The 54,806-nt window shown below is 41.8% G+C and carries 65 protein-coding genes, 1 tRNA gene, 1 pseudogene and 1 riboswitch (1 of these 68 cut by a window edge); of the genes and pseudogenes, 18 read left to right on the top strand and 49 right to left on the bottom strand.

Annotation, left to right across the window (positions count from 1 at the left end):
- The 3 genes in view from gcvPB to gcvT are tightly spaced (at most 29 nt apart) and all read right to left on the bottom strand, a layout consistent with a single transcriptional unit that may run on beyond the window.
- A protein-coding gene (gene gcvPB, locus NSQ16_RS12300; RefSeq protein WP_327837074.1) for an aminomethyl-transferring glycine dehydrogenase subunit GcvPB crosses the window boundary here: on the bottom strand, nt 1-1,431 show its 5' portion. It extends 36 nt beyond the left edge of the window; 1,431 of the gene's 1,467 nt are visible here — the first part of the coding sequence; its start codon is at nt 1,429-1,431; its stop codon lies off the left edge, out of view.
- The gene (gene gcvPA / locus NSQ16_RS12305) at nt 1,424-2,770 is read right to left on the bottom strand and encodes an aminomethyl-transferring glycine dehydrogenase subunit GcvPA (protein ID WP_327837077.1); all 1,347 of its coding nucleotides are present in this window, start codon (nt 2,768-2,770) and stop codon (nt 1,424-1,426) included. The genes gcvPB and gcvPA overlap by 8 nt, the downstream gene beginning before the upstream one ends.
- 29 nt (nt 2,771-2,799) lie before the next feature.
- A complete protein-coding gene (gene gcvT, locus NSQ16_RS12310; RefSeq protein WP_042976496.1) occupies nt 2,800-3,888 on the bottom strand; it encodes a glycine cleavage system aminomethyltransferase GcvT in 1,089 nt (362 codons plus the stop codon).
- 171 nt (nt 3,889-4,059) lie between these two features.
- A riboswitch (glycine riboswitch) is annotated at nt 4,060-4,161 on the bottom strand.
- Nucleotides 4,162-4,329: 168 nt separating this feature from the next.
- On the opposite strand from gcvT, the gene NSQ16_RS12315 reads away from it, so the two are divergent.
- From NSQ16_RS12315 to sinR, 4 genes are all read left to right on the top strand, one after another.
- A complete protein-coding gene (locus tag NSQ16_RS12315) occupies nt 4,330-6,003 on the top strand; it encodes an SNF2-related protein (RefSeq protein ID WP_153529794.1) in 1,674 nt (557 codons plus the stop codon).
- Between the two features lie 20 nt (nt 6,004-6,023).
- On the top strand, nt 6,024-6,818 hold the full coding sequence (locus NSQ16_RS12320; protein WP_003230200.1) for a YqhG family protein: 795 nt from the start codon (nt 6,024-6,026) through the stop codon (nt 6,816-6,818).
- 182 nt (nt 6,819-7,000) lie between these two features.
- Nucleotides 7,001-7,174 (top strand): anti-repressor SinI family protein, encoded by a 174-nt coding sequence (locus NSQ16_RS12325; protein WP_003230187.1) that lies wholly within the window; start codon nt 7,001-7,003, stop codon nt 7,172-7,174.
- A gap of 33 nt (nt 7,175-7,207) precedes the next feature.
- On the top strand, nt 7,208-7,543 hold the full coding sequence (gene sinR, locus NSQ16_RS12330; RefSeq protein WP_003226345.1) for a transcriptional regulator SinR: 336 nt from the start codon (nt 7,208-7,210) through the stop codon (nt 7,541-7,543).
- A 92-nt stretch (nt 7,544-7,635) separates the two neighbouring features.
- Here sinR and tasA read toward each other — a convergent pair whose 3' ends face one another.
- The 3 genes from tasA to tapA form a co-directional block, all read right to left on the bottom strand.
- On the bottom strand, nt 7,636-8,421 hold the full coding sequence (gene tasA / locus NSQ16_RS12335; protein WP_014664586.1) for a biofilm matrix protein TasA: 786 nt from the start codon (nt 8,419-8,421) through the stop codon (nt 7,636-7,638).
- 63 nt (nt 8,422-8,484) lie between these two features.
- Nucleotides 8,485-9,057: a signal peptidase I gene (locus NSQ16_RS12340; RefSeq protein WP_003230181.1), complete on the bottom strand. Its 573-nt coding sequence runs from the start codon at nt 9,055-9,057 to the stop codon at nt 8,485-8,487.
- The gene (tapA, locus tag NSQ16_RS12345) at nt 9,041-9,802 is read right to left on the bottom strand and encodes an amyloid fiber anchoring/assembly protein TapA (protein ID WP_003230180.1); all 762 of its coding nucleotides are present in this window, start codon (nt 9,800-9,802) and stop codon (nt 9,041-9,043) included. Before tapA ends, NSQ16_RS12340 begins: the two co-directional genes overlap by 17 nt.
- A 271-nt stretch (nt 9,803-10,073) precedes the next feature.
- On the opposite strand from tapA, the gene NSQ16_RS12350 reads away from it, so the two are divergent.
- Nucleotides 10,074-10,400 carry a YqzG/YhdC family protein gene (locus NSQ16_RS12350; protein WP_003246051.1) on the top strand — a complete coding sequence of 109 codons (327 nt, stop codon included), beginning with the start codon at nt 10,074-10,076 and terminating at the stop codon, nt 10,398-10,400.
- A 41-nt stretch (nt 10,401-10,441) separates the two neighbouring features.
- Here the strand turns inward: NSQ16_RS12350 and NSQ16_RS12355 are convergent, their stop codons facing one another.
- The 10 genes from NSQ16_RS12355 to corA all read right to left on the bottom strand — a co-directional run bounded on the left by NSQ16_RS12355 (nt 10,442) and on the right by corA (nt 15,997).
- Complete coding sequence (locus NSQ16_RS12355; protein ID WP_003230176.1) at nt 10,442-10,621, bottom strand: YqzE family protein; 180 nt, start codon at nt 10,619-10,621, stop codon at nt 10,442-10,444.
- Between the two features lie 70 nt (nt 10,622-10,691).
- A complete protein-coding gene (comGG, locus tag NSQ16_RS12360; protein WP_273796674.1) occupies nt 10,692-11,066 on the bottom strand; it encodes a ComG operon protein ComGG in 375 nt (124 codons plus the stop codon).
- Nucleotides 11,067-11,450: a ComG operon protein ComGF gene (gene comGF / locus NSQ16_RS12365; protein WP_076458111.1), complete on the bottom strand. Its 384-nt coding sequence runs from the start codon at nt 11,448-11,450 to the stop codon at nt 11,067-11,069. It lies immediately after the preceding gene.
- 25 nt (nt 11,451-11,475) lie between these two features.
- Entirely contained in the window at nt 11,476-11,823 is a 348-nt protein-coding gene (comGE, locus tag NSQ16_RS12370; protein ID WP_063335293.1) for a ComG operon protein 5, read from the bottom strand.
- Nucleotides 11,807-12,238 (bottom strand): comG operon protein ComGD, encoded by a 432-nt coding sequence (comGD, locus tag NSQ16_RS12375; RefSeq protein ID WP_080529538.1) that lies wholly within the window; start codon nt 12,236-12,238, stop codon nt 11,807-11,809. Before comGD ends, comGE begins: the two co-directional genes overlap by 17 nt.
- Nucleotides 12,228-12,524, bottom strand: a complete 297-nt coding sequence (gene comGC, locus NSQ16_RS12380) for a comG operon protein ComGC (protein ID WP_003230162.1) — start codon at nt 12,522-12,524, stop codon at nt 12,228-12,230. The genes comGD and comGC overlap by 11 nt, the downstream gene beginning before the upstream one ends.
- A 13-nt stretch (nt 12,525-12,537) precedes the next feature.
- Nucleotides 12,538-13,575, bottom strand: a complete 1,038-nt coding sequence (gene comGB / locus NSQ16_RS12385; RefSeq protein WP_072175548.1) for a comG operon protein ComGB — start codon at nt 13,573-13,575, stop codon at nt 12,538-12,540.
- The gene (comGA, locus tag NSQ16_RS12390; RefSeq protein ID WP_015714258.1) at nt 13,562-14,632 is read right to left on the bottom strand and encodes a competence protein ComGA; all 1,071 of its coding nucleotides are present in this window, start codon (nt 14,630-14,632) and stop codon (nt 13,562-13,564) included. Before comGA ends, comGB begins: the two co-directional genes overlap by 14 nt.
- Before the next feature lie 227 nt (nt 14,633-14,859).
- Nucleotides 14,860-15,042, bottom strand: coding sequence for a hypothetical protein (locus NSQ16_RS12395; RefSeq protein ID WP_116316544.1), 183 nt, complete (start codon nt 15,040-15,042; stop codon nt 14,860-14,862).
- Between the two features lies 1 nt (nt 15,043).
- On the bottom strand, nt 15,044-15,997 hold the full coding sequence (corA, locus tag NSQ16_RS12400) for a magnesium transporter CorA (RefSeq protein ID WP_004399136.1): 954 nt from the start codon (nt 15,995-15,997) through the stop codon (nt 15,044-15,046).
- A 142-nt stretch (nt 15,998-16,139) separates the two neighbouring features.
- On the opposite strand from corA, the gene NSQ16_RS12405 reads away from it, so the two are divergent.
- The gene (locus tag NSQ16_RS12405) at nt 16,140-17,468 is read left to right on the top strand and encodes a hemolysin family protein (protein WP_003230150.1); all 1,329 of its coding nucleotides are present in this window, start codon (nt 16,140-16,142) and stop codon (nt 17,466-17,468) included.
- A 52-nt stretch (nt 17,469-17,520) separates the two neighbouring features.
- Here the strand turns inward: NSQ16_RS12405 and rsbRD are convergent, their stop codons facing one another.
- Complete coding sequence (gene rsbRD / locus NSQ16_RS12410; protein WP_230488255.1) at nt 17,521-18,357, bottom strand: RsbT co-antagonist protein RsbRD; 837 nt, start codon at nt 18,355-18,357, stop codon at nt 17,521-17,523.
- Nucleotides 18,358-18,442: 85 nt separating this feature from the next.
- Between rsbRD and NSQ16_RS12415 the strand changes: the two genes are divergently transcribed.
- A tRNA-Gln gene (locus NSQ16_RS12415) sits at nt 18,443-18,513 on the top strand.
- Nucleotides 18,514-18,579: 66 nt separating this feature from the next.
- Here NSQ16_RS12415 and mgsR read toward each other — a convergent pair.
- Nucleotides 18,580-18,960: a transcriptional regulator MgsR gene (gene mgsR, locus NSQ16_RS12420; RefSeq protein ID WP_003230147.1), complete on the bottom strand. Its 381-nt coding sequence runs from the start codon at nt 18,958-18,960 to the stop codon at nt 18,580-18,582.
- 231 nt (nt 18,961-19,191) lie between these two features.
- Between mgsR and NSQ16_RS12425 the strand changes: the two genes are divergently transcribed.
- Nucleotides 19,192-19,437 (top strand): DUF2626 domain-containing protein, encoded by a 246-nt coding sequence (locus NSQ16_RS12425; protein ID WP_003226300.1) that lies wholly within the window; start codon nt 19,192-19,194, stop codon nt 19,435-19,437.
- Between the two features lie 39 nt (nt 19,438-19,476).
- Here NSQ16_RS12425 and NSQ16_RS12430 read toward each other — a convergent pair whose 3' ends face one another.
- Nucleotides 19,477-20,112, bottom strand: a complete 636-nt coding sequence (locus NSQ16_RS12430; RefSeq protein ID WP_042976503.1) for an MBL fold metallo-hydrolase — start codon at nt 20,110-20,112, stop codon at nt 19,477-19,479.
- 156 nt (nt 20,113-20,268) lie between these two features.
- Here NSQ16_RS12430 and NSQ16_RS12435 point away from each other — a divergent pair, with 156 nt between their 5' ends.
- Nucleotides 20,269-20,442, top strand: coding sequence for a DUF2759 family protein (locus tag NSQ16_RS12435; protein ID WP_003230141.1), 174 nt, complete (start codon nt 20,269-20,271; stop codon nt 20,440-20,442).
- 31 nt (nt 20,443-20,473) lie between these two features.
- On the opposite strand, the gene NSQ16_RS12440 is transcribed toward NSQ16_RS12435, so the two are convergent.
- From NSQ16_RS12440 to NSQ16_RS12495, 12 genes and pseudogenes are all read right to left on the bottom strand, one after another.
- Nucleotides 20,474-20,788 (bottom strand): MTH1187 family thiamine-binding protein, encoded by a 315-nt coding sequence (locus tag NSQ16_RS12440; RefSeq protein WP_003230139.1) that lies wholly within the window; start codon nt 20,786-20,788, stop codon nt 20,474-20,476.
- Between the two features lie 2 nt (nt 20,789-20,790).
- Entirely contained in the window at nt 20,791-21,852 is a 1,062-nt protein-coding gene (locus tag NSQ16_RS12445) for a hypothetical protein (protein WP_230488256.1), read from the bottom strand.
- Between the two features lie 61 nt (nt 21,853-21,913).
- Nucleotides 21,914-23,044 (bottom strand): M14 family metallocarboxypeptidase, encoded by a 1,131-nt coding sequence (locus NSQ16_RS12450; RefSeq protein WP_144483385.1) that lies wholly within the window; start codon nt 23,042-23,044, stop codon nt 21,914-21,916.
- Between the two features lie 82 nt (nt 23,045-23,126).
- Nucleotides 23,127-25,043, bottom strand: a complete 1,917-nt coding sequence (locus NSQ16_RS12455; RefSeq protein WP_230488257.1) for an LTA synthase family protein — start codon at nt 25,041-25,043, stop codon at nt 23,127-23,129.
- A gap of 116 nt (nt 25,044-25,159) precedes the next feature.
- Nucleotides 25,160-26,125, bottom strand: coding sequence for a glucose kinase GlcK (gene glcK / locus NSQ16_RS12460; RefSeq protein WP_230488258.1), 966 nt, complete (start codon nt 26,123-26,125; stop codon nt 25,160-25,162).
- 10 nt (nt 26,126-26,135) lie between these two features.
- Entirely contained in the window at nt 26,136-26,351 is a 216-nt protein-coding gene (locus tag NSQ16_RS12465) for a YqgQ family protein (RefSeq protein ID WP_004399107.1), read from the bottom strand.
- 109 nt (nt 26,352-26,460) lie between these two features.
- Complete coding sequence (gene yqgP, locus NSQ16_RS12470; RefSeq protein WP_003230128.1) at nt 26,461-27,984, bottom strand: rhomboid protease YqgP; 1,524 nt, start codon at nt 27,982-27,984, stop codon at nt 26,461-26,463.
- Between the two features lie 89 nt (nt 27,985-28,073).
- Nucleotides 28,074-28,247: a hypothetical protein gene (locus NSQ16_RS12475; RefSeq protein ID WP_003230126.1), complete on the bottom strand. Its 174-nt coding sequence runs from the start codon at nt 28,245-28,247 to the stop codon at nt 28,074-28,076.
- 66 nt (nt 28,248-28,313) lie between these two features.
- Nucleotides 28,314-28,877 carry a 5-formyltetrahydrofolate cyclo-ligase gene (locus tag NSQ16_RS12480; protein ID WP_015714266.1) on the bottom strand — a complete coding sequence of 188 codons (564 nt, stop codon included), beginning with the start codon at nt 28,875-28,877 and terminating at the stop codon, nt 28,314-28,316.
- Between the two features lie 84 nt (nt 28,878-28,961).
- Nucleotides 28,962-29,111, bottom strand: coding sequence for a 50S ribosomal protein L33 (gene rpmG, locus NSQ16_RS12485; RefSeq protein WP_003153056.1), 150 nt, complete (start codon nt 29,109-29,111; stop codon nt 28,962-28,964).
- Between the two features lie 83 nt (nt 29,112-29,194).
- A pseudogene (locus tag NSQ16_RS12490) lies at nt 29,195-30,219 on the bottom strand (glycosyltransferase family 4 protein).
- A complete protein-coding gene (locus NSQ16_RS12495; protein ID WP_144483085.1) occupies nt 30,216-30,686 on the bottom strand; it encodes a hypothetical protein in 471 nt (156 codons plus the stop codon). The pseudogene NSQ16_RS12490 and the gene NSQ16_RS12495 overlap by 4 nt, the downstream one beginning before the upstream one ends.
- 179 nt (nt 30,687-30,865) lie before the next feature.
- On the opposite strand from NSQ16_RS12495, the gene NSQ16_RS12500 reads away from it, so the two are divergent.
- Both NSQ16_RS12500 and NSQ16_RS12505 read left to right on the top strand, forming a co-directional pair.
- Nucleotides 30,866-31,219, top strand: coding sequence for a hypothetical protein (locus tag NSQ16_RS12500; RefSeq protein ID WP_003245993.1), 354 nt, complete (start codon nt 30,866-30,868; stop codon nt 31,217-31,219).
- Nucleotides 31,216-31,680 carry an endolytic transglycosylase MltG gene (locus tag NSQ16_RS12505; protein ID WP_042976512.1) on the top strand — a complete coding sequence of 155 codons (465 nt, stop codon included), beginning with the start codon at nt 31,216-31,218 and terminating at the stop codon, nt 31,678-31,680. The genes NSQ16_RS12500 and NSQ16_RS12505 overlap by 4 nt, the downstream gene beginning before the upstream one ends.
- A 29-nt stretch (nt 31,681-31,709) precedes the next feature.
- Here the strand turns inward: NSQ16_RS12505 and pstB (NSQ16_RS12510) are convergent, their stop codons facing one another.
- The 9 genes from pstB (NSQ16_RS12510) to NSQ16_RS12550 form a co-directional block, all read right to left on the bottom strand.
- Nucleotides 31,710-32,492 carry a phosphate ABC transporter ATP-binding protein PstB gene (pstB, locus tag NSQ16_RS12510; protein WP_014480273.1) on the bottom strand — a complete coding sequence of 261 codons (783 nt, stop codon included), beginning with the start codon at nt 32,490-32,492 and terminating at the stop codon, nt 31,710-31,712.
- A gap of 10 nt (nt 32,493-32,502) precedes the next feature.
- A complete protein-coding gene (gene pstB / locus NSQ16_RS12515) occupies nt 32,503-33,312 on the bottom strand; it encodes a phosphate ABC transporter ATP-binding protein PstB (protein ID WP_015384102.1) in 810 nt (269 codons plus the stop codon).
- A 20-nt stretch (nt 33,313-33,332) separates the two neighbouring features.
- A complete protein-coding gene (gene pstA / locus NSQ16_RS12520) occupies nt 33,333-34,217 on the bottom strand; it encodes a phosphate ABC transporter permease PstA (RefSeq protein ID WP_029317900.1) in 885 nt (294 codons plus the stop codon).
- A complete protein-coding gene (gene pstC, locus NSQ16_RS12525) occupies nt 34,217-35,146 on the bottom strand; it encodes a phosphate ABC transporter permease subunit PstC (protein WP_014477352.1) in 930 nt (309 codons plus the stop codon). The genes pstA and pstC overlap by 1 nt, the downstream gene beginning before the upstream one ends.
- 68 nt (nt 35,147-35,214) lie before the next feature.
- Nucleotides 35,215-36,117, bottom strand: coding sequence for a phosphate ABC transporter substrate-binding protein (locus NSQ16_RS12530; RefSeq protein WP_017696171.1), 903 nt, complete (start codon nt 36,115-36,117; stop codon nt 35,215-35,217).
- Nucleotides 36,118-36,271: 154 nt separating this feature from the next.
- On the bottom strand, nt 36,272-38,422 hold the full coding sequence (pbpA, locus tag NSQ16_RS12535; protein ID WP_015251698.1) for a penicillin-binding protein 2A: 2,151 nt from the start codon (nt 38,420-38,422) through the stop codon (nt 36,272-36,274).
- A 113-nt stretch (nt 38,423-38,535) separates the two neighbouring features.
- Nucleotides 38,536-39,828, bottom strand: coding sequence for an MFS transporter (locus NSQ16_RS12540; RefSeq protein WP_003230095.1), 1,293 nt, complete (start codon nt 39,826-39,828; stop codon nt 38,536-38,538).
- Between the two features lie 106 nt (nt 39,829-39,934).
- Nucleotides 39,935-40,543, bottom strand: a complete 609-nt coding sequence (gene sodA, locus NSQ16_RS12545; protein WP_004398583.1) for a superoxide dismutase SodA — start codon at nt 40,541-40,543, stop codon at nt 39,935-39,937.
- A gap of 178 nt (nt 40,544-40,721) precedes the next feature.
- Nucleotides 40,722-41,204, bottom strand: coding sequence for a DUF456 domain-containing protein (locus NSQ16_RS12550; RefSeq protein ID WP_004398518.1), 483 nt, complete (start codon nt 41,202-41,204; stop codon nt 40,722-40,724).
- Nucleotides 41,205-41,313: 109 nt separating this feature from the next.
- Between NSQ16_RS12550 and NSQ16_RS12555 the strand changes: the two genes are divergently transcribed.
- The 3 genes from NSQ16_RS12555 to ispG all read left to right on the top strand — a co-directional run bounded on the left by NSQ16_RS12555 (nt 41,314) and on the right by ispG (nt 43,725).
- Nucleotides 41,314-42,075: a DUF1189 domain-containing protein gene (locus NSQ16_RS12555; RefSeq protein WP_230488259.1), complete on the top strand. Its 762-nt coding sequence runs from the start codon at nt 41,314-41,316 to the stop codon at nt 42,073-42,075.
- A 94-nt stretch (nt 42,076-42,169) separates the two neighbouring features.
- A complete protein-coding gene (locus NSQ16_RS12560; protein ID WP_003230087.1) occupies nt 42,170-42,469 on the top strand; it encodes a LysM domain-containing protein in 300 nt (99 codons plus the stop codon).
- A gap of 122 nt (nt 42,470-42,591) precedes the next feature.
- Nucleotides 42,592-43,725, top strand: coding sequence for a flavodoxin-dependent (E)-4-hydroxy-3-methylbut-2-enyl-diphosphate synthase (gene ispG / locus NSQ16_RS12565; protein WP_010886567.1), 1,134 nt, complete (start codon nt 42,592-42,594; stop codon nt 43,723-43,725).
- Between the two features lie 25 nt (nt 43,726-43,750).
- Here ispG and NSQ16_RS12570 read toward each other — a convergent pair whose 3' ends face one another.
- Nucleotides 43,751-44,140: a DUF308 domain-containing protein gene (locus NSQ16_RS12570; protein WP_010886568.1), complete on the bottom strand. Its 390-nt coding sequence runs from the start codon at nt 44,138-44,140 to the stop codon at nt 43,751-43,753.
- Nucleotides 44,141-44,272: 132 nt separating this feature from the next.
- Here NSQ16_RS12570 and NSQ16_RS12575 point away from each other — a divergent pair, with 132 nt between their 5' ends.
- Nucleotides 44,273-44,854: a nucleotidase gene (locus NSQ16_RS12575; RefSeq protein WP_003246215.1), complete on the top strand. Its 582-nt coding sequence runs from the start codon at nt 44,273-44,275 to the stop codon at nt 44,852-44,854.
- Nucleotides 44,855-44,896: 42 nt separating this feature from the next.
- Here the strand turns inward: NSQ16_RS12575 and zur are convergent, their stop codons facing one another.
- Together zur and NSQ16_RS12585 are read right to left on the bottom strand one after the other, a co-directional pair.
- Nucleotides 44,897-45,334 (bottom strand): zinc uptake transcriptional repressor Zur, encoded by a 438-nt coding sequence (zur, locus tag NSQ16_RS12580; RefSeq protein ID WP_004398578.1) that lies wholly within the window; start codon nt 45,332-45,334, stop codon nt 44,897-44,899.
- Between the two features lie 137 nt (nt 45,335-45,471).
- On the bottom strand, nt 45,472-46,353 hold the full coding sequence (locus NSQ16_RS12585; protein WP_003230077.1) for a YitT family protein: 882 nt from the start codon (nt 46,351-46,353) through the stop codon (nt 45,472-45,474).
- 115 nt (nt 46,354-46,468) lie between these two features.
- On the opposite strand from NSQ16_RS12585, the gene NSQ16_RS12590 reads away from it, so the two are divergent.
- Nucleotides 46,469-46,723 carry a DUF2624 domain-containing protein gene (locus NSQ16_RS12590; RefSeq protein WP_003230076.1) on the top strand — a complete coding sequence of 85 codons (255 nt, stop codon included), beginning with the start codon at nt 46,469-46,471 and terminating at the stop codon, nt 46,721-46,723.
- A 26-nt stretch (nt 46,724-46,749) separates the two neighbouring features.
- On the opposite strand, the gene NSQ16_RS12595 is transcribed toward NSQ16_RS12590, so the two are convergent.
- Entirely contained in the window at nt 46,750-47,643 is an 894-nt protein-coding gene (locus NSQ16_RS12595; protein ID WP_009967756.1) for a deoxyribonuclease IV, read from the bottom strand.
- A 9-nt stretch (nt 47,644-47,652) separates the two neighbouring features.
- Nucleotides 47,653-48,969 carry a DEAD-box ATP-dependent RNA helicase CshB gene (cshB, locus tag NSQ16_RS12600; RefSeq protein WP_160221680.1) on the bottom strand — a complete coding sequence of 439 codons (1,317 nt, stop codon included), beginning with the start codon at nt 48,967-48,969 and terminating at the stop codon, nt 47,653-47,655.
- A 168-nt stretch (nt 48,970-49,137) separates the two neighbouring features.
- On the opposite strand from cshB, the gene NSQ16_RS12605 reads away from it, so the two are divergent.
- Together NSQ16_RS12605 and NSQ16_RS12610 are read left to right on the top strand one after the other, a co-directional pair.
- Complete coding sequence (locus NSQ16_RS12605; protein WP_160221681.1) at nt 49,138-49,881, top strand: YqfQ family protein; 744 nt, start codon at nt 49,138-49,140, stop codon at nt 49,879-49,881.
- 122 nt (nt 49,882-50,003) lie between these two features.
- Nucleotides 50,004-50,948 (top strand): 4-hydroxy-3-methylbut-2-enyl diphosphate reductase, encoded by a 945-nt coding sequence (locus tag NSQ16_RS12610; RefSeq protein ID WP_014477361.1) that lies wholly within the window; start codon nt 50,004-50,006, stop codon nt 50,946-50,948.
- Nucleotides 50,949-50,970: 22 nt separating this feature from the next.
- On the opposite strand, the gene NSQ16_RS12615 is transcribed toward NSQ16_RS12610, so the two are convergent.
- The 4 genes from NSQ16_RS12615 to rpoD form a co-directional block, all read right to left on the bottom strand.
- The gene (locus NSQ16_RS12615; protein WP_038829714.1) at nt 50,971-52,092 is read right to left on the bottom strand and encodes a Nif3-like dinuclear metal center hexameric protein; all 1,122 of its coding nucleotides are present in this window, start codon (nt 52,090-52,092) and stop codon (nt 50,971-50,973) included.
- Nucleotides 52,085-52,735 (bottom strand): tRNA (adenine(22)-N(1))-methyltransferase TrmK, encoded by a 651-nt coding sequence (gene trmK, locus NSQ16_RS12620; RefSeq protein ID WP_003246178.1) that lies wholly within the window; start codon nt 52,733-52,735, stop codon nt 52,085-52,087. The genes NSQ16_RS12615 and trmK overlap by 8 nt, the downstream gene beginning before the upstream one ends.
- 256 nt (nt 52,736-52,991) lie before the next feature.
- Entirely contained in the window at nt 52,992-53,354 is a 363-nt protein-coding gene (cccA, locus tag NSQ16_RS12625; RefSeq protein ID WP_003230068.1) for a cytochrome c550, read from the bottom strand.
- A 328-nt stretch (nt 53,355-53,682) separates the two neighbouring features.
- Nucleotides 53,683-54,798: an RNA polymerase sigma factor RpoD gene (rpoD, locus tag NSQ16_RS12630; RefSeq protein ID WP_003226225.1), complete on the bottom strand. Its 1,116-nt coding sequence runs from the start codon at nt 54,796-54,798 to the stop codon at nt 53,683-53,685.
- Nucleotides 54,799-54,806: the final 8 nt, after the last annotated feature.

The following is a 54,806-nucleotide window of genomic DNA, read 5'->3' on the forward strand; positions in this document are numbered from 1 at the left end:
TCTCGCCGCTTTTGTTTCATCCATTCTTTTTACAATCGTTGTATGCGGGGCCTCCTGAACAAGCTCCGGATTCTCCTCCGCTTCTTTTGCGATTTGAATCATAGCATCAATAAACGCGTCCAGTGTTTCCTTTGATTCGGTCTCTGTCGGCTCGATCATGATGCATTCTTCAACATTAAGCGGGAAATAAATCGTCGGCGGATGATAGCCGAAATCAAGGAGCCGTTTTGCAATATCAAGCGTACGCACTCCCAGCTTTTTCTGCCGCTTCCCTGATAATACAAATTCATGCTTGCAATGGCGGTCAAACGGAAGATCGTAATAAGGCGCGAGTTTTCTCATCATATAGTTGGCGTTTAACACTGCGTTCTCAGTAACAGCCTTTAATCCGTCAGGCCCCATGGAGCGAATATACGTATACGCTCTCACATTAATGCCAAAGTTGCCGTAATACGGCTTCACACGGCCAATCGCATGAGGGCGGTCATAATCAAACGTAAAGCGCCCTTCTTTTTTGACTAAAACTGGCTTTGGCAAATAAGGAATCAGATCTTTTTTTACGCCGACAGGGCCTGAGCCGGGGCCTCCGCCGCCATGAGGGCCTGTGAATGTTTTATGCAGGTTGAGGTGCACCACGTCAAATCCCATATCTCCAGGTCTCGCCTTGCTTAAAACGGCATTTAAATTAGCGCCGTCATAATACAGTTTCCCCCCCGCTTGGTGTACAATTTCCGCCATCTCTGTAATCTGCTCCTCAAACAAGCCGAGCGTGTTCGGATTCGTCAGCATGAGAGCTGCAGTTTCTTCATTCACTGCTCTTTTTAAATCCTCTAAATCAACAAGCCCTTTTTCATTCGATTTCACCGTAACGGTTTCAAAGCCTGCTACTGTCGCTGATGCAGGATTCGTCCCGTGCGCGGAATCAGGGACAATGACCTTAGTCCGCTTGAAATCCCCGCGAGCTTCATGATAGGCACGGATCATCATCAGCCCTGTCCATTCGCCGTGCGCTCCGGCAGCAGGCTGAAGCGTAACCTCATCCATTCCCGTTATTTCTTCAAGGTGCTTGCTTAAATCATATAAAAGCTCTAATGCGCCTTGCACCGTGTCTTCATCCTGAAGGGGATGAATCGCAGCAAAACCAGGTATACGCGCGATTTTTTCATTGATCTTCGGATTGTATTTCATCGTGCAAGAACCGAGAGGATAAAAGCCGGAATCCACTCCATGATTGCGTTTGGACAGCGCTGTATAATGGCGCATGATGTCCAGCTCTGAAACCTCCGGCAGCGCTGCGTCTTCGTCACGAATATAGATGTCTGACAAGAGGTCCCCCAATTCGATTTCCGGTACATCGAGCTCCGGCAGACTATAGCCGATTCGGCCTTCTCTTGAAAGTTCAAAAATAAGTGCCTGGTCCTGATTACTCATGGCGATCCCCCAATTCCTGAATGAGTGCGTCAATTTCTTCTTTTGTTCTCAGCTCCGTTACAGCAATCAGCATATGGCAGTCCAGCTCCGGATACGTCAACCCAAGATCATATCCGCCAATCATGCCTTTTGCCAGCAAACGCTTGTTCACAGCTCTCACCGGCTCATCCAGTTTGATGACAAATTCATTAAACATCGGCCCGTCAAACATAACAGTAAGGCCTGCTTTTTTTGCTTCTTGCTTTGCATAGTTGGCTTTTAAGAGATTTTGGCGGGCTATATCTTTTACGCCGTTTTTTCCGAGAGCAGTCATGGCCACTGATGCTGCCAGCGCATTTAAAGCTTGGTTCGAGCATATATTTGATGTTGCTTTATCCCGGCGGATATGCTGCTCCCTGGCTTGCAGGGTAAGCACAAAGCCTCTTTTTCCGTTTTCGTCTTCCGTTTGTCCGACGAGACGGCCCGGCACCTTTCTCATTAATTTTTTAGTAACGGCAAAAAAGCCGCAATGCGGGCCGCCGTATGCTGAAGGAATGCCGAAAGGCTGCGCATCACCGACGACGATATCAGACTGAAACTTGCCCGGCGGAGTGAGAAGACCTAGCGCCAGCGGGTTAGCTGAAACAATAAACATGGATTTCCCTTGATGAGCGATAGGCTCAATATCCTTTAGCGGCTCGATCCGGCCGAAAAAATTCGGGTACTGAACGATCACTGCGGCTGTGTTCTCGCAAACGGTTTGGCGCAATGCATCAAGATCCGTAACGCCATCCGCAGCGGGTACTTCAACAACATCAATATACTGACCTTTTGCGTACGTTTTCAGCACCTCTCGCGATTCAGGATGCACGGTTTTTGACACAACAATTTTTTTCTTTTTCATGTGGCCTGAAGCAAGCATTGCTGCTTCTGCCAAGGCTGTTCCGCCGTCATACATCGAGGAGTTGGCGATATCCATGCCTGTCAGTTCACAGATCATCGTTTGGAATTCAAAAATAGCCTGGAGCTCTCCTTGTGAAATCTCTGGCTGATAAGGCGTATATGCGGTATAAAACTCAGAGCGCGAAATGACATGATCCACAATGACAGGCTGATAATGGTCATATACACCCGCTCCTAAGAAAGAAGCGTATTGTACGGTATCACAGTTTTTAGAGGCCAGCTTTGTCAGTTCTCTTGTTAATTCTGTTTCTGATTTCGCTTTTTTGATTTGATACTCTTTTTTATATTTGACGTTTTCCGGTATATCAGCAAATAAATCATCGATGCTGCTTACGCCGATAGCAGCAAGCATCTCCTGTTTATCCTTTTCTGTTGCCGGCAAATAACGGTGCTTCATGTGTTGTCTCCTCTCTCCAAGAAAAAATATTAGCGTTTATAAAATGGTGTTTTGACAACCTTTGCTTTCACTAATTTTTTGCGAATCTCTACATCTACAACAGTCCCGATCTCACTTGTTTCCGAATCAATTAAGGCAAGGCCGACGTTTTTCCCTAATGTCGGTGACTGCGTGCCGGTTGTCACCTTTCCGACAGACTTGCCATTTTGGAAAACTTCATATCCGTGCCGCGGTATCCCTTTTTCAATCATTTCGAGACCGACAAGTTTGCGCTTCGCTCCGTTTTCTTTTTGTTCACTCAATACTGACTTACCAAAAAAGTCAGACTCCTTTTTGTGCTTTACAGCAAAGCCTATACCTGCTTCAATCGGTGTAATATCCCGGGTCAGCTCCTGACCGTAGAGCGGGAGCTTCGCTTCAAACCGGAGTGTATCACGTGCACCGAGACCGCATGGAATCAATCCGTATGCATCCCCTGCATCGATGATTTTTTTCCAAATATGCATAGCATCATCACTGCGGCAGTAAATTTCATACCCGTCTTCTCCCGTATAGCCAGTGCGTGAAATAAGTGCTTTGCAGCCGCTGATATCGGCTTCATCAATAAACGCAAACGGCTTTAATGCAGACACATCTGCATCTGTCAGATTTTTTAAGATCGCTTCTGCTTTCGGTCCCTGTACAGCCAAGAGCGCGATTTGATCTGACTGATTGTCAATTTGCACATCACCTGCTGCATGTTCTTTCATCCAAGCCAAGTCTTTATCTATATTAGAAGCATTAATGACAAGCAGATAGCGGTTCTCTCCTTTTTGATAGATAAGCAAATCATCGACGGTTCCGCCATCCGGGTAACACATCGCTGTATATTGAGCACGGCCTGGCGTTAACGCGGAAACATCATTTGTCATCAATCTTTGCAAAAAAGACAGACTGTCGTTCCCTGACACTTCGACTTCTCCCATATGAGATACATCAAACAAACCGGCTGCAGTTCGGACAGCCTCGTGTTCTTTTTTTATAGAAGAAAATTGAACAGGAAGCTCCCAGCCTCCGAAATCAATCGTTTTTCCTCCATATTCCTTATACAGGTCAAATAACGGCGTTCTTTTCAGCATCTAATTCCTCCCCTTTTTCAACGGCGCAGCTATAAAACATACAAAAAAGGACAGAGAAACACCTCATGTAAAATGAAGGTTCTCTGTCCTGGCACCTGAAAGTTTACTTTGCATACGCAAAGACGTCCCCTTTGGTGGTTTGCGCATCCGCACAAACACTCTCCAGAGTTGCGTCGAGCAAGAGTTCTTTTGCCTGAGAGATTCACTCCGCAGTTTGCTCCTTCGGCGCCTGTATCCCGAGGTTTTCGGTCAGGTCTCTCCCCTTGCTGTCATTCGCTCATATTTTCATGCTGTTATGGACATACTATAGCAATATCTTACATCAAATACATACTCATATCCTACCATCATCACTATATGCTGGGCAACAGCAATTTGGGCAGATTTTTCTTATATTATTCATCTTAAGAATCGAAGAATAAGAAAGGCGGTTTCAAAGCAATGAATACAGAAATGATCTACGATGCAAAATGGCCTGAAGAATTTGCTGAAAGACTGAAAAACGATGGCCCTTGGGCAAACTGGGAACTGTACAAGCTCTCTGCAGAAATCCAGAAAACATTAGCAATTCCAGATTTTGAAGGCTTACGGGCTCCTTTATATCTGCCTTCCTTTACGCCGCTCCCCCACCAGCTTGAAGTGGCGCAAAAAGTGGTTGAAAAAATGAACGGGAAAGCGATTTTAGCAGATGAGGTTGGTCTCGGGAAAACGGTTGAAGCTGGACTGATTCTAAAAGAATATATGATTCGCGGGTTAGCAAAAAAAATTTTGATCCTTGTGCCCGCTTCCCTTGTGTCACAGTGGGTCAAAGAGCTTCAGGAAAAATTTTTGATTCCGGCTGTTGAACAAAAGAAAAGCTATGTGTGGGAGCAATGCGATATTGTCGTCTCATCAATAGACACCGCGAAGCGCTCGCCCCATCGAGAAATCGTTCTGTCTATCCCATATGATCTTGTCATTATTGATGAGGCACACAAACTGAAAAATAGCAAAACGAAGAACTATGAATTTGTCCGGAATCTCGTAAAAAAATATTGCCTGCTTCTTACCGCGACGCCAATCCAGAACCGTATCGAAGAGATTTTCAATTTGGTGTCCTTATTAAAACCCGGCCATTTAGGCAGTCAGAATCACTTTCAGGAGGAGTTCGCCAAGAAGAAATCCAGTTTAGAAGCGCATGAACATTTAAAAGATCTTGTGAATAAAGTCATGATCCGTAACAGGCGGCATGATACAGGGCTGAATTGGAAACAGCGCCATGTTGAAACAGTGCCGATTCAATTTTCTCCATCAGAGCAGGCGCTTTATGATGAAATTTCTCGCTTGAAGGAAAGTATCAATAAACCAGCCAGCATGTTCTCGATTATGACCTTGCAAAGAGAATGCTGTTCGAGCAGAGAAGCGGTGTATATGACGCTGAAAAAGATGCTTGATCAAAAAGAGAAACAAGCACCTGCCATTGATGAGGATACGATTTCAGTTTTAATAGAGCGCATCAATCAAGTGACACAAAATTCTAAAGCGCTTCAAGTCGTTGATTTAATCAAAAAGATTGACGATAAGGTCATCATTTTTACAGAATACCGGGCAACCCAGATTTATTTGCAGTGGTTTCTTCAGCAAAACGGCATCAGTTCTGTGCCGTTTAGAGGCGGATTTAAACGTGGAAAAAAAGACTGGATGAAGGATCTTTTCCGCGGAAAAATCCAAGTCCTTATTGCAACTGAAGCAGGCGGTGAGGGAATTAACCTGCAATTTTGCAATCACATGATCAACTATGACCTGCCATGGAATCCGATGCGACTTGAGCAAAGAATCGGAAGAATTCACAGACTCGGGCAGGAGCGTGACGTGCACATTTATAACATGGCGACAAAACATACGGTGGAAGAGCATATTCTAAAGCTTTTATATGAAAAAATTCATTTGTTTGAAAAAGTGGTCGGCGAACTTGATGATATTTTAACGAAAATTCAAGTGAACAATTTTGAAGAGCATCTGCATGACATTTTGTATCACTCAGCAACAGAAGAAGAAATGAAAATAAAAATGGATAACTTAACCTCATTTTTGTCTTATAAAAAACAGCAGCCTGCTGAAAAAAGAGGATCTTAGCCTGTAAGGAGGTTTTATTAGTGAGACAGCAAGAGGTTCACGATTTTCTGCTGCGTTTTTTTCAAGCAAACAGCTGCCAAATCGTCGATCAAGGCTTAGGCTATATGACAGTGCAGCTTACAGTTGAAATGGACAAACAAATCATGAACCGCCCTTTCTACTGGCATTGGCGCGAGAAGACAGGCGGTGATCCGAATCCAATGAAAATCACTTTTATTACAGATAAAGAAAATGCGCCAAAAGACCTAGATGGTGAATTTATATATTTTGGGGCTCCGCGTCTTTTTCAAATATTTAAAGCTGTTAAACAAAATGGGAGATTTACCAGAATGTATGAGAAAATTGAATCAGCCGGAGCTAAAGTCCCACTTCAGCCTTGGCTTGGTATAAATGTCACGATTTCATACCAGTCCGACATGAAAAAGGATAAGTTATTGTCACTAGGTCTTCACCTAGTCTCTGGAACGATAATTGAAGATTTTCAAAGCAAGCTGACCCAGTTTTCACTGACGTCTCAAATATGTGACTATTGCTTCACCATTTCACCTATGATCAAACCAGAAAGCGGACTTAAGCGTATGGAAAACTATATTTCCAAATCCGCTATGCAGGAGCCATCCGACTGGGCGGAACAGGCGGTTAACAGGTGGAAGAATGATATGACATTGCTTGATAAGTTTTACGAGCATATAGAAGAAAAACCAGAAGAGTACCATCTAGAAAAACAGGCGCTGAAAACCTTGTATCAACCAAAGATATCAGTTGAAATTGAAAATGGCGGATTGTTTTATCTGCAAAATAATATTTCAAGCTAACTTTTTTACCATTCGACATCATTCTCGTTTTTTTTGAGAAAATACGATTATAATAAAGGTATATTGGAAAAAAATTCTGGTGATTTAATGGCAAATGACTTCCAGAGACTAATGAAGCATACAATAAGTCATGGCCGGACTGGCTGAAATACATAAACAAGTATTTTAGGAGGAGAAACTGCATGAAGAATGCAAAACAAGAGCACTTTGAATTGGATCAAGAATGGGTTGAATTAATGGTGGAAGCCAAAGAGGCAAATATCAGCCCGGAAGAAATACGAAAATATTTACTTTTAAACAAAAAGTCTGCTCATCCTGGTCCGGCAGCCAGAAGTCATACCGTAAATCCTTTCTGAATGTGCTATAATATCACAAGGAAGGTGATGACATTGATTGGCCAGCGTATTAAACAATACCGTAAAGAAAAAGGCTACTCACTATCAGAACTAGCTGAAAAAGCTGGTGTAGCGAAGTCTTATTTAAGCTCAATAGAACGAAATCTACAAACGAACCCCTCCATTCAATTTCTCGAAAAAGTCTCCGCTGTTCTGGACGTCTCGGTTCATACTTTGCTCGATGAGAAACATGAAACCGAATACGATGGTCAATTAGATAGTGAATGGGAGAAATTGGTTCGCGATGCGATGACATCCGGGGTATCGAAAAAACAATTTCGTGAATTTTTAGATTATCAAAAATGGAGAAAATCCCAAAAAGAGGAGTAGTGCCTGAGCAGAGGCACTAACTCCTCTTTTGTCAATAACCATCGAGACGGCCCAGTATATGAATACTGGGCCGTCTCTTTTTATGGCTGTTATTAATTTTTATCCTCGCTGTGCGCTTTTTCATTTTCTTTCACATAACCGTCTTTATCAGTATGGTCCTTTTTGATTGTCAAGCCGTTCCACTGTGTAGCTTCGAACGAGAATTGAAGCTTAATGGAGTTGCCTTGATATTTATTTTGAACCATAAGCCCGTTTTCATCTTTTGTTTTATCATCTTTGAATTGGATTTCCATTTGAACCTGATCGAAGTCAGTTGGTGTTTTTGGAACACCATCATATTCAGGAGCGGTTTTACCGTCAATTGTTGCTACATTGACTTTACCGCTTGCATGTAAGAATTTAGGGTCTATTTGTTTTTTGATTTTTTCAGCAGCCGCTGCATCATTTTTAGCAGACATCAAATACAAGTCTTTAAGGTTCGCATCATCTAAAATAATGTTTTTCGGGTAACCATTGCCGCCCTCTTTTCCAACTGTCAACAATGTCACTTCAAACTGGCTGAGGAAATCTTCTGGAGATGTATTGCTGCCGCCGTTTGCTTTAAAATCTCCATAATTAAGCGCCATTAAAACTTCTTTGATCGCAAGTGATCCGTTATTTTCAAATTGGAAATCCTTTGTCAACTTATCTCCCGGCTTTAGATTTGATAAGTTCACACTCGCTGAATTCTCTTTAGCAGATAAATCAAGCGTACCTGATGCAAAAGTAGCATCCTTTGATTTAATGTCGTTAAATGCTGCCCATGTTCCTCCTCCAACTAAAGCTAATCCTAGTGCTGCAGAAGCAACTCCTAAACTCAATTTCTTTTTCATACCCATGGTAAACTCCCCTTTTATTGAATGATTTTATATCGAAACCTGTTGCCAGGTTTACAACTGAAGTTAAGTAGACATGGTGCTGTCCTTTGTATCTGTTTCCAAGGCTTTTGTCTTTCTTTCAATTTCTCTAATGGCGCTGCTGATCGTCACAAAAGCGTACACTAACAGCATCACGCCGGGAACAATCAATAATACAGCCGTTCCAATCGGCTGACTGGCAAAATGAAGCATATAGCCGGCATATGGAAGCTGAAAACCTGTGTATTGCGCGCGAACATTTTCGTCCGATACAGGCGCTGAATCAGCTGCTGCATTATTATCACCTTTTGTTTTAAATAACAAATGGTCTCCTTGCTTTGTTATGTCAACAATTCTGTGGGTGACAGCCGTATTTGCATCCTGCATAAATGTAATAACGTCACCTTTTTGAAGCTCTTTCACATCAGCGATTTCTTTTACCAATATTAAGGAACCTGTATTGAACTCCGGCTCCATCGAACCTGACAGAACTGATTTCAGCGTATACCCAAACACCGCCGGCTCTCCCCCGGATGAACGTGTTGAAATCACGACAAGTGTCAGCACAATAATAAGAGTAAAGATGATCACGTATAAAATATTACTGATCAGCTTCATTGCTTTTTTCATCCTCTTCCCCGCTTTCCTTCTGGTCTGATTGAGTTTCATTTTCTTTGGTTACAGCTTCTTGAGATGTTTCTTCTTTCATTGTTTTTTCCTGTATATCCTTTTGTGTTGTTTCATTCTCCTTTTTGACGTCCGACTTTGTTTCTTTTTTAGGGACTGTCGGTTTTTCATCGCATTTTGCAAGCGTCATAGGCTCCGACCACTCAAATGTACTGCCGTTTGCCGGGTAGCCTGCCGGTTTATATACTTTAAATGCATAAATGCCGGGTTTCATTTTTTTCTTCGTCTCAATTTTATAAAGTGAATCGCCAATTTGATTGGTGACAAATCCTTTTTCGATCACGTTCCCATCCTTTAACGGTTTGCGGGCATTTTCAAGCTTATGAAGCTCCCACTTCCACTTTGATTTCTTAAGTTTCTCACCTGTATTTTCGAGCACAGCAAATAAGGCGAAAGGTGAGCATACAGTGCCTTTCGTATCCGTTTGATCTGATATGTGCAAATCACTTTGATCCCAGCGTTTATCATAATGGCAGTTTTTATCTGTATGCTGAAAGTCTTTACACGTTTGAAGTGAGACATCAAATGTTTCAATATCATGAAAAGCAGCGCTTGTATCATCGGAAAATTGTAAGCATATTGCGGCAGTCAGACTGAAAATGACTGAAAGCTGAAAGATAAGCAGAACTTTCAGTTTCGTCTTCGCCTTTTGCTGATTGTGAAACAATCGAAACATATCTTACCTCCTGTAAAACACTGTAACTTGATATGACAATCGTTCTCTTTAAAGAACTTCACAAATAGAGTATAATCAACGATTTATAGATTTAAAAACACCGAAATCGCTCATTTCGTTCGTTTAAAAGAATGTTTTCATCATATTACAAAGTCTTGCTCAGTATTGCTCATTTTTTCAATTTTTTAGAAATTTTTGGGATTGTTATGTGAGAATTTAAATGCATATCCCATTATTATTTGGTAATAATAAACAAAGAAAGGGTGACAGCATGATGATCAAACAATGTGTGATTTGTCTATCTCTTCTCGTCTTTGGCACCACAGCCGCTCACGCAGAAGAAACACCGCTTGTAACCGCCCGCCACATGTCCAAATGGGAAGAGATTGCTGTAAAAGAAGCAAAAAAAAGGTACCCGCTCGCACAGGTACTGTTCAAACAAAAAGTATGGGACCGTAAAAGAAAAGATGAAGCAGTGAAGCAATACCATTTAACTCTGAGGGAAGGGTCAAAAGAATTCGGCGTTTTTGTGACGATTTCATTTGATCCTTATAGCCAAAAGGTCAATAAAATTGCCATATTAGAAGAATATCAATAAGGTCCTCCATTTTTTGAAGGACCTTATTCGTTTATTTGCGGTTATTTTTTCCGTTTCAGCCAAAGCCGGAAGCCATAGGGTAAAATACCGAACCACTGCTGGGAAACAGGCGTTTTTGTTTCTTTCCGCACCTCTTTTCGTTCTTTTCGCTCATCTCTCGGAGTATCTATATATTTGACAAATTGCTGCGTCATATATTTAACATAATCATTCGTTTTCACGTGATCACCTCATCATTCAATTATTATGAGTGTTGTCTCACATGACTTTTTTTATACCCTTTACACTGTTTTATTCTGTCCATCTCAGCAGTTTTTTCTGTTTTTGGTCAAACACGATCTGTGCAGTTCTTTCTGTTCCCGACTCCGTTGACACTCTTAAGTTGATTTCTTTTTGTTCTTTTATCGATGTATCATGAATGTAATAAGAAACCCGTCCATATGGAAATTGCTGCGTACCCTCCTGGCCTTTCCGTTCCTCTAGAACATGCCGGACCGAAAGAAGCACCCCATTTTGAAGCAAATTCTCTCCTATGTATAACTCTTTTGTTTCCTTCTCAAACATGCATCGTGAAATATATTGAGCAGCAGCAAAGTTCACGATTAACAGCACAAGCGCTGACACAAAAAGAACAGCTGGATAAATAAACCCTCTTGTACGATACATTCACCTCCCTCCTAAATACGAATAGACTGGAAAAGCTGTTTGATACACTTTTTGGTCCTCACTCTCAATTTTCAGCAAAACAACACCATTTTCAAAATCAGCTTTCATGGCAGTAATATGATCTAAAATTGGAACATGCCCTTTGCCATCCACTCTTTTTCTTATCATTGAATGATAAATGTCAAAACGGATGTCTTGTCCGGAAAGATTGGTGCAGATTAACACGCTCCCATGCTCGGCTGTCTTAACTGCCTGTGACTCCTTGCATTCATTCATCATCTGTTCTATCGAAATCATCCATTCTTGCTGTGTGAAACCGTCATGTTCCTGCTGTCGAGATAAAAACAGATGGAAAATCGCAGCTAACGATCCTGATATGAGCAAAAAGACTGAGAGCGAAAATAATACGTTAAGAAGCGTGTAGCCATTCTGTCTGCAGGATGCTGAGGCAAAATGATTTTTCTTTATAAGCTGCGGCTTTGATACATACGTTTTGATATTCGCCCTCCTCCTCCCACTTCATTGCATAGATATGATTGTTCTTTGTAATCGTTTTTGACGCGGCTCCTTCACCACTCATGACATATTTGCTAATGCTCTCATTCATCATCTGATAGCCAATTTCTCGTGATTCCGCCATTTTTTCATCAGACATCAGCTTGTCCCACAAGGGGACGACTGTCAGCAGCACAAACAGCCACAGGCTTAGCGCAGACATTGTTTCTATTGTAGAAAAACCTTTATTTTCTCTCCACATTGACTCTCCCGCTCCCTAGATAAACTGTTATGTCATAAGCGTCATGGCCTATTACTCGTATTTTTCCGCCTGCATTCGGGTGCCCTTTCTCATTAAATTCCAAACGGTCTTTTAATGTCAGCAGTTCTATAGAAAGTCCCGTTGCATACGGACGTTCAATGACCGTATCACCAATGACTAATTGATATTCTTTTTTATGAAAGAGAATTTTTGTTCTTTGTTGACGGGAAATAGCAGTCTGCTGTGTGAGCATAATATCATTTTTCAGCTGCCTTGCTGCCTGTCGGACAGCTGTATTGTCATAAGCAGGAGGAAGTGTGGTGAAGACGGCCACCAGGAGGATAGAGGCAAGGCTTAACACAAGCAAACTTTCTAAAAGGGTAAACCCCTCCTCCTCGTTTAATTTAATGTTCAACCTTAACTTCTCCGCCGGTGATGATAATGCGCTTACCATTTGGACAGACAGCATCCTTTTTCACATAGCCCTCTGACTGTAAATCGGCAAGGCTCGGAGTTTGTCCTTCATGATCAAGCTCAAATGCAGTCATTTGTGCCTTAACCATGTTTTGTAAGCCTTCACAGCCCTTTTTTTGAATGGTTTGGTTATGTTTCGTGACGTTCGGTATCGTAATTAAAAGCAAAATCGAAATAATAAAGAGCACGATTAACATTTCAACAAGTGTAAATCCTTTCTCATTCATCAGCCTCTTCCTTTCACATTTGATTCATCATCTGATACATAGGCACAAGCATAGATAAATACACAAGTAAGATCATCGCTGCAACAAATCCATAAATCATTGGCTGAAGGATGCCTGTCCATTTTTGCGCTTTGTGTTCCAGCCGCTGTAATATGAATTGGCTGTATGTGAAAAGCTCCCGATCCAATCGGCCGCTCAGCTGGCCGTGAGATATGACTTTTGATAAATCAGTTTCATAAAAAGGGCTTCCACAAATAGCGGATTCAATTGACTCACCGGCTTTTAGCCGTTCAATCAATTGTTCAGCCTCGCAGCGGTAGAAAGGGAGAAACGTTTGATGTTTAAATGCATTAAGGCTGTCATAAATTGAGAGGCCTGATTTTAAAAGGCTGCTTAGCTGCAAAGAAAAAAAGTAGCTGTTAAACAGCTTGACAAGCTTTCCAACCAAAGGAATCCTGATACAAATCAGCATTTGCCGGGCAGGTGATTTTTTCTTAAACACAAGCCAATAATAAATCCCGATACCTGCTGTAAAAAGAACAAGCAAAATGATCACAAGATCAATATGCTGAAAAAAAGCAAAAAGCATATCGGTTGAACGTGAGGTTTCCATATTCATCGATTGATAGATACCGGAAAACTGGGGAATGATGATGGACTGTAACATATAAAACATGACAGCGACCGTAAAGATGAGGAAAAGCGGATAGCGCAGCACTCTTTTCAGCTGGTCTGCCTGTGCAATTTTTCGTTCCAGCAGCTCTCCGCTCTGGATCATGGAAGCAGGCAGTTCACCATGTGTTTCAGCAAAATAACAAATACCTACGGCTTCCTTATGAAATGACAAACTCTTTAGTACTTGATAAAACGGAGCCCCTTCCCTCAAACAAGTGACCGTATCAGTCAAGTCAGCCGCCTGCCTCTTATTCATCTGAAGTTCCATCAGGCGTAATCCATCCAGAAGCGTATATCCCCCCGCAGTCATTTCACCGAGCCTCTTTAATAACCTGGCTTGATCCTTTAACGACCAGACTTTTCTAATCTTTTTCATGATAAACCCACCGGTCATAGTTGTTTGTCGTTAAATAGCCGAGTGCAATTCCTTTTCTGATAATTTGACGAAGCGTTTGATATTGGTAATTTGCATGATTTCCTTTTGCCTCCTGGATACATTGCTGAAGATTTTTCCCGTATAGAAGCTCATAAACGCTAGCTCTCCTGGTATTTCGTGACTGTCGGCAATACACTGATGAACATCCGTTTTCACAAAACGGGCAAGCCAAATCAACCAAGCGCTGAGCCGCTATTGCAATGACAGTCTGTTCGATTTCATTCATATTGATACCGAATTCAAGCAGTCTGTAAATTGCGCCCTTTGCGTCTCTCGTATGAAGGCTCGTCAGTACCAGATGTCCCGTCATCGCTGCCCGCACCGCAATTTCAGCTGTTTCCGCGTCTCTGATCTCACCTAAAATAATCATATCGGGATCATGGCGCAAAATTGCTTTCAGACCTGTGGAATAAGTTACACCGGCTTTTTCATTCACCTGAACCTGAAGAACATCTTCGTCCCTTGTTTCAACAGGGTCCTCTAATGTGACAATATTTCGATTAAAGTGTTTTTTTGCATATTGAACGAGAGAGTATAATGTGGTAGTCTTCCCTGAACCAGTCGGCCCGGTAAAAATGAGCATGCCATGGGAATGTTTTAAAAACGAGAGTAATGTGGCTCCTGTCTTCGGAAATAGCGACAATTTATCAATCGAAGGGATATTGTATTGGGGCATCACTCTGATCACGAGGCTTTCTTCATTAATTGTGGGCAGCGTTGACATTCTTAAATGAACATTTCCCTCTTTCAGCTTTAACGTAAGCGAACCGTTTTGCGGCTTTCGCCTTTCACCTATATCCATTGCTGAAAGAAATTTAAAATGTGAAATCAGTCTTACGCACTCTTCTTTTTTCATGTCCCTTTTTTTCAGCAAGGCATGATCGACCCGAAAATGAATGATAGCGTCCCGCTCCCTCGGCACAATGTGAATATCAGAAGCCTTTGTTAGATATGCCTCTTCAATCAAGTTTTTGCTTACCTTTTCTATTGAATCCAATTTGATTCCCTCTCCTTTCAACGCATATTGTAGAAAAAGAAGAAAGGGTAATCAAACAGGGAAAACGTGATTTTGTGAGATGTTATATGCTGAAAAACCAATTCTTTCTGGCAAGAAAAAAGACTTTCAACTGAATGTGCCCCTGTCATTATAATTTTCCCTATAAATAAAAAAGCAGACATGGTCACCATGCCTGCTAGATTCCATTTTCATTATGCTGTTTTCGCTTATTGACCAGTATCTTTCTCAACGGAAAGGTCGCCTAATGCAACATTACCGGCAATTTGGCCATATTCAAGTATCGGTAAACGACGGATTTGATGCTCTGCCATAAGCGCCTTGAAATCGTATCCGGTCACCCTGATATGTCTGGTGAAGAAGCGGGGCACGCTGCACAAAATATGAAACATCCTATAGAGTCCGCCTTTTTCGAGGTTTCTTTTTCTTCTTCCGCTCCTGCAGCATATCTCCCGTCCAGCCTTTTTTCCTCAAATAGAGATAGATCAGAACTGTAGATGTGACAATCAATAAGAGAGAAAAGAGATATCCGTATTTCCAATTCAGTTCCGGCATCACTGAAAAGTTCATCCCCCATAAGGCCCCCAGAGCTGTAATCGGCGTAAAAAGCGTCGTAAAAATGGTCAGCGCTTTTACAATTTCATTCCCCCTATGTGAGGTAATGACTTCCTCTGAATGCAGCAGATTGTTAAGCTCCCCTTCAAATTCGCTGATGTATGTAAATCCCCTGTCAATTTTCAGTTGTGTCCGCTGATAATCCTTTTTCCCTTCATTTTGAGGTAAAAAGGTTTCTTTCAACGCCATTTCAATTTTTTTAGCGCTTAATATCAAATTTTTCCAAATCATCAGTTCATGGCGCAGGAGATGGACGCGGTTTAAAATGCTTTTGCTATTGTCGTCTTTAATTTGCCATCTGAGCTTTCTCAGCTTTACTTCAAATTCATCAACACCGATTAAATACGCATTCATTAGTTCGCCGAGAAGAATTAAAAACCCCTCTATCGCATTGTCCGCTCTTTCCATTTGCCGAACAACTTCTTTTCCTTTAATCTCTCTCAAAATTGAAAAGTCAAAGTTGATTGTAAAAAAATATTGTCTGGTGATATAAAAGTGAAAAACAGTATGGTCTTTTTCTTCACCAAGCCCCTGATCATAAACAATCGACCCAAATACCGCTTCATTTTCCGTTTCAGTTGTATCTACTCGCAAAAAATTAACGTGATGGTTATTTTCAAACCACTTTTCACACTGAGGCCAGTGAGAAAAATGGATTAGATCCCTTGCCTTACTTCTTTCTTGAGGCCCCATTTGGTACCAAAACCAATCCTTTCCCGTATGTGCCTTCATGTCAAGCTCCTCCAAACTTTTTTTCTTTATTCTTTAATTGCCCAATAACCGTGTCACTAAACCAGTCTGCCGCTTCAACACATGTTTTATGAGCATTTTCAGGTGGTATGGAATGTAGAAAGACATCGGAAAAGGGAGGTGCATGCCTTCCTTGGAGAAGGCAGTTGTTTTGGAATTTGTCAATTTACTAGCAGTAGCTATTCTCATTTTGTTAACAGGATTTTTTGTTGCCGTAGAATTTTCAATCGTAAAAGTGCGGCGATCCAAAATTGATCAGCTTGTCGCAAAAGGAAAGAAAGGTGCTAAAGCGGCAAAGCATGTCATCACTCACCTTGATGAATATTTATCAGCCTGTCAGCTGGGCATCACAGTCGCAGCCTTAGGACTGGGATGGCTTGGGGAACCGACTGTGCAAACTCTGCTTCGACCGCTTTTTCATAAAGCAGGCTTAAATGAATCGCTTACCCACCTGCTTTCACTCGTCATCGCATTTTTAGCGGTTACGTATTTAAATGTCGTTATCGGGGAGCTGGCTCCAAAGAGTTTCGCCATTCAAAAAGCAGAAAGCATTACCTTGTTGTTCGCTAAACCGCTTATTTGGTTTTATAAGATCATGTTTCCATTCATTTGGCTGTTGAACCACTCTGCCCGATTGATTACAGGAGTGTTTGGGCTGAAGCCGGCATCAGAGCATGAGCTGGCATATACAGAGGAAGAACTTCGGGTCCTATTGGCTGAAAGCTATAAAAGCGGCGAGATCAGAAAAAGTGAATTAAAGTACATGAATAATATCTTCACCTTTGATAAACGAATGGCAAAGGAAATTATGGTGCCGCGAAATGAAATGGTCAGTTTGTCACTAGATGAAGACTCCATTTCAAATCTTCAGGAAACAGTCAAGCAAACAAAATATACACGGTACCCGGTTGTAAGAGAGGATAAAGATAACGTCATTGGCGTGATTAATATGAAAGAAGTGCTGTTTTCCATGCTGACGAAAGATTTTTCAATCAAGAAGCATCAAATTGAACCTTTCGTACAGCCCGTTATCCATGTCATTGAGACGATTCCTATTTATAAACTACTGCTGAAAATGCAAAAGGAACGCACTCATATGGCGATCCTCATAGATGAATATGGCGGGACGTCCGGTTTGGTCACTGTCGAGGATATTATCGAAGAAATTGTAGGAGAAATCCGTGATGAATTTGATGCGGATGAAGTGCCTCATATCCGCGAACTTGGAAAGGATCATTACTTGTTAAATGCAAAATTATTAATCAGTGATGTTAACAGCCTGCTTGGAACCGATTTGTCAGACGCAGAAGTAGACACCTTGGGCGGCTGGTTTTTGACACAAAACATAGACGCTGAGCCTGAAAGTACAATAGAATATGATGGCTACTCTTTTAAGGTAAAAGACATCAACAGCCATCACATTTTATTTATAGAAGTTAAAAAAGCTGAATAGCCCGTGAAAGGCTGTTCAGCTGCTATCTTTCAAGATAAACTTGGCAAAGGCATCAACACTCTTTTATTTTAAACCCTTTATTGGCCAGGGCTTTAGCAAGACTTTGCTCGGTTTTCACATTCGAAAAATCCAGACCCAGCTTCACGACAGTTTGGGCAATTTCCGGCCTGATTCCTGAAATAATCGTCTCAATGCCGAGCAATTTGGTGCTGTCAATCACTTTAAAAATTTGATAGGCTACCATGGTATCAACGATAGGAACGCCCGAAATATCTAAAAATAAATACGAGAGCTTTAACGCTGAGCACTGCTCCAGCACAGACTCCAAAATCGTCCTCGCTCTGTGCGTATCAATTTCACCGACAAGCGGAAGAATCCCAATTCCATCAGTAATCGGCATAATCGGCGCACTCAATTCATTAATCATTTCTTTTTGCGCGTTTAATTGTATCATGGTCACCTGGTGATATTCTTCCGTAAACACTTCGATGATCTCATCAATGTTTTGATTCAAGATCCGGCTCCACTCATAAAATTCCTGAATGCTGATGTCTTGAGAAGAAGCTTCGCTGAATTTCTGAATCCATTCAAACATGATGTGCCTGAAAGTGTTAAACTGGCCGACACTTTGTGTAACCGTCACTTCATGAACGGCACGGTCTCTGGCGCATTGAAGAGACCACCGGTTGAGCTCATCCTCTACGTCTTCTTTTCTAAGGGATTTTGCTACGATGGTCACCAATAATTCATGCTGGTCTTTTAACTTTTGTTCTAGTTTTTGCTGATCTTTCGCTGAATACAGCCAGCTGCCTGTTGATGTGCAAACTTCCAGCCATTGTTGCGTGATATCTTCTTTGTGCTCTGTTAAGTGCTGATCAAGAGCTTTCATCTTAATGAGCTCCCTCCTGTTTTGAAAAATGTACGCTATATATGTATAACGCGTCTGCCTTTACACATACTATGTTTAGATTCAATGGGCTATAGCCAAGCGGTAAGGCAATGGACTTTGACTCCGTGATCGTTGGTTCGAATCCAGCTAGCCCAGTTTCTGAACAGGTGAAAAACCGAAGATAAGCTGATTCGAATAAATCAGCGGATCTTCGGTTTTTCATCATGCAGATTGATGAACCGTTTTCTTCTTCGATAACTTCAACAGTTCTCCCGGGTTATAACCAATCACCAGCTTTTTGTTGTCTACTAGAATCGGGCGTCGCAAAAGCTTCGGCTTCTCGATTAAAAGTTCCAGCACCTCATTTACCGTCATTTCTTCAATGTTTAAATTTAAATTTTTGAAAGTCTGGCTTCTTGTCGCCAAAATTTCATCAATTCCTTCTGTCGTTAACGATAAAATGTACTTTAATTCTTCTCTTGTCGGGGTTTCTCTGAATAAGTGCCGTTCGTTAAATTCAATTTGATGTGCTTTAAGCCAATGTTTTGTTTTTCGGCATGACGTGCAGCTTGGATATGAGTAAAAAGTTAATTGTTGTTCCATTCGTTTTTTCCTCCTCAGTTAACCATCTCTTTGTAGAATAACTACCCGGATCATTTTTCATTTAAACCATTTACAGAACTTTTTTCGGATTATTTTTTAAAAAACATTCATACAATAGAAAACACAATCAAAGGGACAAATTCCATTTGTATATTAATAATGAAAATGTTTACATTTCTAGGTGTGATCTATTATAATAACAGTCAGAGGGACTCTCGGGAGGGGATAAAAATGAATCGCATGTTCCGGGTGTTAGGATTTTGGACGGGAATTTTTGCAGTCATGTTTTATTTAGGTGATATGAAAGATGCTTCCCTTTTATTTTTTGGACAGACGATCTTATTTGTGTTTCTATCGTATTTGAACTTAACCGAACGCATGTATATTTATATTTTTGGCGCTTATTTAACAATTTTCTTCGCCGGCTTTACATATTACTCAATTTTTATTATGGTGCCCGGCGGCGGAGGCCATTAAATGCAGAAAGAGACAAACCTTATCGGTTTGTCTCTTTTTTTACAATGAAAACCCATTTAAAAACGGATTTTGGTCCTGCTCAGTCAGTACGTTTGTTTCAGGTCCATGACCGCTTAACACCAGCGTGTGTTCCGGAAGCGTAAGCAGTTTTTCATGAATGGACGTCAGCAGCGTCTCTTGATCGCCGCCTATTAAATCCGTACGTCCTATACCGCCTTGGAACAAGACATCTCCGGAGATGACCAAGTCTGCATCTTTCACGTAGTAAGACACACTGCCTGGTGAATGTCCCGGCGTAAATAATGTTTCCAAATGAAACGGCCCGATATTCAACTCACCGTCGCCTTCAATTAGATGATCTGCAGGCTTAGCTGTCACTTCTATCCCTCGCAGCATGCCGGAGCCGTTTAAAGAAGCATCCGTAAGCCAATTTTTTTCATTTTGATGCAGGTAAACAGGGATATCCCATTTTTCTCTCACTTCATCAAGCGCCCCAATATGGTCAAAATGGGCATGTGTAAGCAAAATGGCTAAAGGCGTCAGCCCTTTTTCTTTTATGTATTGATTGATTTTATGTCCCTCGCCGCCCGGATCAAAAATCAGGCATTGATCATCACTGATGAGAAAATATGCGTTCGCTTGAATCGGCCCTACTGGCATTCGTCTCCATTTCACTATTATCACCTCTTTCTTTTTTATGCTCTTATTATGAGGGTTTTTTAAAAAAGATTCAAACAATCGCAATGAAAACGCTATCGACAAACCTATAAAAAACAGGTAGAATAAAACTGGAAAGAATTGCAGGTTTTTCAATGTAAAGGGGGCTGTGTTATGTTACTTGTCGTGATTTTCGGCCTTGTCGCTCTTTTCGCTTTATGGGGAGTCTTGCGTTCTGTTAGAAATAAAAATATACTCGGGTTTTTATTAGCCGGTGCCACCTTATTTGTCTTTGGATGGTTTACCGTGATGACCGTAATAAACAGCGGGTATCCAACCGCACATTAAAACCTGTATCCGATCGGATACAGGTTTATTTTTATGGCTGTAAATGTTTATTGACACTTTCTATTTTGCTCTCAAGCGTCGTTTTTTTGTCACGCCTGTCATCGATACGGATATTCGTTGCCACTCTGTGCAATCCTTTTTGAAATGGCGCTTCGTGAATTGCCTGAATGACTGCAAAAAGGTCACTGAGTTCTCCCTCGATCAACGTATTCATCGGTGTCAGCTGATATTTGATTTTCCCTTCTGCTTGATATCCTTCTAATATCTTTTGCACATCGGCTACGTAAGCACTGACACTGGGTGTTTCCGTACCGATTGGGATAATGGTTACATCTGCGATAGCCATCGTTATTCCATCTCCTTTTGATCAATGATGAGTTGCTTCGTTTCATGTGATTTCAATAAAATAATTTGCTCAAAATGAAAGCCGTATAACGCATATTTCCCGTTCGGAGATATTTGAATCGGCTCCATTTCCCGCAGAGACACAAGATCCTTTGTCTCTCCCGATGCTACATTGATTGCTGCGAGCTTATATGCATCGCCGCTTTGTTTGAATGTATAAAACAGGCCTCCTGCATCATCATAGTCATACTCCATTGGAGCCAAACTTGTATATTTCGCTTGGAGCGGCCATTTCGCTGTAACAGGTGATGTTGATTGCGGCGTTTTAAACTGATACGTCCCTTTTCCTCCGGAAGCTGATTTGACAGTAAAACTCATTTGATGGAAAGAATCGAAGAATAGAACGTTATCCTCAAGCTTCTGTTCCGTCTTAGAAGCTGTATCGAACGTATATAAAGGCCCTGTTTTATCTTCTCTTCCCTCTTTTACATAATCAAATGTATTTTTGGATGTCCAATGAATGAACGGAACCTGTACTGGGCTTAAGAAAGATTCGTCTTTTTTAGCATTCACCTGATATGTATGAAAATCCCAGTTTTCATTGAATTCCGTCACCATCATTTGATAAGGATCATACTGATTCCAAGCAGCCTCAAGCTCATACGTTTCGTAATCTTTTTCGTAAAGCGTCTCTCCTTCTGCATTAAGCAAAACCACTGCCGTCTTTTGGCTATGTGTGATTTGCAGCAGAATCATCTGCTCCCTCGCATTGATTTGAACATCAACGATTTGACCATCCGTTTGATAGAGCTTTTTCGCTTTGCCTGTAAAGATGCGGTACGCAAAAAGCTCTGTTTTCGTCGGATTAGACGCAGTATATAATATTGTGCTGTTATTCAGCCAGCCTTCCGCCCCATCCGCTTTTTCCGCGGAAAGCGGTATGATGTCTTTTTTCTCATCTTTTGCCGCCGATGCCTGTTTTTGCTGCTGATGAGATGGTTCGCATGCCGATAAACTAAACAGCAATACCGCCAGCAGAATAAAACAAACTGATCTCATCAGCATTCCCCTCCGATCATCTTTATTCTCTCATATTTGCTTCGGCAGGAAAAAGAAAAAGTTTCAGTTACTCATGAAAAAATAACGCCCTCCACAAGATGCCGCTTGTGGCGTTATATATGTGTGAAAACTGCTGAAACGGCAAAGGATTTTGGCCTTTTCCAAGTTCCACCGTATACCCTTCCTTAAAATAATGGTGAATAAACCAATCACGAAATCCAGCATAGCTGTCTATATCCCTTACTCCCTTATAAATGTTCCCGCTTAACTCCTCAAAATCCTTTATGACGGCAGCAGATTCCTCAGGCTCAAGGCCTTTATAGCCCCAATAAATTTCTTCTCCTTGAGTATGAAGAGCCAGCAGTCTGTCAGGCGGATTCTCCGTGATCAGCCGGTACATCGCAATAGATTCCGGCTCCGTAAGCGGAGAGATTCCCGGAAAATCGCGGTAGCTGGGTGCTGTCGGTTTTCGGTATTTTTCAATTTCCCATAATGATGGAAATTGTTTATTTAAATCAACCCCGTTTATATTCGCCTTCCATTCATTAAAATTTGGACGATGTTCATTTAGCCTTTCGAGTTCATCTCTTCTGGCTCCCATGACTTCTGATCCGTTTAAAACAAGATCAACGCCATCCGGATTGACAAGAGGAACGAGGGATAAGGATGTGCTGTTAAACAGCTTTATGGGAGAAAAGCCAAAGAAAGGCGAATTGCAGCATAATGACATACAGTATTCCTTAAACCATTTTAGCAGGACAGACGTTGTAATCCACTCATTCGCATGAAATGACGCGTTCATATGGACCTTTTTTACGGCATGCTCCCCACCAGCCTTCAGCTCCCAGATAGGCCTGCCGAGTACAGAACGGCCAATTTCCCGGCATGAGACAAACGGAAAAACATCAATAATCTTCTTTATTTCCTTTTCAACAGCTGAATCATCATAGATTTTCTCTTGCTCAATCCAGCTATCTGAAAGTTTCAGCTGCCGAGGCTGTAAAAAGCCCTTTATGTCCTGAATGGTTTGAAGCTCTTTGCCGCTATGCTCCTCTATCACATAACCAGGGCAATACAATTGATGTTTTTGTGCGGAGCGATTTGCACTTTTAAGCAATTCCTCGTCTATCTTCAGTTCTTTCGCCACTCTGGCCAAATTGTTCTTGATCTCAGGTTTCACCGTAATAAACGCCATCATCATTCCCCTTTTTTGTTACTATATGACAGCGTATTTAAAAAAAGAAAGCCTCCCGCTCACTTTGACGCGGGAGACATTGTGATTACGATGCCTGATCAAGCATTTGTTTTTCTTTCCGTTTTGACGAATTGTCCAGCCTTTTCTGGTCATAAAATCGCAACAAATCCCCATAAATGATTTCATCAGAAAGTGATAGCTCCTGTTTTGCTTTATCAGCAAATGCTTCACATTGTTTTGTCTCTTCTAACGGTTTTCCCGTCTCTTTGTCATAACACGCACCGTCTGTATAAACAACCTGATCTGTGATAAAACTCCCGTCCCGGAGCACCGCAAAGTCCAGTTTTTCGTCTGAAAGCAGATCGTTGCCGAATTGAATTTGATCTTTCGTATCAATCCCTAAAAGATTCATCAGCGTCGGCCTGATATCAATCTGCCCGCCTACTGTTTCAATGGTTTGCGGCTTTTTATCAGTAATACCCGGAATATGAATGACCAGCGGCACTTTTTGGAGCTGTACCTCTTCAAATGGAGTTATTTCTTTTCCTAAAAACTGCCCCATCGCTTCATTATGGTTTTCTGATATACCATAATGGTCACCATATAATACAATAACAGAGTTGTCGTATAACCCGTCTTCCTTCAGCTTTTCGATAAACCGTTTTAGCGCCTCATCCTGATAACGCACTGTCGGAAAATATTTATTTAGCGTCTGGCTGCTTGAATCATATTCATCAATCAATTGATCCTCTTCATCAAGATCAAACGGGAAGTGGTTCGTCAGTGTAATCAGCCTCGAGTAAAACGGCTGAGGCAGATTTTTCATCAGCTCTGAAGACTGCTCAAAAAATTCTTTATCCTTCAGTCCCCAGCCGACTGAATTTTCGTCAGTTACATCATACGAGTTAATATCAAAAAACGAATCATATTCAAATGAGTCGTACATTAAATCACGATTCCAAAAGCTCTTATTATTAGCGTGGAACACCGCTGAATAGTATCCGCTGTTTTTCAAAATTTCAGGAGCGGCCATATATTGATTGCCCGCATTCGTAAAAAACACGGCACCTCGTCCAAGCGGATACAGTGAATTGTCCACGATAAATTCAGAATCCGAGGTTTTCCCCTGGCCTGTTTGGTGGTAAACATTATTAAAGTTGTAGCTCTGTTTTATAAAGTCATTCAGAAAAGGCGTGATTTCTTCTCCATTCAATTTTTCATTAATCACGAAGCTTTGCGTCGACTCTAAGGATACGAGAATGACGTTCCTTCCTTTTGCAGCGCCGAATAAGCGTTTGTTGGCATCCTTCGCATTAGCGGTTACGTAGTTTTCAATCTCCGTCAGGCTGTTGCTGTCTGCCAACGCTCTCTGTGCGGATTGCTTTGACTGAAGAACGCCATCGTAAATATGAAAATTAAACAGGCTAATGTTTTTAACAAGCATTTCTCTGTCAAATGAGCGTGTCAATAGCTGAGGTCTTTCCGCCTCAGACAAGCCCAGGTTGAAGAAATAAACAGAAGCAACGAACAAAAAATAAGCCGCCCGTTCATTTTTCGTTGAGGGAATGTCCGATTGAAAAGCTTTTTGCCGGATGTGAAGCCATATTAAAACCGCAATATCTACAGCTAATAGGAGGTCTGTCGGCTCAAGAAGTGTTCCGATGCTGCTTCCGAGATCACCCATATTGCTCGTTTGAAAAAGAACAGGGATTGTTAAGAAATCATTGTAAAAACGGTAAAAAACCATATTTGCCAGCAATACAAATGTGACAAGACAGCTCATCGCGATAATGTAGCGATTTCTGTTTTTGCCTTTTAAAAACAGGCTGAGGCCAAAAATAAGCAACAAAAAACTCAATGGGTTGATAAACAGAATAAATTCCTGTGTTAGATTGTCGATTTTAATATGAAAACTGGTTTTGTAAACAGCATACGTTTTCAGCCACATCAATAAAATGGCAATCAGCATAAATGAAATCTTCGAAAAAAACGTTTTTCGCATTTCAACCTCCTATGCAGCACGCTCAAAAAAATCAGTCTATTCCCAACATTCTCATTAACACATCAAATTAAATCTTAACCTGAGCACAACAAAAAATCAATTTCATTTACACAATTTTAACAATTTTGATGTTTCAGCCATTCATTTTTAGCGATCCAAGCGCCTCCGATAACGCCGGCATCATTTCCAAGTGCTGCGATTGAAATATCAGCAGCTTGGGCTGCCCGCGGAAACGCGCATTTGCGGAATGATTTCTCGACTTTTGATCTCAGCAGTTCTCCGGCTCTCGATACGCCGCCGCCAAGAACGATTTTGGATGGATTAAGCGAGCTTGCCAAATTTCCGAGCACCAAACCAAGGTGCTTGGCTACATAATCAACCACCTCAAGGGCAATTTCATCATTTTCACCCGCCGCTTCAAACACATCCCGCGCTGACAATTGTTCGGTTGCTTGTAAACGTGTCGTCTTTTTAGCATTTGCTATTTTTTCTTTTGCAATTCTTACAATTCCGGTTGCTGACGCAATTGTTTCGATACAGCCCGTTTTTCCGCAGTTGCAGGGCGCTCCGCCTTCAGGGATGCTGCAAATATGGCCGATTTCTCCGCCGGCGCCATTTATGCCATGTACAATTTCACCATTTACAATGATGCCGCCGCCAACTCCTGTGCCAAGCGTCACGAGAATGACGTCTTTTGCGCCATCACCCGCTCCCTTCCACATTTCCCCGAGCGCAGCAATATTCGCGTCATTTTCTATAACAGCTGGGATGCCGGTTTCTGTCTCCAGATGGTTTTTCAAAGCATAATTTTTCCACCCTAGATTTACTGTTTCATAAACCACTCCTGCCGCCATATCTACAGGGCCTGGTGCACCCATTCCGATGTATTTGATGATGTGCTTCGGTTTTTGCAGCTCATCCAGCTTGCTGTCGATTGTTTTTGCAATTGTGACAGTAATCGTGTCGCCGGTTTTATCAGTCGGAACTTCCCACTTATGCTGAATTTCGCCATATTGATTAATAAAAGCGAGTTTAATCGTCGTTCCTCCCAGGTCAATGCCCGCAAACCATATCTCGTCCATTTTTATCACCTTAGCCTTTATAAAAATCTCTTCCGTTTTTTGTTTGTTCCAATTCTTTTCGAAGGACAGCTGCCGCTCTGGCCCACTGCTCCTTTTCAATCATGTGGTTCATGTATAATTCCTTTAATTCATCCAGCATAAACTCAATTTCAAGCTCTCTGTCTCCAAAATAAACAATGTGGCCAAACGTTTTTAACAGCTGCTGCACATCATAAAATGTATTCATTTTCCTCACCATTTCTTGAACTTAACTATCATAAGCGTATTCATAAGGAAGCGGTCAGTCAAGAAGAAAACGCTGACAAAAAAGCCAGCTTCCTTTCCATATTCCACCTTTATGATTCTTTATTGTTTTCAATTTGCCGCTGCAGCTCCTTGTAGCGCTGCTCCTTCGGCTTCAGTTTCACAGCCGTCTGGATGGCCTTTTCTGCTTGTGCAAGCTCATTTTTTTCCGCATACAATAACGCTAAATTGTAATAGGAAGCATGGTCTTTAGGTTCTTTTTTCACTGCTCGTTCCAAAAGGGAAACCGCCTGATCATATTCGCCGATTTGAATATCAGAAACAGCAAGAATTTTCAAAAGATCGGCAGAGGCATCTTTTTGCGCTGCTTCTCCGTTCAGCAATTCTGTTACTTCTTCATACTTTCCTTCCTGATACAGCTCGCTTGCCTGCTGAATCAGCGCTGACTCCTGGTGTGAAGGCGAATGCAATCCGTAATATAAAAATCCAACAGCCAAAGCAATCAGCAAAACCGCTGACAACAATCTTTTTCCAAAGGCTCCGGCTTTAGGCAACCCCAGTGCCGCTGCAGCGAAAAAGCCGCCAATCAAGCCGCCGATATGTCCTGAATTATCAATATTCGAAACCGCAAAACCAAAGCCCAGATTGATGATAATAATGACAATAATATTGGTTCCTATAGTTCTTAAAAACATTTTTCGATTAGACAAAGCAACATACAGTAATGCACCTAAGCATCCGAATATGGCTCCTGATGCCCCTGCCGAAGGATACGGGCTGAACACAAAACTCGCAATCGAACCCGTAATGCCAGCAGCCAGATAAATCAGCAAAAATCTCCCCGATCCATACATCCGCTCAACCGCTGTACCAACCGACCATAAAGCCAGCGTATTAAAAGCTAAATGCGCTATGCCGATGTGAAGCACGATCGGTGTCAGAAGCCGCCACCATTCTCCTTGTGCAATCAGGCTGTTTTCTTTTGCTCCAAAAGCCACCAGTGTCTCCGTATTAGTGCTGCCTCCGTTTATTTCGAGCAAGAAAAACATCAGGATCTGAAGCGCAATAAATAAATATGTAAAAGTCGGTTTTCCGTTTTGAAAAACCGCCGCTTCAGTTTTTCTCTGTTCTTCTTGTTTCAGCACTAGCGAAAGGAAGCGTTCTCGCGCCATTTGCGCGTTTTCAAACGAAGCGTGTTCCTCTGAACAATCTTCTGTACGAAATGATGGAAAAACCGCTTGAAGATCATCTCGAAGCATCGTTCCTCTAACGATCGCCGGCTCAACTGACACAGTTCCCTTCTCAAAAGTTTTTTTTGCAATCTCTTCCCAGTCATCAACTGGGGCTTCCGTTGAAAAAAACACGTTCAGCAACTTCATCCTTCGTCTGCCCAATTGATGTCTGACTCGTTCTACTCGTTCGGCCTGCTCTTCGATGTCTCTAACCATTTCTTGACGGAAATCAAGATCGTGCTTATAAAGACGAACTAGATCATGAGAGGACTTGTCCGGCGCTTCCAGCCATATTTCATCTGACTCACCGGCTTGTATGACGCCATACCCGCTATTCACCAGGTGCGCCGCAATTTTCCAATATGTATACTCCAGCAAAAACATGTTTACCGCTCCAATAGTTTTTTTTCATTATAACAGCTGGCGCTCCGAAACGCCTACTGAAAGCAAAAAATCCCGTTTTTCACGGGATTTTAGAAAGCTTGCTGTATAAACTTATTGCGGATAAATGGAATTCTTAAAAACAAATGGATAAAAGACCGCCTGATTCCTGGCTGGCTGAGTACAGTATTCATAAGACGGTAGCGATTTTGATAAAACATGACGGCAGAAACCGCGAAAATGGCATAAATCAAAAGTTTTTTCATGATATCCCTCCTGCCAATAGGGTTTGTTATTCTGCCTTATTTATTCTCGAATAAGGGACAGGAAAGTTATGAAAAACAAGAAATAATCCGATCCTCTGTTATCAGCTTATGTACCGGGATGTCATGTGGCAGACTGGGTACGTGCGCATACAACTGGCACTCCAAAAGCAATGAGACTGTCTTCCCTTCATATTCACTTAAATAGCGATCATAATAGCCGCCTCCAAAGCCGACCCTAAACCCGTTAACATCAAAACAAACACCTGGAACGATCATCAAGTCAATTTGTGATGGGTTTACTTCTTTTGTTTTTTCAATTACCGGCTCGAGCAGTCCGGCGTACACGGTTTCGAGCTGATCATCAGTCTGATATGTGCGAAATTGCATTTTCTTCGTGTCCGGATGGCATTTTGGGATGCAAACTTGTTTCCCTTCTTCCCAAGCCTGCTCAATGACAGGACGCGTCGGTATCTCTAATCCTCTGGAAATAGTGACGGCAATGGTGCCGGCATTTTGCCACTCCGGCAGAGAAAACAAGTACTTATACGTACGTTCCGTTTTTTGAAGAATATCTTCATTTGATAAAGCAGACAGTGCCTCCAGCGTCTTTTTTCTTAATTGTGATTTCATCTCTCATCCCCCTCGGAATAGAAAAAAAGCCAGAACCTTTTTCAAAGCTCTGGCTTTTTTCTTACACCTCAAACAGCAAAGCTGTTATTTTGTTTCACGGTGTAACGTAGATTTTTTATCACGTGGGCAATATTTTTTAAATTCAACGCGGTCTGGATTGTTGCGTTTGTTCTTTTTAGAAATATAGTTACGCTCACCACATTCAGTGCAAGCCAAAGTAATATTAACGCGCATTATTTTCCCTCCAAACTAAAATCATTTACTTATTCAGACTTATATATAATACCACTATAATGGACGGAATGCTAGGCTGTTTTTCAATGAATTGCTGAATTATTGAAGATACGCTCATAAAGCTGCAAATATGATGACATAATGAGTCGGGGGTGGTGGAGCTTGAACACTTGTTGTCTGCCAGCTTCTTTTATCCGGCGGGCTTTTTCCCGGTCTTTTAAAAAGCTGTCCAGCAGATCAGCCGCTTCCTGTACGAGCGTAAAATTAGCGATGATTGCCGTTTTGTCATGAACGGCATAATCACAAAAACCACCCGACTGAGAAACGACAGTCAGCACACCTTGTTCCATGCTTTCTTGCGCGGCAAGCCCAAACGGTTCATAAGAACTAGGGAAAACAGCCATTTCACATTGAGACAGTAACGTTCTGATGTCTTTCCTATTGAGAAACGGCAGGAACATGACGCGATCCTTCAGGTTATATGCCGCAGCTAATTTCTCATAGCAGGACAGAGACGGCCCCTCCCCAGCCAGCACTAGATAGAGGTCTGGCTGACGCTGCTTCAAGATGGCAAATACCTTTAACAGCTGCGAAAATCCTTTTTCCGGAACGAACCTTCCATATGAAAAGAGAAATCTTCTATTTATGCTTCTTTGGATTTTCCCCTTCTCTTCCTCCATAGATGCAGGGCTTGGGATAACGGTTATTTTTTTATGTGCTGCCTTATAAGGAGCCGTTCGGTCTTGAGCCTGTATGGGTGTGGGGCTTCTCGGCACACCTTCTTCCTTTCGCTTTCAAGACCGTGGATTGTCGCAGCAAGCGGAAGGCCAAGCCGTTGTTTCAAATACTGGGCGGCAGGGGCAGTTGTGTCATCATGGGCATGAATCAGATCAAAGCGTTTATTGTGTGATAACACATGGCGAACCATTGTAAAGTTAGCATCAGCTATGTAATCTTCAAACTTCGCATACGAAAACAGCTGCCCGCTCGGAGTAAAAACCGTAATGTTGATATGAGGGTTTAAATAGGAAATGAGGCGGTTTAAATGGACACCGAGCCCGCTTTTCGGCTCATCGGGATGTTCGGGTGAAAGCATGAGAATGTTCACCGTTCTTTTTCCCCTCTCCCATAACAGGTGTATGCAGAAAATTGCGCCTCCCACCTGGTGTGCGCTTCTTCAATCTGAAAACTGTTTATATGACGAATCCCATTTTCATCAAGATAGATGTCGTCTGTACCGGCAAGCTTGAGAGAGACATTCATTGAATTCACAATTCTGTATTCAGCCCGATATACAGCATCACCAGCCGCCTGTCTAATCGTCCATTCTCCTTTATCATACGTTGTGCGTTTTGTCCTGACAGCTTCAATGTCTTTTCTTTTGATGACAATGCGCAATTCTTTTATCATATCCTGCGTTTTTTCGAAAAGGACCGCTTCAGCCAGCCGCATTGTTTCTTCTGAGATTTCCCAGGTTACGGTCAAGGTGTGAGCGTTTTGAATGATCATGTCGAATGTGTCCCTAAAAAAGGAAAGCTTATGTCGTATATTATAGGGAAATGGGTGTTTATCCATGGACTCCTAACATTCTCCTTTCCAATCGTTCACTTCGTGTTCCTATTAAACCATTACATGAAGAAGAAGCGAAGAAAGATTTCTCGACAAAATCTCGTTTTTTTCGCGAATTCCTTTAGAAACTATTGGTTTTATGGTATAAAAAAGAAGGATAAAAAAAGAATAGAAGGTGATGAAACGTGGAAATTGCTATTATTGCGTTGTTTATCGTCAGTATAGCGCTAATTGCATTCTCATATTCTCAAAGAGACCCGATGAAAGATGTAGAACAGGAGCTCGAAACACTGCAGCTTTCTGCGATGCAGGAAATTTACAAGCTCAAAAAGAAAATGACAGTGCTTGAGGAAGAATTACTGGAAACAAACCTTGTCATTCGCAAATCAAAGCAGAACGACATCAATCAAAAAATCGCTAAACAAATACTTTCTAAATATAATAACGGTATGTCAGCTGAAGCGATTGCTAAAGCTGAGCATGTATCAGTGGAAGACGTGAATACGATTATCAAAGATAATGAGAAGGTGCTCGTATGACAAAACGGGGCATTCAGGCATTTGCTGGCGGCATCATTTTAGCGACAGCCGTTCTTGCAGCTGTTTTTTATCTGACTGACGAAGACCAGGCCGCTGCTGTAAAAGAAAATAAAACAGTAACTGAACAAGACGTGAACAATTACCTTGATTCTAAAAAAATGGTTTCTGTGAACCGTGATGAATATCAAAAACTTCTTGATTCAAAAGAGAAATCGTTGACCGATGACAGCAGCTCAGACACGAAAACAGACAAAGTCAAAACGTACAAGCTCAAAATTAAAGATGGCATGAGCACTGCGGATGTATCTGCTATTCTTGAAAAAGAGGGCATTATCTCTTCGGCTCAAGACTTTAATGACTATGTCATTGATGCCGGCTATCACAAAGAAATTCGTGCCGGCGAGTTTAAAGTAAAATCAGACATGAGTTTCAAAAAGATCGTAAAAACGTTAACACGATAAAAAAACAGGCTGAGTCAGCCTGTTTTTTTTCATCCAAACTTTCCTGAAATGTAATCGAGCGTTCTTTGGTCCTTCGGGTTAGAGAACATTTTATTCGTATTGTCGCATTCAACAAGCTCGCCCATGTAGAAAAAGGCGGTTTGATCAGAAACCCTTGCTGCCTGCTGCATGTTATGCGTGACAATGACAATTGTATATTTATTTTTCAGCTCTAGAATGAGTTCTTCAATTTTTCTCGTTGAGATTGGATCTAGTGCAGATGTCGGTTCATCCATCAGCAAAATATCAGGATTGGTCGCAAGTGCTCTGGCGATGCAAAGACGCTGCTGCTGGCCCCCTGACAGCGAAAGAGCGGACGTATGCAATCGATCCTTCACCTCATCCCATAACGCCACGTCTTTTAATGACTTTTCCACAATTTCCTGAAGCTTCTTCTTATTTTTGGTGCCGTGGACTCTCGGTCCGTAAGCCACATTATCAAAAATAGATTGCGGAAACGGGTTCCCTTTTTGGAATACCATGCCGATATTTTTCCGTAAATCCACGATGTCCACTTTATCCTTTAAAATATTGCTGCCATTATAGTTCAGCTCACCTGCAAGCTTTACATTTGGCGTCATTTGAATCATTAAATTCAATGTCTTGATAAAGGTCGATTTCCCGCATCCGGATGGACCGATAATCGCCGTAACCTCATTTTCATAAATGCTCAAATTGATATTTTTTAAAGCATGATGCTGTCCATACCATAAGTTCATTCCATTGACTTGATAGACTTCCTGTTTCATTACAGCTTCGGTAGCAATACTCATTGCCGCCCTCCTATCCGAATTTCCCGTTAATATAATCCTCTGTCTTTTGCTTTTTCGGACTCGTGAAAATCTGTTCGGTCTGTCCGTATTCTACAAGCTCGCCGTTTAAAAAGAATGCCGTCCGGTCAGAAACCCGCAGAGCCTGCTGCATATTGTGCGTGACAATAATAATTGAGTATTCTCTTTTCAATCCTGTAATTAATTCCTCTATTTTCGCATTTGAAATCGGATCAAGCGCTGAAGCTGGTTCATCAAGCAGAAGAACAGCCGGCTTCATCGCAAGCGTTCTCGCGATGCATAAACGCTGCTGCTGGCCGCCGGATAACGAGAGTGCGGATGAATGTAAACGATCCTTCACCTCATCCCAGAGGGCCGCTTTTGTTAAACTTTCTTCCACAATTTCATCTAAAACAGCTTTATTCCGCTCTCCGGCATATTTCAATGCATGTGTGATATTCGCATAGATCGATTTCGGAAATGGATTTGGTTTTTGAAAAACCATTCCGATTTCTCTTCTCAAGCTGACAACGTTAATATTGCCGCCCAATATATTTAATCCTTCATAAAGGATTTCACCTTCCGCTCTTGCAGATGGAATTAAATCGTTCATTCGGTTAATATTTCTCAAAAAAGTAGATTTTCCGCATCCCGACGGCCCAATTAAAGCAGTCACCGCATTTTTTTCAATATCCATGTTTACATGATGAACGGCTTGTTTATTTCCGTAAAAAATAGACAGATCTTTGACCTCAAGCACGTGATTCTGCTTCGGAACAATAACAGCTCGCTCAGGTTTTTCTTTTACCATTTGTTCAGACATGTTTTTCGCCTCTTTCCGTTCTAATTTGCCGTAAGCTTTTTGTAGATCATCGTGCCAAGCCATCTCGCCGCGAGATTAAACACAAGAACAGAAATCACCAGCACGGCAGAACCACCGTTGGCAATCGCTTCAGCATCCGGAATCATTCCTTGTGTATTGACGTTCCAAATGTGGACCGCAAGTGTTTCAGCGGGCCTGAAAATATTAAGCGGTGATGTTTCCGAAAACGGGTTCCACTCCGTAAAATTAAGACGCGGTGTTGTCAGGCCTGCCGTAAATAATAATGCGGCCGCTTCCCCGAACACCCTTCCTGACGCTAAAATTGCTCCTGTGATGATAGAAGGAATCGCACTTGGAATTAAAACTGTTTTTACGGTATGCCAGCGTGATACACCTAAAGCGAGAGAGGCTTCCTTCAGATCTTTAGGGACTGAACGGATCGCGTCTTCTGTCACACGCACCATGACAGGAAGGTTAAAAACAGTTAACGCAAGCGCCCCGCCTATGATCGTATATCCCCAGCCTGTTAAGTTGACAAACATCAATAATCCAAACATCCCAATGACAATAGACGGAAGAGATGAAAGCACCTCTATACATGTTCTGATGAAGTCAGTTACTTTGTTATTAGGCGCGTATTCAGCCATGAAGACTCCGCCGCCCACACCGAGCGGGATTGTAATCAGCATTGTAATAAACAAAATATAAAAGGAGTTAAACAGCTGATCTCGTATGCCTCCTCCAGCTGCAATGGCGCTCGATTTTGTTGTAATAAATTGCAAACTGAGCTGAGAAACACCGTTTATAATAATATAGGAAAACAAACCTACTAAAATGGCAGCGATAATGGCTGCACACAAACCAAACATTCCGGTCGCCAGTTTATCTGTTATTTTGCGGTTCATTACACTTTCCTCCTAGATGACAAGTAGCGAATAAGCAGGATGAACAAGAATGACATCACCAGAAGCACAAGTCCCATTGACCACAGCGTATTGTTTTCAACACTTCCGTATGTGGTGTGGCCCATATTCAGCGTGATGATCGTTGTCAGCGTTCCCGCAGTGTCAAACAGGCTTTCCGGCAATACTCTTGTATTTCCAATGACCATCTGAACAGCCAAAGCTTCACCGAACGCCCGAGCCATGCCTAACACAACAGCTGTCATCAATGTTGGAAAAGCTGCAGGCACAAGTACTTTTCTGATTGTCTGCCATCTTGTCGCACCGAGCGCGTAAGAACCCTCTCGTAAACTCTTCGGAAGAGAAGCCATTGCATCAGCAGAAATCGATGTGATCGTCGGCAGAATCATGACGGAAAGGACAATCGTTCCCGCCAATAAACTGTGCCCTGTTCCGCTCGATTTGAACTGGGCGATAAACGGCACCAATACTGTAAGACCTATGAATCCATAAACAACAGATGGAATACCGACTAAAAGCTCAATCACCGGCTGCAGCACTTTCTTTCCCCAATTCGGGGCAATCTCTGTCATAAAAATTGCACCTGCAATGCCAAGCGGCGCAGCGATTAGAGCAGAAAGAATCGTTACTGCAAATGAGCCAAAAATAAATGGCAGCACTCCGTATTTCGGATCACTATCTGTAGGATTCCAATTTAAGCTCGTTAAGAATTCAATTGGGCTTACACCATTTACAAGAAAAGATTGCAGCCCCTTCACGCCGAGGAAAATGGTGATTGCAACAGATGCCGCAATCATAATCAGCGCACATGCTGTCACAATCATTCTTCCCCGAACTTCATCCAATTGCCGATTTTGCCTTGAGCTGATTAAACGCTCGCTCACAGACATATTTTCTCTATTGTTTATCATTGTTTTACACTCCTATGAATGTGTTAAGAGGAGAAACGGTTGTCCCCGCACTCCTCTTTTTATTAAGATCAGCTTTGCTTCCCGTTGGCATCGCGTGTCACTTTCATATCAGTAACCGGAATGTAGCCTTGGTCAGTAACAATGCTTTTTTGAATGTCTTCACTCTTTAGATAATCAAGAAATTCTTTAGCTAAACCTGTCGCTTCACCTTTTGTATAAGAATGCTGATAAGCCCAGATCGGATACTCGCCAGTTGCTACATTTTTCGCTTCAGGTTTAACACCGTCAATAGATAGAGGAGTTACTTTGTCATCTGTTAAATATGAGAATGCAAGATATCCAATCGCTCCCGGAGTATCAGCAATGATTTTTTTCACCGTGTTGGAGGAATCTTCAGTAATGCCTTCTGCAGGCTCCGCTCCGTCAAGCGCATATTTCACAAATGTAGCACGTGTGCCGGAAGAATCAGGACGGTTTACAAGTGTAATCTTTTGGTCTTTGCCGCCGAGCTCTTTCCAGTTTTTAATTTTGCCAGTGAAGATTTTTTTCAATTCATCTTTTGAAATATCCTTCACACCAGCATCAGGGTTTACAGCTGCTGCCATACCAACTACAGCGACTTGATGATCGACAAGCGCTTTTGCATCGATGCCTTCTTTTTCTTCAGCAAAAACGTCTGAATTCCCGATCTGAACAGCTCCTTCAGAGACTTGAGAAAGCCCTGTTCCAGAACCGCCAGCTTGTACCTGTATATCAGCATCAGGGTTTTCTTCCATAAATTTTTCCGCGGCTGCAAGTACTAGTGGCTGCATTGCCGATGAACCAGAAATGGTTAAAGAACCTGATGCCTTTTCTTCTCCTTTTGCAGAATCGCTATTCGATTTTTTACTTTCTCCTGCATTTCCGCATGCAGCTGCAATCATTATAAAAGCAGCCATCAGAAGCATAAGCACCAATTTGTTTTTTTTCATTTCCTGAATTCCCCCTGCGTATAATGTGTAATTTGTCCTACACGTATAGAGTAAAGGTTCTATGTAAAAAGGGTTTGAACCGAATGTTAAGGTTTTGTAAATCAGTGCGTTTTTTTGTATAAAAAAAACGCCCACATCATGTGAGCGTTTCTTTTTAGTTATCAGAAGACGTTGTGTTTTCTGCATTTTCTTCAATTTTGTCTTTATTCTTTTGCTGAGTATCTTCTTTGTCCTGCTTCGATTTCAGCTCAAAATATTTATCCATTACTTCCCTGCCGATTTCGTTTGTAATTGAGTATCTTTGATTGTAATCAATGTAAGTCCAAGGAACTACGACAGAAATAGCAATCTCAGGATTGTCAGCTGGTGCATAAGCCACAAGCGTCGTATTATAAGTGTCTGTTCCTGTTTTTGATTTATCCGGTCCGTCGTAAAATGATTGGGCTGTTCCTGTTTTTGCAGCTGGTTTATACGATGCTGAAGCCAGTTGACCTGCAGCTGTCCCTTTAGTGGCAACCCGTCTAAAACCGGCTTGGACCTCTTCGATATAGCTACTCTTCATATCGACTTTATTCAATACTTCAGGCTGAACAGAATCAACTACTGCGCCGATCCCTTTTTTCGCATTTGAATCTCTGACTTCCTTTACAAGCTGAGGCTTCATGCGGTAGCCACCATTTGCTATGGTGGAGACATATTGAGCCAATTCCAGCGGTGTATAAGTATCATACTGTCCAATGGCGAAATCAAGCAAGAAACCAGATAATCTGCTTGTACCTTTATATCCCGTCATTTCATTTGGTAGATCAATTCCTGTTTTTACTCCTAATCCAAATTGACTGAAATAATTTCTGAAGGTATCAAATGCAGAAGTATCCAAAGGCAATGCTTGGTGAGGTTTATATTCACCTTTACCAACTGCAATAGCTGTTTTAAACATAAAAACGTTTGATGACTTCTCTAATGCAGTTTGAATACCAACCGGCCCTAAGTTTTGCCAAGATTTTTTCCCTCTTTTATCCTGGCCGATATACAATGGTTCATCCTTAAATACAGTATTCAAATTAATCGCTCCAGTTTGAAGACCGGTCAAAACGGTTGCACCTTTTACAGCTGATCCCATAGCGTAGGATGAAGTCATGGCTCCTAATGCATAATCATCAAACTTATAGGCTCCATTTTCTCGTTTAATCTGCTTCCCTGCCATTGTCAGCACTTCGCCGTTTCTAGGGTCCATCATGACAACGAATGCACGATCCAACAATTCGGTACTAGGTCTTGCTTTAGCAGCTTTAAGTTTTTTCTCAATAATTTTTTCCACTGATTTTTGCAAATCAATATCAATTGTTAGTACAAGATCTTTCCCGGCTTTGCCTTCAGATACCGTTTTTGTTCCCGTGACATTGCCTTTTGAATCTGTGATATTTTCGACTTTTGCTTTTTGGCCCTGCAGAAGGCTTTCATATTGGTATTCCAGATAGCTTTTTCCGACCCTGTCATTTCGGCTGTAGCCAAGCGATAGATAATGGTCGAGCAAGTTGGACGGCAATCCTTCATCAGAGCTGGAAACACTCCCGAGCACTGAGCGAAGAAGGTTTTTATATGGATATTCACGTTCCCAATCGGACGTGACATCAACTCCAGGCAGTTCGTCTAAATGTTCACTTACCACTGCCATTTCCTTCGCTGATACATCCTCATTTTTAATATATTGAGGGGTCAAAGCATAGCCTGAATCCATACGCCTTTTGATAGCAAGGATCTGCATATCTTTATCCGTCAATTCATTCAGCTGCTTATCAGTAATCCGTTTTAGCTGAAGCTGGTATAAATCGTCATCGGATAATTTTTTCTCTTCAACCTGCTGTCTTTCTTTAGAGCTAATCAGCTTTTTCGCTTCTTTCGGTCTAGTCAAAATCCAATAATCTTTTTTATCCCGTTCTGTTACTTTTTTTGTATCGACTTTGATCATGCCAGACAGCTTTTTTGCGATCTTTAAGCGCTGTTCTTGCGTGGTCGATTTAGATCTCGTGTACGTGATTGCATTTAAAGCCTTATTTGTCACAATGGCATTAAAGTTTCGATCATAAATTTTCCCGCGCGGTACCGCTGAGCTGACTTCACTTTGTTCCTGCTTATTCGCTTGGTTTTTGTAATCATCGCCTTGCACGATCTGCTTGATGCCCAGTTCCACAATAATCCAGGTAAATATAACAAAGGCAGCTAAAAATAAAATATTCAGCCGGATCGGAAGCGACTTCTTTTTCTCTTTATGATTTTGCTTTTTTTGTTTATTTCTCCTCATAACATCACCTTTTCTATTTACAGAAAGAAAAGACACTCAAGTAAGAGTGCCAGTTTTCATTTTAAAGGTTTTTTCGACTTTTTTCTACAGATAACCCCTTTTTGGCAAAAAAATTATCTCTCGCCTTTTAACAGGGTCGGTTCTGTTACCCGTTTTTGGCCGTCTTCTTCCATGGTTTCATTTTCCCCTTCTTTCTCCTTAAAACGGATATCCTTGACAAAGTAATAAATCAAAGGATGTCCTATACCCAATATCGCAAGTGACAAAGGAATTCCCACATCCTCTTTCAGAAGAGCCACAATCAGGAGAAAGCACAAAATGGAAACAATTCTGCCGGCGTTCAAGAACATTTCTCTAAGCACGATATATTCAATTCTTGCTTTTCTGGCATGCCTCGCGCGCCCTATCACATCATATGTAAGTGATACATATGGCACAAGCAACAGAGGATAGCCGATGGCAATAAAAACGCCGTACGTTAATAATGTCGAAAAGCTCATATGGAACAGAATCAAAAACAGCGCGCCATACAAAATAAGTCCGCCCAGCAAAATCGATTTTTTTCTCGCCTTTTTCTTAATCAGCCTGGATGCAAAGTAGTAGGCAAAGAAGGAAACAGCTGAATTGACAAGACCGAATGTGCCGAGAGCAAGTTCGCTGTTTGTCTCAATAAATACAAACACACTGATTAAAAAGACAAAAATCCCTTCTCTCAAACCCTGAAAAAAATGCGCATTCGTGATTCTCCGCCAATTCATATTGCTATGGCGCTCTCCAAATACTTTGCTCAGCATAAAACGGCCCTTTGATTCTCTCCGTTTTAAGAAAAAGCTCATCACGACAGCCAGGGCAAATAAACTGAGGGAGAGACTGAAAATCACTGTATAACCCGTATTATTTTCAAGCCTTGAGATCACGAATCCGGCTACAATCGGGCCGATCATTCCTGCAGAGGAAGACAGAATGCCCATAAACCCGTTGAAAAAGTCTCGCGTATCCGGCTCTGTTATTTCAAAGGTCAGTACGTTAAACGCTAGCCAATAAAAGCCATAGCCAACTCCGAGCACCGCGCCGATTAGCACGAGGCGGCTGGCCGCCGTTTCTCCGGCTAAAAGCACACTTAAATAAAAGGCAGCTAAAAAAATGACGCCGAACCTTAAAATGAATACCCTGTCTATTTTTTTGGCTAACCGTCCAGCCAAATAAAAGGTTATCGGCTGCATTGTCACAATGGATAAATTATATATCGCCAAATCAATAAATTTCCCTGACTGCTTCCAAAGATACACATTAACAAATGTATTGGACAGTGCAATTCCCAGCGAGTAAAGCCCGCCAATGGTCAGCAGAAAGAGTAACCCTTTGTTTACGTCTACATCGCCTATCACTTTTTTTAGTTTGCTCATTACTGACTCCCCTTTACTATCCCTTAGTCTGTCTCACTCAAACCGAGATATGTAAAAAGAAGACATAAAAAAACAAGGTCCCATAATGAGGACCTTGTTTGTGCCATTATTTTGCTTCGCTGTATAGACGAGCCACTTCGTCCCAGTTTACAACATTCCAGAAAGCTGAAATGTAATCAGGACGGCGGTTTTGATAGTTAAGGTAGTAAGCATGCTCCCAAACGTCAAGACCTAAGATAGGCGTTTTGCCTTCTGAAAGCGGAGAATCTTGGTTTGGCGTGCTTGTGATTTCAAGTTTACCGTTGTTCACAACAAGCCATGCCCAGCCAGAACCGAAGCGTCCAGCTGCTGCTGCTGCGAATTGCTCTTTGAATTTGTCAAAGCTTCCAAATACACTGTTGATCTCTTCAGCAAGCGCGCCAGTCGGTTCGCCTCCGCCGTTTGGAGATAAAAGTGTCCAGAATAATTTGTGGTTCGCGTGTCCGCCGCCGTTGTTGCGGACTGCAGTGCGGATGTTTTCAGGAACAGAATCAAGATCTGCAACAAGCTCTTCAACTGATTTGTTGGCAAGAGCAGTGTTTCCTTCAACCGCTTTGTTTAAATTTGTCACGTATGTGTTGTGGTGTTTCGTATGGTGAATAGTCATAGTTTCCTTGTCGATATGCGGTTCTAAAGCATCGTACGCATAAGGTAATTCTGGAAGTTCGTAAGCCATGATAATTCCTCCTTAGTATATATGTACTGAAATGCCGCTTCACAGCGAGCCTTTCTTCATTCAATGTAACAAAAGAATGCTTTGTAATCAATGAAAAAGCTCACGATTTGGCTCATTTCAGCGGACATATTTCACTTTAACCGATAATCGGCACCATTAAACCTGCCGCCAGCATTTCTTATAGGACCGTCCATAAAAAATATCCGATCATCAAAAGCTGTATGATGCCCTTTGCAATAACCCCTGTTAAAAAACCAATGAGTGAGCCGAGGCCAATTTTAAACGCTGACTTTAAGTCCTTCTGATGAACGATAAGTTCTGCGCAAACAGCCCCGATAAACGGCCCCAAAATGATCCCTGCAACCGGAATGACAAAAGGCCCGATTAATAAACCAATCGTGCTTCCCCAAATGGCAGCTTTGCTTCCTCCGAACCTTTTTACTCCAAGCAGATTCGACACGTAATCTGCTGCGAATAATACTGCGGCAAAAACTGCCTCAACAAGCCAGAACATATAAGAATACGGACTGAATGAAAATAAAAATCCGTACAATACAAATCCGGCAACAATAAATACTACGCTCGGAATAACAGGATACACCAGCCCGATAAAGGCAATGATAAAAACCGCTGCAATCAACAGCCAATACAACATATCCATAGCTTCCATCCTCCCATTTTACTCTGTCTTCTTCATGTCTTCCTTGTATTCACACGCATGCAACGATACAATAAGCAACATATATTAGTTTAGCTAGGAAGTGAAGATAGTGAATGTGTTTCAGCTTTTCATTAAAAGTACATACTCTCCCCGTGATATTGCAAAAACAAGATTTCAAGGAATCGGAAAAGCGATTCTTTATGTATTTTTGCTCTCTGTCCTGTTTGCAATCCCTACCGCTTATTATGTAAGTACAGGGACCGTAAAATCAATGAACGGCTTTAAAACTGTTTTAAACAAAGATTTCCCTGATTTCACAATTTCAAACGGCAAACTTCAAACGGATGAGAAAAAAGCCACGGAATCTCAAGCAAATGGTTTCGTTATCGTGTTCGATCCAACAGACTCCTATGGCACTGAACAAATTGAAGCAAAGCAAAACGCAATCGGCATCCTTCAGAACAAATTTGTTTTGGCCATTGACGGACAGGCCCAAGAAATGTCTTACTCAATGATGCCGTCAGAGTTACAGAAAAAAGATGTCATTGCAGGTTTAAACCAAAATAAAGCGATGATTGTAACTGTTCTCTCAGCTCTTATTTTTCTCGTAACTGCAGCGGGAAAATTTATTGAAGTATCGTTTTTAGCGCTTATCGGGTTAATCATTAAGAAGTCGCAGAAAAAACATTTATCCTATCATCAGCTCTGGAAGCTTTCTGCTTATTCCATCACCCTTTCAACTGTATTCTTTACAATCATGCGGGCATTAGAAGCAACCGTACCAAGTGAATTTTTGCTGAACTGGTTTGTCAATTTTGTCATCCTGTTTCTCGTTTTAAAAGAGATTCCGTCCAAAAAAGCTGCTGTATAAACCGAGGCTGCATTCGCAGTCTCTTTTCTTTTGTCATGAATCGAAATGGACAAGCATACTATGGTATAAAATTTCGTATGCGGGAGGAAAAGCGATGAAGCGTCTCACCTTAGTATGCAGCATTGTTTTTATACTTTTTATTCTTTTTTATGACCTTAAAATTGGAACCATACCCATTCAGGACCTCCCTGTCTATGAAGCATCAGCAAAAACGGCTGTACAAGAACCGGCTTATAAAACGGTGAAGGTAAAGCCGGGTGATACGGTTATGTCGATAGTCGGATCAGCAGGTTCTCCGGATGACATTGTAAAGGATTTTGAAGCACTGAATCCAAATGTGAAAGCCAATGCCATTCAAGCGGGAACAGCGTATAAATTCCCGGTCTACCCTTAATTTAACGTTAATTTCTTGTCAGTTCGGCCAAGACACTGTTACAATGTAATTTGTAAAATAAATTCACATAAACCATACTAGAATTGTTATATCTAGAAGCGGCAACTACAATTAAGGAGCGATTGCAAGTGAGTGAAATCACACATCGTACAAAAACGCGTCCCGTCAAAGTGGGACCTTTAACAATAGGCGGCAACAATGAAGTTGTCATCCAAAGCATGACAACAACGAAAACACATGATGTAGAAGCAACGGTTGCAGAAATTAACCGTTTGGCTGAAGCCGGATGCCAAATCGTTCGGGTAGCATGTCCGGATGAACGGGCAGCAAACGCCATTGCGGATATTAAAAAGCGCATTTCCATTCCTCTCGTTGTTGACATACATTTCGATTATAAACTTGCGTTGAAAGCCATTGAAGGCGGCGCAGATAAAATCCGCATCAATCCCGGCAACATCGGCCGGCGCGAAAAAGTTGAAGCGGTTGTTAAAGCGGCCAAAGACAAAGGCATTCCGATCAGAATCGGAGTAAACGCCGGTTCATTGGAAAAACGCATTTTAGAAAAATACGGTTATCCGACTGCCGATGGAATGGTAGAAAGCGCACTTCATCACATTAAAATTCTTGAGGATCTTGATTTTCACGATATTATTGTCAGCATGAAGGCCTCTGACGTGAACCTTGCAATCGAGGCTTATGAAAAAGCGGCGAAAGCGTTTGACTACCCGCTTCACCTCGGGATCACCGAGTCAGGAACACTGTTTGCCGGCACAGTAAAGAGCGCAGCAGGACTCGGCGCAATTTTAAGCAAAGGCATCGGGAACACCATGCGCATTTCACTAAGCGCAGACCCTGTAGAAGAGGTAAAAGTAGCAAGGGAGCTTCTGAAATCTTTCGGCTTAGCCTCCAATGCTGCCACGCTCATCTCTTGCCCGACTTGCGGCCGTATTGAGATTGATCTAATCAGCATTGCCAATGAAGTGGAAGAGTATATTTCTAAGATAAAAGCGCCGATTAAAGTTGCTGTTCTCGGCTGCGCTGTAAACGGACCTGGTGAAGCGAGAGAAGCTGATATCGGAATCGCCGGCGCACGCGGTGAAGGGCTACTGTTCCGGAAAGGGAAAATTGTCCGTAAGGTTCCAGAGGAAACGATGGTAGAAGAACTCAAAAAAGAAATTGACATTCTTGCTGAGGAACACTACGCAAAACTTGAAGCTGAAAAAGCAAAATTAAAAGAAGAAACACAAAAAGCTTGACGGGAACCCGTCAAGCTTTTTTGTGTTAGAAAAATGGAATAATAAATATTCCAAGCACTAATGAAACGACACCGATACCCATTGCCCAGGCGCCAAGGCCTTGAGCACCTCTTCTTCTTGCGATATAGCCGACAATAATACCGGCAGCTCCCAATAAAACAGGCAGTACAAACAATGAAATGATGGACAAGGCTAAAGCGATATATCCTATTCCCCGTCCTTCATTGACATTGCCGCCGCTGCGATCATTGTCTTGGTCATTGCTGCGGTCAGCAGCACGATAAGGCTCTGCGATTTCAGCAGCTGTTTCCTCAAAAAAACCGTCATTGTCGCGGGTAATATTTGTCCCTTCAGATCCATGATCAACATAGTAACTGTTGTTATCACGCTTTTCGTAATCGTTTGCCACCTTCAATTCCCCCTTCTGTTTTATTAAAGGAGCTTTTATAGTTTGATCCATTTTGCCTGATTCATGTTTGCTAAACTTTTCTGTTAATGTCAATTGTTTATGTTACACTTGAAGGGATGAAACTGAAGGAGTGTGGGCATGTTACGCTTAGGAATAGATATTGACGGCACAATCACGGCTCAGGATACATTCGTCCCTTACTTGAACCGTTCGTTTAATCTTTCCATTTCATTAAACGATATGACGGATTATGATTTAACAAAGCTGTTAAACATTACCCAGGAAGAATTTTGGGATTGGATGAATCAAAATGAAGCGATCATATATAAGGAAGCATTGCTTGCACAGCATGCGAAACAGTCACTTGATCTTCTCAAAGAGGAGCACAAGCTTATTTATATTACAGCGAGACGGACTCATTTAACTGATATTACCTATGAATGGTTTGACAGACAAAACATTCATTATGACCACATCGAACTCGTTGGCGGTCATCACAAAGTTGAAGCGGTCAAGAATCATAACATCGACCTGTTTTTTGAGGATCATCACGGGAACGCCATGATGATTGCGAAAGAAGCCGGGATACCGGTGATTTTGTTCAATTCCCCTTATAATCAGCTTCCGATTGATTCAAACATCATCAGAGTAAACAACTGGCTAGAAGCCGTTCAATGGATGAACAACAATAAGCATCACTTAATACGTGTCAATAACTGAAAAAGGAGCCCAAACCGGGCCCCTTTTTCATATATACGCATTTTACGCAGTAGTGTTTTCTTGGTTTTCCGCTGTACAATCAGGGCATGTGCCATAAATCTCAAATTTATGCCCGCTGACCTGATAGCCATCCAAATCATCACAAAGCTTGTCCATCGGACATGATTCAATTTCCTTTGTTTTGCCGCAGGCAAGACAAATAAAATGATGGTGGTGATGGGTGAATGAACACTTAAATCGGAAGAGCTTTTCACCGGACAGCTCAGTTGTTTCCAAAATCCCAAGTTCTTCATATAAAGAAAGATTTCTGTAGATTGTATCAAAGCTTAAGCCTGGATAATCATCATTCAGTGCAGACAGTACGTTTTTAGCGGTAAGATATCTGTCTGAATCAGCAAAAAGCTGCAGCATATCCTCCCGTTTGTTTGTATATTTATATCCGTTTTCTTTTAGTAGGTTCAGCGCTTCTTGTACGTTCATGAAGGGTCCCCCTTTTCGCTTTGCTTAAGAACGTATTACATGTATGAAAAAGAAAATGGCAGCTGTCTGTCCAGCAAGCCATTTTCTTTACTGCAGATAAAATTATACCCATAAAATAAATAAAAGTAAATGAAAGCCTAGTGGATTGCGTTTTTGAATTTTCCGCCTCTCGTTTCATGAGTATTCATAATTGTTATGAATGCATTTTGATCGACTTCAAACACAATCGATTTGAGCTTTGTCACTTCCAGCCTTGTGACAACCGCGTAAATTACGTCTTTTTCTTCGTCCGTATACCCGCCTTTCCCCTTCAGCTTCGTTGTGCCCCGACCAAGACGGTGCAAAATCGCGTCGGAAATCTCATCATACTGCTCAGACACAATAATGACAGCTTTTGTTTCATCAAGCCCTTGGATCACGGCATCAATCGTTTTCATCGCAATATAATAAGTCATGAATGAGTACATCGCTTGCTCAGGACCGAACACAAAAACTGCCCAAATGAAAATGAACACATTGATGAACATAACGAACTCACCTACTGAAAACGGGAGTTTTTTGGTCAGCAAAATACCGAGAATTTCTGTACCATCCATTGAACCTCCGTTTCGAATAACAAGCCCGACGCCAAAGCCGAGTAAAAGACCTCCGAACACAGTAGCCAAAATAGGCTGGGTTGTAATGGCTTCTACATGGTGAAGTGAGGATTCAATAACGGCAAGCCCGACAATCCCTATAAACGTAGAGACTAGAAAGGTCTTACCGATATATTTATATCCGAAGATCATAAAAGGAATATTTAATATGACAACGAAAAAAGCGAAATTCAGAAAGGGGTTTGACATAAAGAGGTGGTCTAAAATAAGTGATACACCGATAATCCCGCCATCAATAAAATCATTGGGGATTAAAAATAATTCAATACTTACAGCCGCAGATGCAGCTCCTACCAGAATCATAAAGACCCTGAAAATAAAATGGGTAAATGTTTCTTTCTTATGTTGTTTTGTTGGGGTCATAAAATCTCCTTTCCTGCAATAACTATTTTAAATACATTATAAATCTATTTTACCATTAAACACTGACACATTTTACTGATTTGCCCATACATTAAGTCTGGAGGTGGAATGACCGATGATTTTATTTCAAAGAATTATTTTGCAGCGGCTTAATCAGGCTACTGCTGATGATTTGCTGAAGTACTCAAAACAATACGGAATCAGCTTAACAAGATCGCAGGCCGTTGAAGTAGCGAACCTGTTATACGGGAAAAATGTAAACATCTTTAATGAGAGTGAACGAATGCGGCTGCTGAAACAAGTAGAGACGATTACATCGAAAGAAACAGCTCAAACAGTTAATGAACTATTCAAACAATTTACAAGCTAAAAAATGGGGGTGTTATCCCCCATTTTTTATTGCTGTAAAATCTTTTCAAGCAATGTATCATCAAATTGTTTTTCTTTCAGCATTTCAATCTCAAAACGGTATGGCGGTTTTTTGTTCTTTTTATCTTCACCGACGTATGGTGTTTCAAGAATTTTTGGAATGTCTTTTAACTGCTCATGGTGAACAACATATTGCAGTGCGTCAAAACCTATTTCACCAAAGCCAATATTTTCATGGCGGTCTTTTCTCGCACCTTTGACATTTTTGCTGTCATTGATATGAAGCACTTTAATACGGTCAATGCCAATGATTTTATCGAACTCATTTAGCACTCCGTCAAAGTCTTCGACAATGTTATACCCGGCATCATGTGTATGGCACGTGTCAAAGCACACTGACAGCTGCTCATTGTGTGTAACGCCTTCGATAATCTGCGCAAGCTCCTCAAAGCTTCTGCCGCATTCTGATCCTTTTCCAGCCATTGTTTCTAATGCAATCTGGACATTTTGATTCGGATCAATCACTTCATTTAAGCCTTCAATAATTTTTTTGATGCCCGCTTCAGCTCCTGCCCCTACGTGAGCGCCAGGATGAAGGACAATTTGCTTCGCTCCGATGGCCGCTGTCCGTTCAATTTCTGAACGAAGAAAATCAACACCCAGCTCAAAAGTGGACGGATTTGTCGTGTTGCCAATATTAATAATATAAGGCGCGTGTACGATAATCTCGTCAATGCCGTTTTCTTGCATATGTGCCCGGCCTGCTTCTATATTTAAGTCTTCAATTTTCTTTCGGCGCGTATTTTGCGGTGCGCCTGTATAGATCATAAACGTATTCGCCCCATAAGAGACTGCTTCCTGGCTTGCAGCCAGAAGCATATGTTTTCCGCTCATAGAGACGTGTGAGCCTATTCTCAGCAACAGGTTCCCCTACTTTCTTTTGTTAGATTGGTTTCTTCTCTGTTTTTTCTTGATTTTCTCCATCTCATAGCTCATTTTCTTTTTATACCCAGGCTTAACCTTCTTCGGCTTTTTCACGAGACGATGAGCAATTTCATCCGCTTCATTCGGCGTTTTTTTACGCTTTTTGCGGCGCTGACGGTCATCGCCTTTTTTCCATTCGCCCTTGTCAAGCTCTAAGTAATCAAATTCGATGCCCATTTTTTCAAGTCTTACTAATGCATCCTCATCAGTAAGCTCATAAATGGTCATCGCTTGTCCTGATGAGCCGGCACGAGCCGTTCTGCCCACACGGTGAACATAGAAATCGAGATCATCCGGCAGCTCATAGTTGATAACATGGCTGACACCTTTAATATCAATACCTCTTGCGGCAAGGTCAGTTGCAATGACATATGTGAATTCCAAATCATTGATCTGCTTCATGACTTTTTTCCGCTCACGTGGTGTTAATCCGCCGTGCAGCAAGCCAATTTTCATGCCTTTGCCAGTCAGATACTGGGCAATATGGTCAGCCGTATTTTTCGTGTTGGCAAACACAATCCCCAGGTATGGATTCAGATGCGACATGATGTCAAAAAGGAGCTTGTCCTTGTCACGATGTTTCGAAGGAATGAGGATATGCTCGATTTTCGCAGCAGTCACCTGTTTTGGCTCCACATGGGCGTATTTCGGATTTTCCATGTATTTCTTCAAAAATGGTTTCAGCTTTTCCGGTATGGTCGCTGAGAACACAAGCATTTGCAGATTTTCAGGCATGCGGGAACCGATGTAATCTACATCTGCAAGGAATCCCATGTCCAGCATTAAATCCGCTTCATCAATAACAAGAGATTCCGCTTTATGAACACTTAACGCCTGTTCTTTGATTAAGTCAGCAATCCGTCCGGGTGTACCGACAACAAGATGCGGCTGTATTTTCAATTTATCAATTGATTTTTGTTTATCAGTGCCTCCGATAAAACATTTCGAGCGAATCTGACTGCCTTCCTCACCTTGTGTGATTTTAAGCGATTCCTGATAAATCTGGTTGGCTAGCTCTCTTGTCGGAGCCGTAATGACTACCTGAACGACATCCTTAGCAGGATCGATTTTGTTTAATAAAGGCAGTAAATAAGCGTGAGTCTTTCCAGTACCCGTCTGAGACTGGCCGATGACGCTTTCTTTTTTTAACACTGCAGGAATCAGCCTTTTCTGGATATCAGTCGGTTCGTAAAAACCAAGGCGATGTACTGCATCTATAATAAATGGTTTCAATTCATAAAGTTCAAATTTTGTTTCTTTCATTTTTCCCAGCTCCTTAAAGCGGCACATTATGTGTCCATCATCACATTATACCCGATTTTGCTTAAAAACACCACGTTTGCAAGGCGTTTGTTTTATTCAGTTATGTAAAGCAAATACCGCAGCCCATGCATATTCTAATAGCAGAGAGAGCTGAAAGGAGGTACAAGTATGTTTTCACCGCAGCAGCCAATGAGAAATTACCCACAGCCCGGACCGCCCCGCCCCATGCCAAATCAGCGAATGATGGGCAGAAGACCGCCTAATATGCGAGGACCTTCATTTGGAGCACAGCAGCAAGGTTTTCAGCAAGCCGGACTATTTCTTCCTCAGGCAAATGCCGGAGCGAGAAATGGTGCAGGTGCAGGTACAGGCGGAGGCTTAAAAGGAATGCTGTCAAGGTTCCTACCCGGCGGAGGAGGCGCTGGCAGCGCCGGAGTTCCTGGAATTCCAGGAGCAGGTGCAGCAGCGAGCGGAGGTGCTGGCCTGCAAGGCATTCAAAATATCGCCAATCCTGCATCATTATCCAGTATGCTTGGAAATGTGCAAAAAGTACTCGGCATGGCGCAGCAAGTCACCCCTATGATCCAGCAGTACGGCCCATTAGTCCGCAATCTGCCAGCAATGATGAAGCTGTACAGCCAATTAAGTAAAAGTGATGATACTGAGACAGAGGCCAATGAGGAAAGTGAAAAACAATCAGTTTCAGAAGAATCATCAGAAAAAGAGAAAGAAACTGAAACAAAAACCTCAGATGGGAACAAAAAATCAAAACCAAAAAGTTCTTCTCTCCCAAAGAAATCTAAAACAACTGACAATAAAGAACAAGAATCAAAAACGTCTGCCCCGAAGAAAAAGGAAGCTCCTGCTCCGAAAAGAACATCAGGCAGTTCAAAACCGAGATTATATATTTAACATTCTTTGATATCTGAAGTGAGATTGGCTATAATGAGATCAGAAGAATGCAAGAATAGAGCCGTTTGATTACGGCTTTTTATATTGCCTTTACTCACTTCAGTATTGGAGGACAACCGAAAATGGACGTAATTAAAATTTCACCGCGCGGCTATTGCTATGGTGTTGTTGATGCTATGGTCATTGCCAAAAATGCGTCACTAGATAAAAGCTTGCCAAGACCCATCTATATACTCGGGATGATTGTTCATAATAAACACGTCACTGATGCGTTTGAAGAGGAAGGGATTTTTACATTGGACGGCTCTAACCGTCTGGACATCTTAAAGCAGGTTGACAAAGGAACTGTCATTTTCACTGCGCACGGTGTTTCTCCCGAAGTCAGAAGAATCGCAGAAGAAAAAGGGTTAGTCGCAATTGATGCTACATGTCCGGATGTGACGAAAACTCATAATCTAATCTTAGAGATGAAAGAAAAAGGATATCACGTGATCTATATCGGCAAAAAAGGGCATCCAGAGCCTGAGGGAGCCGTTGGCGTAGCGCCGGAGATCGTTCACTTAGTTGAAACAGAAGAAGATGTAAAGAACCTTGATATCCAAGCCGAGAAGTTAATCGTGACGAATCAAACAACAATGTCTCAATGGGATGTTCACGACATTATGGAGCTTGTCAAAGAAAAATATCCTCATGTCGAATATCACCAAGAGATTTGCCTCGCTACTCAAGTGCGGCAGGAAGCTGTATCAGAGCAGGCAAAAAAAGCGGACTTAACAATCGTTGTCGGAGACCCGAAAAGCAACAATTCAAATAGGCTTGCTCAAGTGTCAGAGGAAATAGCCGGGACAAAAGCATACCGGATCGGCGACTTAAGCGAATTGAAGCTCGAATGGCTGAAAGGCGTTAATACCGTTGCAGTTACAGCGGGAGCTTCAACACCGACGCCGATCACAAAAGAAGTCATTCGCTTTTTAGAGCAGTTTGATCACGAAGATCCATCAACTTGGACAACTGAACATAATATACCGCTCAAAAAAATACTTCCAAAAGTAAAAGCAAAAAACTGAGGCTGTAAAAGCCTCAGTTTTTTTATAGAAATGTAAATGGATTTGTATCTGTTTCAGAAACAAAGATATTCACGTCAAACTTTTTATCGTTACACATTGATGTCAGTTTTCTCGTGACGCCTTCTTTCATGATTTTTTCCGCGTAATGGCCCGGATCAACCACATTTAGGCCAAGCATCATCGCATCATGGGCCACATGGAAGTATAAATCCCCTGTGACGTAAACATCGGCTCCCTTTCGTTTTGCATGATGAATATACTTGTTTCCATCTCCACCAAGAACAGCTACCTTTTTCACCATGCTGTCTGCATCTCCCACCATTCTGACACCATTGACGTCAAGCTTGTCTTTCACAAATAAAGCGAATTCCTTAAGCGTCATCTCATTTTTAAGGGTTCCGACACGGCCGAGCCCTTTTTCGGCGGGAGTCTGTTCGACAGGATAGATATCGTAAGCAACTTCTTCATATGGATGGCTTTTTATCATTGCATTGATAACAGCTTTTTCGACGCTTTTAGGAAATACAGTCTCAAGCCTTACTTCATGAACAAGCTCAAGCTCTCCCACTTCACCGATAAAAGGCTTAGCTCCGTCCAATGGCTTAAAGCTGCCGATTCCTTCAGATGAAAACGCGCAATGGCTGTATTCACCGATATGGCCGGCCCCCGCATTTCCGAGCGCGGCTCTGACCTGCTCTTCATATTCCTTCGGCACGTAAACTGCCAGCTTTTTCAGAGGATCCGTATAAGTAGGTGCCAGCACTTCCGTCTCACTCAGCTCTAATGCTTCAGCAAGCAAATCATTCACGCCGCCGTCCGCAACGTCTAAATTTGTATGAGCTGCATAAACAGCAATATCATGCTTCAAACACTTTTCAATTAACCTTCCGGCAGGCTGATCTGTTGAAATATGCTTTAGCGGCCGGAAAATAGGAGGATGGTGTGCAATAATCAAGTCAACCTCTTTTTCAATCGCTTCATCGATAACGCTCTCTAACACATCAAGTGTAACCATCACATTTTTAATTGGTTTGTTTAAAGTCCCGATTTGCAGGCCGATTTTATCTCCTTCAACCGCATAGGCTTTCGGGGAAAATTGTTCAAACAGCTGGATGATCTGCTGCCCATTTACACTTTTAGCCATGATCGATTACCTCCTTTAACAGCTCCATTCGATCGGCGAGCTCCTTTAATTTTTGTTTGTTTTGCTCTGTATCCGCCGCTTGGCTGATCTGTTCATAAATGCTTTGAGTGTGCTGAAGCTCTTGTGTCCACTTTTTCAAAAAGACAGCATTTTTTTCTTTTGCCAAGAAAGGGCCGACGAGCATCCCGGCTGATAAAGAAATACCGTCATAAGCCGCATCCCTGTCTCCCGCTTCTGCTACCAGCACCTCATAGCACTTTCCGTCCTCTTCAAGGATTACCTCATCTATCAGCGCATATCTTTCTTTATAAAGCCACTCCCTGATATGAACAGCATGAATATTCGGCTGTAAAATGAGCCGTTCCTTCCCCGTTAATTTGTCTTTGCCCGCTTCTAAAATGTGAGCGATCAAAGCCCCGCCCATTCCGGCAATCGTAATGGCATCAGCTTCACCTTTTTTAATCACTTCCAGTCCGTCTCCCTGCCTTACAGAAATGTGCGAGTTTAAGCCTGATTTTTCAACCTGCCGCTTTGCAGACAAAAATGGGCCGTCTGTTATTTCTCCGGCAATCGCCCCGCTGGCTTTATGATTCAGCACCGCATAACAAGGAAGGTAGGCGTGGTCAGAGCCGATATCGGCCATCACCGCTCCATTCGGTATGTACTCCGCTACTGTTTGCAATCGTTTAGATAATTTTAATTCGTTCACTTGTCATCACAACTTTTCTCAATCATTTTTTCCTTTACTATCATATAAAAAATCAGCCCGGAATCCAAGCTGAAGCAAATGATTTTGAGATTATTTCTTTTGATGCGGGTCTGCACGCGGCAGTCAAAAATAAAAGGCTGTCGAGAACATCTCGGCGGCCTGTGAATGTATAAAGAGAAAAATGGTTCTTTTATTTAATTTTTGACACCCACTCTGCCATATCATCCAGCTTATCGGCCGGTACAAGACCGGAAGGCATTCCATTACCGCCTTTTTCGATCTTTGTTTTAATTTCAGCGACATCTTTCTTATCCCCTACACCTTTTAAGCTCGGACCCGAAACACCTTCATAATTTTCACCGTGGCATGCGATGCAGTTTGCCTTGTAAATTTCTTCTGGTGAAGCGTTTGCATCTTTCTTTTCAGCAGATTTGCTTTCTCCTCCGCTTGCAATCTCCCGAGAGTCATCAAGTCCTTTTACTGATAAAAAGAAAGTTAGACCAATTCCTAAAACAGCGATCAGCAAAAATGGAATAAGCGGGTTCCATTTCATTTCCCTTCCCCCTTTTTGATCCTTCCCCCTATGTAAACACTTCTAATTCTAACTTATTTTTACAAAAAGTAAATGGATTGCTATACAAAAGTTTTTTATTCACACTTTATACAAAATTGAATAGAAACATGCCTAAATCTCTAATATCCTTTTTATTCTATTGTATAATGTATTGTATACGCTTACAATAGAAAATATGGAATTAGATTTTGAAATTTTTCACCACAATGTTCATTTGCAAATGACATCATTTTTCAGTAAAATAAAGGCATATTATCCATATATCTTTTTAAAAAAAGAAGAACGGATCTTCAAGACCCGTTCCATCTTATTCAAGGAAATCTTTCAAACGTTTACTTCTGCTAGGATGTCTTAGTTTCCGCAACGCTTTGGCTTCGATTTGTCGAATACGCTCTCTCGTTACTCCAAATACTTTGCCGACCTCTTCTAATGTTCTAGTACGGCCGTCATCAAGACCGAATCGAAGACGCAATACATTTTCTTCACGATCAGTTAACGTATCAAGCACATCTTCCAACTGCTCTTTCAATAGCTCGTATGCGGCGTGGTCAGAAGGTGAAGTTGCTTCTTGGTCTTCAATGAAATCACCAAGGTGCGAGTCATCCTCTTCACCGATCGGTGTTTCCAGAGATACCGGCTCTTGAGCAATCTTTAAGATTTCGCGTACTTTTTCAGGCGTTAAATCCATATCTTCCGCAATTTCTTCAGGTGTTGGTTCTCTGCCTAAGTCTTGCAGTAATTGACGCTGCACACGGATTAATTTATTAATGGTTTCAACCATATGAACGGGAATCCGGATCGTTCTCGCCTGATCGGCAATGGCGCGTGTAATCGCCTGTCTGATCCACCACGTAGCATACGTACTGAATTTATAACCTTTGCGATAATCAAATTTTTCAACGGCTTTCATCAGACCCATGTTTCCTTCCTGGATCAGATCAAGGAACAGCATACCGCGTCCGACATACCGTTTTGCGATACTGACAACAAGCCGCAGGTTCGCTTCAGCCAATCTGCGTTTAGATTCTTCGTCACCTTCTTCAATCTTTTGAGCGTAGGCGATTTCTTCTTTTGCAGAAAGAAGGTTAACCCGACCGATTTCCTTTAAATACATACGAACTGGGTCATTGATTTTAACGCCAGGCGGTACACTTAGGTCATTAAGGTCAAATTCTTCTTCGGCTTTGGCAAGCTGCTGAATATTAGGATCTTCTGTTTCTTCATTCTCACTAATTAATTCAACACCTTGTTCACCTAAAAATTCATAATACTCATCCATTTGGTCTGATTCAATTTCAAAGCTGGACATACGCTCAGCAATTTCTTCATATGTCAAAACGCCACGTTTTTTACCAGACTCTGTTAATTGCTCTTTTACTTGGTCGAATGTTAATTCTGTCTCGTGGGTTTGTTTATCAGCCATTATGGATC

The sequence above is a fragment of the Bacillus sp. PS108 genome (genome assembly GCF_037963335.1).
Classification (GTDB): Bacteria; Bacillota; Bacilli; order Bacillales; family Bacillaceae; genus Bacillus; species Bacillus subtilis.

What these genes read in the sequence shown, in the direction of transcription:
- gcvPA (WP_327837077.1), bottom strand. Translation starts at nt 2,770, where the DNA reads ATGAAGCACCGTTATTTGCCGGCAACAGAAAAGGATAAACAGGAGATG.
- gcvT (WP_042976496.1), bottom strand. Translation starts at nt 3,888, where the DNA reads ATGCTGAAAAGAACGCCGTTATTTGACCTGTATAAGGAATATGGAGGA.
- NSQ16_RS12315 (WP_153529794.1), top strand. Translation starts at nt 4,330, where the DNA reads ATGAATACAGAAATGATCTACGATGCAAAATGGCCTGAAGAATTTGCT.
- NSQ16_RS12325 (WP_003230187.1), top strand. Translation starts at nt 7,001, where the DNA reads ATGAAGAATGCAAAACAAGAGCACTTTGAATTGGATCAAGAATGGGTT.
- tasA (WP_014664586.1), bottom strand. Translation starts at nt 8,421, where the DNA reads ATGGGTATGAAAAAGAAATTGAGTTTAGGAGTTGCTTCTGCAGCACTA.
- NSQ16_RS12340 (WP_003230181.1), bottom strand. Translation starts at nt 9,057, where the DNA reads ATGAAGCTGATCAGTAATATTTTATACGTGATCATCTTTACTCTTATT.
- tapA (WP_003230180.1), bottom strand. Translation starts at nt 9,802, where the DNA reads ATGTTTCGATTGTTTCACAATCAGCAAAAGGCGAAGACGAAACTGAAA.
- NSQ16_RS12350 (WP_003246051.1), top strand. Translation starts at nt 10,074, where the DNA reads ATGATGATCAAACAATGTGTGATTTGTCTATCTCTTCTCGTCTTTGGC.
- comGG (WP_273796674.1), bottom strand. Translation starts at nt 11,066, where the DNA reads ATGTATCGTACAAGAGGGTTTATTTATCCAGCTGTTCTTTTTGTGTCA.
- comGE (WP_063335293.1), bottom strand. Translation starts at nt 11,823, where the DNA reads ATGTGGAGAGAAAATAAAGGTTTTTCTACAATAGAAACAATGTCTGCG.
- comGC (WP_003230162.1), bottom strand. Translation starts at nt 12,524, where the DNA reads ATGAATGAGAAAGGATTTACACTTGTTGAAATGTTAATCGTGCTCTTT.
- comGB (WP_072175548.1), bottom strand. Translation starts at nt 13,575, where the DNA reads ATGAAAAAGATTAGAAAAGTCTGGTCGTTAAAGGATCAAGCCAGGTTA.
- NSQ16_RS12395 (WP_116316544.1), bottom strand. Translation starts at nt 15,042, where the DNA reads ATGTTTCATATTTTGTGCAGCGTGCCCCGCTTCTTCACCAGACATATC.
- corA (WP_004399136.1), bottom strand. Translation starts at nt 15,997, where the DNA reads ATGAAGGCACATACGGGAAAGGATTGGTTTTGGTACCAAATGGGGCCT.
- NSQ16_RS12405 (WP_003230150.1), top strand. Translation starts at nt 16,140, where the DNA reads ATGCCTTCCTTGGAGAAGGCAGTTGTTTTGGAATTTGTCAATTTACTA.
- rsbRD (WP_230488255.1), bottom strand. Translation starts at nt 18,357, where the DNA reads ATGAAAGCTCTTGATCAGCACTTAACAGAGCACAAAGAAGATATCACG.
- mgsR (WP_003230147.1), bottom strand. Translation starts at nt 18,960, where the DNA reads ATGGAACAACAATTAACTTTTTACTCATATCCAAGCTGCACGTCATGC.
- NSQ16_RS12425 (WP_003226300.1), top strand. Translation starts at nt 19,192, where the DNA reads ATGAATCGCATGTTCCGGGTGTTAGGATTTTGGACGGGAATTTTTGCA.
- NSQ16_RS12435 (WP_003230141.1), top strand. Translation starts at nt 20,269, where the DNA reads ATGTTACTTGTCGTGATTTTCGGCCTTGTCGCTCTTTTCGCTTTATGG.
- NSQ16_RS12440 (WP_003230139.1), bottom strand. Translation starts at nt 20,788, where the DNA reads ATGGCTATCGCAGATGTAACCATTATCCCAATCGGTACGGAAACACCC.
- NSQ16_RS12445 (WP_230488256.1), bottom strand. Translation starts at nt 21,852, where the DNA reads ATGCTGATGAGATCAGTTTGTTTTATTCTGCTGGCGGTATTGCTGTTT.
- NSQ16_RS12450 (WP_144483385.1), bottom strand. Translation starts at nt 23,044, where the DNA reads ATGATGGCGTTTATTACGGTGAAACCTGAGATCAAGAACAATTTGGCC.
- NSQ16_RS12455 (WP_230488257.1), bottom strand. Translation starts at nt 25,043, where the DNA reads ATGCGAAAAACGTTTTTTTCGAAGATTTCATTTATGCTGATTGCCATT.
- glcK (WP_230488258.1), bottom strand. Translation starts at nt 26,125, where the DNA reads ATGGACGAGATATGGTTTGCGGGCATTGACCTGGGAGGAACGACGATT.
- NSQ16_RS12465 (WP_004399107.1), bottom strand. Translation starts at nt 26,351, where the DNA reads ATGAATACATTTTATGATGTGCAGCAGCTGTTAAAAACGTTTGGCCAC.
- yqgP (WP_003230128.1), bottom strand. Translation starts at nt 27,984, where the DNA reads ATGTTTTTGCTGGAGTATACATATTGGAAAATTGCGGCGCACCTGGTG.
- NSQ16_RS12475 (WP_003230126.1), bottom strand. Translation starts at nt 28,247, where the DNA reads ATGAAAAAACTTTTGATTTATGCCATTTTCGCGGTTTCTGCCGTCATG.
- NSQ16_RS12480 (WP_015714266.1), bottom strand. Translation starts at nt 28,877, where the DNA reads ATGAAATCACAATTAAGAAAAAAGACGCTGGAGGCACTGTCTGCTTTA.
- rpmG (WP_003153056.1), bottom strand. Translation starts at nt 29,111, where the DNA reads ATGCGCGTTAATATTACTTTGGCTTGCACTGAATGTGGTGAGCGTAAC.
- NSQ16_RS12495 (WP_144483085.1), bottom strand. Translation starts at nt 30,686, where the DNA reads ATGGATAAACACCCATTTCCCTATAATATACGACATAAGCTTTCCTTT.
- NSQ16_RS12505 (WP_042976512.1), top strand. Translation starts at nt 31,216, where the DNA reads ATGACAAAACGGGGCATTCAGGCATTTGCTGGCGGCATCATTTTAGCG.
- pstB (WP_014480273.1), bottom strand. Translation starts at nt 32,492, where the DNA reads ATGAGTATTGCTACCGAAGCTGTAATGAAACAGGAAGTCTATCAAGTC.
- pstB (WP_015384102.1), bottom strand. Translation starts at nt 33,312, where the DNA reads ATGTCTGAACAAATGGTAAAAGAAAAACCTGAGCGAGCTGTTATTGTT.
- pstA (WP_029317900.1), bottom strand. Translation starts at nt 34,217, where the DNA reads ATGAACCGCAAAATAACAGATAAACTGGCGACCGGAATGTTTGGTTTG.
- pstC (WP_014477352.1), bottom strand. Translation starts at nt 35,146, where the DNA reads ATGATAAACAATAGAGAAAATATGTCTGTGAGCGAGCGTTTAATCAGC.
- NSQ16_RS12530 (WP_017696171.1), bottom strand. Translation starts at nt 36,117, where the DNA reads ATGAAAAAAAACAAATTGGTGCTTATGCTTCTGATGGCTGCTTTTATA.
- pbpA (WP_015251698.1), bottom strand. Translation starts at nt 38,422, where the DNA reads ATGAGGAGAAATAAACAAAAAAAGCAAAATCATAAAGAGAAAAAGAAG.
- NSQ16_RS12540 (WP_003230095.1), bottom strand. Translation starts at nt 39,828, where the DNA reads ATGAGCAAACTAAAAAAAGTGATAGGCGATGTAGACGTAAACAAAGGG.
- sodA (WP_004398583.1), bottom strand. Translation starts at nt 40,543, where the DNA reads ATGGCTTACGAACTTCCAGAATTACCTTATGCGTACGATGCTTTAGAA.
- NSQ16_RS12550 (WP_004398518.1), bottom strand. Translation starts at nt 41,204, where the DNA reads ATGGATATGTTGTATTGGCTGTTGATTGCAGCGGTTTTTATCATTGCC.
- NSQ16_RS12560 (WP_003230087.1), top strand. Translation starts at nt 42,170, where the DNA reads ATGAAGCGTCTCACCTTAGTATGCAGCATTGTTTTTATACTTTTTATT.
- NSQ16_RS12575 (WP_003246215.1), top strand. Translation starts at nt 44,273, where the DNA reads ATGTTACGCTTAGGAATAGATATTGACGGCACAATCACGGCTCAGGAT.
- zur (WP_004398578.1), bottom strand. Translation starts at nt 45,334, where the DNA reads ATGAACGTACAAGAAGCGCTGAACCTACTAAAAGAAAACGGATATAAA.
- NSQ16_RS12585 (WP_003230077.1), bottom strand. Translation starts at nt 46,353, where the DNA reads ATGACCCCAACAAAACAACATAAGAAAGAAACATTTACCCATTTTATT.
- NSQ16_RS12590 (WP_003230076.1), top strand. Translation starts at nt 46,469, where the DNA reads ATGATTTTATTTCAAAGAATTATTTTGCAGCGGCTTAATCAGGCTACT.
- cshB (WP_160221680.1), bottom strand. Translation starts at nt 48,969, where the DNA reads ATGAAAGAAACAAAATTTGAACTTTATGAATTGAAACCATTTATTATA.
- NSQ16_RS12605 (WP_160221681.1), top strand. Translation starts at nt 49,138, where the DNA reads ATGTTTTCACCGCAGCAGCCAATGAGAAATTACCCACAGCCCGGACCG.
- NSQ16_RS12610 (WP_014477361.1), top strand. Translation starts at nt 50,004, where the DNA reads ATGGACGTAATTAAAATTTCACCGCGCGGCTATTGCTATGGTGTTGTT.
- NSQ16_RS12615 (WP_038829714.1), bottom strand. Translation starts at nt 52,092, where the DNA reads ATGGCTAAAAGTGTAAATGGGCAGCAGATCATCCAGCTGTTTGAACAA.
- trmK (WP_003246178.1), bottom strand. Translation starts at nt 52,735, where the DNA reads ATGGCCGATATCGGCTCTGACCACGCCTACCTTCCTTGTTATGCGGTG.
- cccA (WP_003230068.1), bottom strand. Translation starts at nt 53,354, where the DNA reads ATGAAATGGAACCCGCTTATTCCATTTTTGCTGATCGCTGTTTTAGGA.
- rpoD (WP_003226225.1), bottom strand. Translation starts at nt 54,798, where the DNA reads ATGGCTGATAAACAAACCCACGAGACAGAATTAACATTCGACCAAGTA.